This window comes from Oerskovia sp. Root22 (assembly GCF_001429135.1).
In the GTDB taxonomy this organism is placed as follows: domain Bacteria; phylum Actinomycetota; class Actinomycetes; order Actinomycetales; family Cellulomonadaceae; genus Oerskovia; species Oerskovia enterophila.
This window is the reverse complement of the sequence record NZ_LMIL01000001.1, coordinates 626500-683516: the sequence shown is the minus strand read 5'-3', so window position 1 is coordinate 683516 and position 57017 is coordinate 626500. Positions and strand designations below refer to the sequence as shown.

49 protein-coding genes (2 of these 49 only partly in view) are annotated in these 57017 nt (G+C 73.0%); 28 read left to right on the top strand and 21 right to left on the bottom strand.

The genetic code is table 11. From position 1 onward, the window contains the following. A protein-coding gene (locus tag ASE15_RS02905; RefSeq protein ID WP_369800540.1) for a CPBP family intramembrane glutamic endopeptidase crosses the window boundary here: on the bottom strand, window positions 1–350 show its start. Its footprint begins 484 nt before the window's first position; the window shows 350 of its 834 coding nt (coding positions 1–350); its start codon is at window positions 348–350; its stop codon lies beyond the left edge, outside the window. A gap of 209 nt (window positions 351–559) precedes the next feature. Here ASE15_RS02905 and ASE15_RS02900 point away from each other — a divergent pair, with 209 nt between their 5' ends. The 6 genes from ASE15_RS02900 (at window position 560) to ASE15_RS02875 (ending at window position 5891) form a co-directional block, all read left to right on the top strand. Beyond that, window positions 560–1705 carry a hypothetical protein gene (locus tag ASE15_RS02900; protein WP_056761076.1) on the top strand — a complete coding sequence of 382 codons (1146 nt, stop codon included), beginning with the start codon at window positions 560–562 and terminating at the stop codon, window positions 1703–1705. 176 nt (window positions 1706–1881) lie between these two features. Then, window positions 1882–2619, top strand: coding sequence for a hypothetical protein (locus tag ASE15_RS02895; RefSeq protein WP_056644481.1), 738 nt, complete (start codon window positions 1882–1884; stop codon window positions 2617–2619). Further along, a complete protein-coding gene (locus ASE15_RS02890; protein WP_056644484.1) occupies window positions 2612–2917 on the top strand; it encodes a transcriptional regulator in 306 nt (101 codons plus the stop codon). Before ASE15_RS02895 ends, ASE15_RS02890 begins: the two co-directional genes overlap by 8 nt. Then, window positions 2914–4161: an ABC transporter ATP-binding protein gene (locus ASE15_RS20665; RefSeq protein ID WP_369800539.1), complete on the top strand. Its 1248-nt coding sequence runs from the start codon at window positions 2914–2916 to the stop codon at window positions 4159–4161. The genes ASE15_RS02890 and ASE15_RS20665 overlap by 4 nt, the downstream gene beginning before the upstream one ends. Next, window positions 4158–4961, top strand: coding sequence for an ABC transporter permease (locus ASE15_RS02880; RefSeq protein WP_056644487.1), 804 nt, complete (start codon window positions 4158–4160; stop codon window positions 4959–4961). The genes ASE15_RS20665 and ASE15_RS02880 overlap by 4 nt, the downstream gene beginning before the upstream one ends. A gap of 396 nt (window positions 4962–5357) precedes the next feature. Continuing rightward, a complete protein-coding gene (locus tag ASE15_RS02875) occupies window positions 5358–5891 on the top strand; it encodes a hypothetical protein (protein WP_157277102.1) in 534 nt (177 codons plus the stop codon). A gap of 108 nt (window positions 5892–5999) precedes the next feature. On the opposite strand, the gene ASE15_RS02870 is transcribed toward ASE15_RS02875, so the two are convergent. The 3 genes from ASE15_RS02870 to ASE15_RS02860 all read right to left on the bottom strand — a co-directional run bounded on the left by ASE15_RS02870 (window position 6000) and on the right by ASE15_RS02860 (window position 9969). Continuing rightward, window positions 6000–8855, bottom strand: coding sequence for a cation-translocating P-type ATPase (locus ASE15_RS02870; protein WP_056761069.1), 2856 nt, complete (start codon window positions 8853–8855; stop codon window positions 6000–6002). Between the two features lie 377 nt (window positions 8856–9232). Further along, window positions 9233–9601 (bottom strand): heavy-metal-associated domain-containing protein, encoded by a 369-nt coding sequence (locus ASE15_RS20185; protein ID WP_068625024.1) that lies wholly within the window; start codon window positions 9599–9601, stop codon window positions 9233–9235. A 26-nt stretch (window positions 9602–9627) separates the two neighbouring features. Beyond that, entirely contained in the window at window positions 9628–9969 is a 342-nt protein-coding gene (locus tag ASE15_RS02860) for a metal-sensitive transcriptional regulator (RefSeq protein ID WP_082608341.1), read from the bottom strand. Between the two features lie 259 nt (window positions 9970–10228). Here ASE15_RS02860 and ASE15_RS02855 point away from each other — a divergent pair, with 259 nt between their 5' ends. Further along, a complete protein-coding gene (locus ASE15_RS02855) occupies window positions 10229–10816 on the top strand; it encodes an HdeD family acid-resistance protein (protein WP_056644498.1) in 588 nt (195 codons plus the stop codon). A gap of 173 nt (window positions 10817–10989) precedes the next feature. On the opposite strand, the gene hemL is transcribed toward ASE15_RS02855, so the two are convergent. From hemL to hemE, 6 genes are all read right to left on the bottom strand, one after another. Beyond that, window positions 10990–12360 carry a glutamate-1-semialdehyde 2,1-aminomutase gene (gene hemL, locus ASE15_RS02850; RefSeq protein ID WP_056761066.1) on the bottom strand — a complete coding sequence of 457 codons (1371 nt, stop codon included), beginning with the start codon at window positions 12358–12360 and terminating at the stop codon, window positions 10990–10992. Between the two features lie 5 nt (window positions 12361–12365). Further along, window positions 12366–13328 carry a porphobilinogen synthase gene (gene hemB / locus ASE15_RS02845; protein WP_056761490.1) on the bottom strand — a complete coding sequence of 321 codons (963 nt, stop codon included), beginning with the start codon at window positions 13326–13328 and terminating at the stop codon, window positions 12366–12368. 32 nt (window positions 13329–13360) lie between these two features. Beyond that, on the bottom strand, window positions 13361–14761 hold the full coding sequence (locus ASE15_RS02840) for a uroporphyrinogen-III synthase (RefSeq protein ID WP_056761063.1): 1401 nt from the start codon (window positions 14759–14761) through the stop codon (window positions 13361–13363). Further along, complete coding sequence (gene hemC / locus ASE15_RS02835; RefSeq protein WP_056761059.1) at window positions 14761–15939, bottom strand: hydroxymethylbilane synthase; 1179 nt, start codon at window positions 15937–15939, stop codon at window positions 14761–14763. The genes ASE15_RS02840 and hemC overlap by 1 nt, the downstream gene beginning before the upstream one ends. A 187-nt stretch (window positions 15940–16126) precedes the next feature. Beyond that, window positions 16127–17623 carry an NAD(P)/FAD-dependent oxidoreductase gene (locus ASE15_RS02830; protein WP_056761056.1) on the bottom strand — a complete coding sequence of 499 codons (1497 nt, stop codon included), beginning with the start codon at window positions 17621–17623 and terminating at the stop codon, window positions 16127–16129. Window positions 17624–17677: 54 nt separating this feature from the next. Then, on the bottom strand, window positions 17678–18787 hold the full coding sequence (hemE, locus tag ASE15_RS02825; protein ID WP_056761053.1) for a uroporphyrinogen decarboxylase: 1110 nt from the start codon (window positions 18785–18787) through the stop codon (window positions 17678–17680). Between the two features lie 49 nt (window positions 18788–18836). Between hemE and ASE15_RS02820 the strand changes: the two genes are divergently transcribed. Then, a complete protein-coding gene (locus ASE15_RS02820) occupies window positions 18837–20306 on the top strand; it encodes a glutamyl-tRNA reductase (RefSeq protein WP_056761051.1) in 1470 nt (489 codons plus the stop codon). 115 nt (window positions 20307–20421) lie between these two features. Here the strand turns inward: ASE15_RS02820 and ASE15_RS02815 are convergent, their stop codons facing one another. Then, window positions 20422–20850, bottom strand: coding sequence for an NUDIX domain-containing protein (locus tag ASE15_RS02815; protein ID WP_162259109.1), 429 nt, complete (start codon window positions 20848–20850; stop codon window positions 20422–20424). 196 nt (window positions 20851–21046) lie between these two features. Between ASE15_RS02815 and ASE15_RS02810 the strand changes: the two genes are divergently transcribed. From ASE15_RS02810 to ASE15_RS02785, 6 genes are all read left to right on the top strand, one after another. Next, window positions 21047–22264: an SHOCT domain-containing protein gene (locus tag ASE15_RS02810; RefSeq protein WP_056646430.1), complete on the top strand. Its 1218-nt coding sequence runs from the start codon at window positions 21047–21049 to the stop codon at window positions 22262–22264. 10 nt (window positions 22265–22274) lie between these two features. Further along, entirely contained in the window at window positions 22275–23552 is a 1278-nt protein-coding gene (locus tag ASE15_RS02805) for a hypothetical protein (RefSeq protein WP_056644519.1), read from the top strand. After that, window positions 23552–23827 carry a hypothetical protein gene (locus ASE15_RS02800; RefSeq protein ID WP_056644524.1) on the top strand — a complete coding sequence of 92 codons (276 nt, stop codon included), beginning with the start codon at window positions 23552–23554 and terminating at the stop codon, window positions 23825–23827. Before ASE15_RS02805 ends, ASE15_RS02800 begins: the two co-directional genes overlap by 1 nt. Window positions 23828–23894: 67 nt before the next feature. Continuing rightward, window positions 23895–24818 carry an exopolyphosphatase gene (locus ASE15_RS02795; protein ID WP_056761044.1) on the top strand — a complete coding sequence of 308 codons (924 nt, stop codon included), beginning with the start codon at window positions 23895–23897 and terminating at the stop codon, window positions 24816–24818. An 86-nt stretch (window positions 24819–24904) separates the two neighbouring features. Then, window positions 24905–25246 carry a PadR family transcriptional regulator gene (locus ASE15_RS02790; protein WP_056644531.1) on the top strand — a complete coding sequence of 114 codons (342 nt, stop codon included), beginning with the start codon at window positions 24905–24907 and terminating at the stop codon, window positions 25244–25246. Then, a complete protein-coding gene (locus ASE15_RS02785; RefSeq protein ID WP_056644534.1) occupies window positions 25243–25992 on the top strand; it encodes a hypothetical protein in 750 nt (249 codons plus the stop codon). Before ASE15_RS02790 ends, ASE15_RS02785 begins: the two co-directional genes overlap by 4 nt. A 98-nt stretch (window positions 25993–26090) precedes the next feature. On the opposite strand, the gene ASE15_RS02780 is transcribed toward ASE15_RS02785, so the two are convergent. Beyond that, complete coding sequence (locus tag ASE15_RS02780) at window positions 26091–27527, bottom strand: DUF2252 domain-containing protein (protein ID WP_056644537.1); 1437 nt, start codon at window positions 27525–27527, stop codon at window positions 26091–26093. Window positions 27528–27725: 198 nt separating this feature from the next. Here ASE15_RS02780 and ASE15_RS02775 point away from each other — a divergent pair, with 198 nt between their 5' ends. Next, window positions 27726–29093 carry an FAD-binding oxidoreductase gene (locus ASE15_RS02775; protein ID WP_056761041.1) on the top strand — a complete coding sequence of 456 codons (1368 nt, stop codon included), beginning with the start codon at window positions 27726–27728 and terminating at the stop codon, window positions 29091–29093. 124 nt (window positions 29094–29217) lie between these two features. On the opposite strand, the gene ASE15_RS02770 is transcribed toward ASE15_RS02775, so the two are convergent. Both ASE15_RS02770 and ASE15_RS02765 read right to left on the bottom strand, forming a co-directional pair. Further along, window positions 29218–31029: a hypothetical protein gene (locus ASE15_RS02770; protein WP_056761038.1), complete on the bottom strand. Its 1812-nt coding sequence runs from the start codon at window positions 31027–31029 to the stop codon at window positions 29218–29220. 272 nt (window positions 31030–31301) lie between these two features. After that, complete coding sequence (locus ASE15_RS02765) at window positions 31302–33005, bottom strand: glycoside hydrolase family 10 protein (protein ID WP_235534088.1); 1704 nt, start codon at window positions 33003–33005, stop codon at window positions 31302–31304. A gap of 117 nt (window positions 33006–33122) precedes the next feature. Between ASE15_RS02765 and ASE15_RS02760 the strand changes: the two genes are divergently transcribed. Both ASE15_RS02760 and ASE15_RS02755 read left to right on the top strand, forming a co-directional pair. Beyond that, the gene (locus tag ASE15_RS02760; protein ID WP_056761483.1) at window positions 33123–33521 is read left to right on the top strand and encodes a PadR family transcriptional regulator; all 399 of its coding nucleotides are present in this window, start codon (window positions 33123–33125) and stop codon (window positions 33519–33521) included. After that, window positions 33518–34627: a hypothetical protein gene (locus ASE15_RS02755; RefSeq protein WP_056761036.1), complete on the top strand. Its 1110-nt coding sequence runs from the start codon at window positions 33518–33520 to the stop codon at window positions 34625–34627. Before ASE15_RS02760 ends, ASE15_RS02755 begins: the two co-directional genes overlap by 4 nt. Window positions 34628–34726: 99 nt before the next feature. Here the strand turns inward: ASE15_RS02755 and ASE15_RS02750 are convergent, their stop codons facing one another. Next, complete coding sequence (locus ASE15_RS02750) at window positions 34727–36073, bottom strand: glycoside hydrolase family 6 protein (protein ID WP_056761033.1); 1347 nt, start codon at window positions 36071–36073, stop codon at window positions 34727–34729. A 260-nt stretch (window positions 36074–36333) separates the two neighbouring features. Next, window positions 36334–37806 carry an adenylosuccinate lyase gene (purB, locus tag ASE15_RS02745; protein WP_056761032.1) on the bottom strand — a complete coding sequence of 491 codons (1473 nt, stop codon included), beginning with the start codon at window positions 37804–37806 and terminating at the stop codon, window positions 36334–36336. A gap of 180 nt (window positions 37807–37986) precedes the next feature. On the opposite strand from purB, the gene ASE15_RS02740 reads away from it, so the two are divergent. Further along, window positions 37987–38286 carry a hypothetical protein gene (locus ASE15_RS02740; RefSeq protein WP_056761028.1) on the top strand — a complete coding sequence of 100 codons (300 nt, stop codon included), beginning with the start codon at window positions 37987–37989 and terminating at the stop codon, window positions 38284–38286. Beyond that, on the top strand, window positions 38283–39866 hold the full coding sequence (locus ASE15_RS02735) for an alpha/beta fold hydrolase (RefSeq protein ID WP_056761025.1): 1584 nt from the start codon (window positions 38283–38285) through the stop codon (window positions 39864–39866). Before ASE15_RS02740 ends, ASE15_RS02735 begins: the two co-directional genes overlap by 4 nt. 34 nt (window positions 39867–39900) lie before the next feature. On the opposite strand, the gene ASE15_RS02730 is transcribed toward ASE15_RS02735, so the two are convergent. Both ASE15_RS02730 and ASE15_RS02725 read right to left on the bottom strand, forming a co-directional pair. Then, on the bottom strand, window positions 39901–40338 hold the full coding sequence (locus ASE15_RS02730) for a protein-tyrosine phosphatase family protein (RefSeq protein WP_056761022.1): 438 nt from the start codon (window positions 40336–40338) through the stop codon (window positions 39901–39903). A gap of 81 nt (window positions 40339–40419) precedes the next feature. Next, window positions 40420–40809: a phage holin family protein gene (locus ASE15_RS02725; protein ID WP_056644566.1), complete on the bottom strand. Its 390-nt coding sequence runs from the start codon at window positions 40807–40809 to the stop codon at window positions 40420–40422. Window positions 40810–40962: 153 nt separating this feature from the next. Here ASE15_RS02725 and hisC point away from each other — a divergent pair, with 153 nt between their 5' ends. From hisC to ASE15_RS02700, 5 genes are all read left to right on the top strand, one after another. After that, entirely contained in the window at window positions 40963–42078 is a 1116-nt protein-coding gene (hisC, locus tag ASE15_RS02720; RefSeq protein WP_369800537.1) for a histidinol-phosphate transaminase, read from the top strand. Between the two features lie 45 nt (window positions 42079–42123). Continuing rightward, a complete protein-coding gene (locus ASE15_RS02715) occupies window positions 42124–42405 on the top strand; it encodes a DUF805 domain-containing protein (protein ID WP_200955864.1) in 282 nt (93 codons plus the stop codon). 329 nt (window positions 42406–42734) lie between these two features. Further along, a complete protein-coding gene (gene pdhA, locus ASE15_RS02710; RefSeq protein ID WP_082618125.1) occupies window positions 42735–43967 on the top strand; it encodes a pyruvate dehydrogenase (acetyl-transferring) E1 component subunit alpha in 1233 nt (410 codons plus the stop codon). Beyond that, on the top strand, window positions 43964–44974 hold the full coding sequence (locus ASE15_RS02705) for an alpha-ketoacid dehydrogenase subunit beta (protein WP_056644568.1): 1011 nt from the start codon (window positions 43964–43966) through the stop codon (window positions 44972–44974). The genes pdhA and ASE15_RS02705 overlap by 4 nt, the downstream gene beginning before the upstream one ends. A gap of 76 nt (window positions 44975–45050) precedes the next feature. Further along, window positions 45051–46499, top strand: coding sequence for a dihydrolipoamide acetyltransferase family protein (locus ASE15_RS02700; RefSeq protein ID WP_056644570.1), 1449 nt, complete (start codon window positions 45051–45053; stop codon window positions 46497–46499). A gap of 11 nt (window positions 46500–46510) precedes the next feature. Here the strand turns inward: ASE15_RS02700 and ASE15_RS02695 are convergent, their stop codons facing one another. Further along, a complete protein-coding gene (locus ASE15_RS02695) occupies window positions 46511–48145 on the bottom strand; it encodes an MFS transporter (RefSeq protein WP_200960496.1) in 1635 nt (544 codons plus the stop codon). Beyond that, a complete protein-coding gene (glsA, locus tag ASE15_RS02690) occupies window positions 48142–49164 on the bottom strand; it encodes a glutaminase A (RefSeq protein ID WP_056761017.1) in 1023 nt (340 codons plus the stop codon). The genes ASE15_RS02695 and glsA overlap by 4 nt, the downstream gene beginning before the upstream one ends. A 201-nt stretch (window positions 49165–49365) precedes the next feature. Here glsA and ASE15_RS02685 point away from each other — a divergent pair, with 201 nt between their 5' ends. Together ASE15_RS02685 and ASE15_RS02680 are read left to right on the top strand one after the other, a co-directional pair. Continuing rightward, window positions 49366–49923: a hypothetical protein gene (locus tag ASE15_RS02685; protein WP_056644571.1), complete on the top strand. Its 558-nt coding sequence runs from the start codon at window positions 49366–49368 to the stop codon at window positions 49921–49923. An 89-nt stretch (window positions 49924–50012) separates the two neighbouring features. Beyond that, a complete protein-coding gene (locus ASE15_RS02680) occupies window positions 50013–52358 on the top strand; it encodes a choice-of-anchor A family protein (protein WP_056644573.1) in 2346 nt (781 codons plus the stop codon). Window positions 52359–52436: 78 nt separating this feature from the next. Here the strand turns inward: ASE15_RS02680 and ASE15_RS02675 are convergent, their stop codons facing one another. Beyond that, a complete protein-coding gene (locus ASE15_RS02675; RefSeq protein WP_056761014.1) occupies window positions 52437–52811 on the bottom strand; it encodes a hypothetical protein in 375 nt (124 codons plus the stop codon). Window positions 52812–53222: 411 nt separating this feature from the next. Here ASE15_RS02675 and ASE15_RS02670 point away from each other — a divergent pair, with 411 nt between their 5' ends. Together ASE15_RS02670 and ASE15_RS02665 are read left to right on the top strand one after the other, a co-directional pair. Continuing rightward, a complete protein-coding gene (locus tag ASE15_RS02670) occupies window positions 53223–54701 on the top strand; it encodes an MFS transporter (protein ID WP_082618124.1) in 1479 nt (492 codons plus the stop codon). A 137-nt stretch (window positions 54702–54838) separates the two neighbouring features. Further along, window positions 54839–57017, top strand: the 5' portion of a protein-coding gene (locus tag ASE15_RS02665) for a molybdopterin oxidoreductase family protein (protein WP_235534140.1). It continues 161 nt past the right edge of the window; 2179 of the gene's 2340 nt are visible here — the first part of the coding sequence; the start codon lies at window positions 54839–54841; the stop codon falls past the right edge of the window.

Below are 57017 nucleotides of genomic sequence, written 5' to 3'. Positions count from 1 at the left end.
CCGTCGAGCCCGATCGCCCGCGTGACCGACCGGCCGCGCGCCGAGAGCAGGTAGAGCGCGAGCGCGACCGGGATGAGCGCGAACCCGATGCTGAGGATCTGGTAGGTCAGGTCGAGGTAGGGGCGGGGCGACTGGCTGTTGTTGAGGCTTGCGCTCTGCTGGGCGAGCGGGGTGCCCTCGGTGAGGCGCGCGATGATGTTGACGACCGCGTAGACCCCGGACCGGCCGAGGCTCAGTCCCAGCAGGATCCAGATCTCGGCCCCGATGCGGCGGCGGGTCTCGGGGCGGTCGGCCGTCGTGGGGGCCCAGCGCGACCGCTTCCCGCCCCCGGCCTCGCCTGTGGGTGCCACACCGACCCCCGCTGTTCCGGGCTCGCGCGGCGTGCCGGTCGGTGCTGCTGGCTCGGCGCCAGAGCCGGGGGGAGTGCCGGGAGGAGTGGTCACCTGGTCGTTATAGCACCCCGTGCGAAGGCGCGCCGAGCGGTCTTCACACAATCCTCGTGGGTTGGTCAACAGGCGTCCGGGGGGCGTGCAGACCCGTTTCCTACGCTGGGAGGACCGTGACTTCGAACAGACCCCCCTCCATCAGCCCGACCGCCCGAGACGACTCCGCAGCACCGAACGACCCCGCCGACGACCTCGACGAGAAGCCGCCAGGCATCAGCGTCACGCAGGTCGTGGCGAGCGCGCTCGCTGCGGTGAGCTCGACGGTCCTGCTGTCGTACCTGGGGGTCGCCGGGACGATCATCGGTGCGGGCATCGCCTCGGTCCTGACGATCGTCGGGAACAACATCTACACGCGCTCGATCCTCAAGACGCGACGCCAGATGAAGGCGGCCCTCCAGGCGGGCGTGGTCCTGCCGGTCGGCAAGAACGGGCGCAAGGTCCTGCTGCCGACGCTCGCGGGGTCGCACGGGCAGGGCGCGGGTGGGTCCGACGGCTCCGCCGGTGGGCCGGGCGAGGGCACGGACGCGACCGGGAGCGGCACCGCGGTGCTCCCCGCGGTCGGGGACACCGCGCGGCTCGGCGACACCGCGGTGCTGGGCCCCGACGACCTCGAGGGCACGCACCTCGACGACCTGCGCACCGCGGCGGGCGCGCAGGCAGGGGACAGGCCCGACGGCGCCACGGACCTCCCCGACGACGGCGACGCCTCGGGCGACGGGGCAGCGGGCGATGACACGGCGGACTCGCGCCGGCCGAGCCGGCGCACCCTGATCCTGTCGACGGTCGCGGTGTTCGTCGTGCTCCTCGTGGGCGTGACCCTGGTCGAGGTCGTCGCCGGGCGGCCGCTGAGCGAGATCCTGCGCGGCGAGGAGGGCTCGGGGACGACCATCAGCCACGTCGTCTCGCGCGAGCCCGCGTCGACCGGCGACACCGGCGACACGACGGGTGGCACGACCGACCCCTCGACCGACGCGCCGAGCTCGGGCACCACGCCCAGCCCGGCGCCGAGCGAGAGCGTGCCGGCCCCTGCGCCGACCGACCCGCCGACCACGGTCCCGGACCCCGAGCCCACCACGCCGGTCACCCCGGCACCGGACCCGACGCCGGGGACGGGCGGGGACACCGGCGGCTCGGGTGCCGGCTCGGGCTCGGGAGGCACCGACCTCGAGCAGCTGCCCGGTACGGGAACGGGCAGCGGCACCGGGAGCGGCACGGGCGCGGAGGGTGCCGCGGGCACCTCGGGTTCCGCGACGTCCTGACGGCTCTCCGCTGCCGAGAAGTGAGTAGATGCCCCTGATCCACGCGGATCAGGGGCATCTACTCACTTCTCGGCGCAGGCGGCTCGCGTTTCCCGTGCCCGAGACCCCTTGCGCTCGACCGCTCCTCCTGGCAGGCTACAAAGTAGTTTGCAGTACAAACCTCAGGAGGAGCCGCCGTGCCCGCCCAGAATCCCGACCAGACCGCCGGACCCGCCCGGGAGCCTGACGACGACCTGCCGCTCGACCCTGCCGAGAGCCTGCGCCTCATCGCGGCCCAGCAGGAGAAGGCCAAGGACGTCGAGCCCGACGGCCGTGTCCTCTACGGGGTCTGGGGGCTGGCCTGGCTGCTGGGCTACACGACGCTCTACGTGAGCTCGCTGCGCACGGCCGACGCCGCGGGGGCGGTGACCGGACCGACCGGGGCGGGTGGCGCCGTCGGGCAGCCCGAGCCCTGGGCCTTCCTCGCCTTCAGCTTCCTCATCGTGAGCGCCGTGGCCATCACGATCGTGCACATCATGACCCGCGTGAGCGGGGTGCGCGGGGCGAGCGCCCGCTCGGGCGCGCTCTACGGCTGGGCCTGGTTCATCTCGTTCGCCGCCATGAGCATGGTCCTCGGCGGCCTCGCCCGGGCGGGAGCGAATCCCGAGGTCATGGCGCTCGCGAGCAACTCCCTGTCGTGCCTGGTGGTCGGGATCATGTACCTCGCCGGCGGGGCCATGTGGCAGGAGACGCGCCTGTACGTCCTGGGCGTGTGGATCCTGCTCGTCGCCGGGGCCGCGACGATCGTGGGGCAGCCAGGCCTGTACCTCGTCATGGCCGCCGCGGGCGGCGGCGGGTTCCTGCTCATGGCGCTCGTCGAGCAGGTGCTGCGTCTGCGGACCCGGCGCCGGATCGCGGGAGGCGCCCGTGCCTGACGTCGAGCTCGACCCGGTCATCCACGCCCAGTCGCGCCTGCGCGTGGTCGCGACCCTCGCGGCCCTCGGCGCGGGCGACCAGATCGCGTTCCCCAAGCTCCAGAAGCTTCTCGACATGACCGCGGGCAACCTGTCGACGCACCTGCGCAAGCTCGAGGACGCCGAGTACGTGACGGTCACCAAGACCCACGAGGGCCGCACACCGGCCACCTACATCAGCCTGACCCCTCGGGGGCGCCGCGCCTTCGAGGTCTACACCGAGTCCCTGAGCACGCTCCTGAGAGGAGCCGGATCGTGAGCACCCAGCACTCAGCCGCCCGACAGGAGGCCCCGCCGGCCACCGCCCGTCCCGCCGTGCGAGGAGGTTCGGCACCTGGCGGGTCCCTCGTGTCCGCGCAGCACGTGACCCGCCGCTTCGGCGACGTCGTCGCTCTCGACGACGTGACCCTCGAGGTCGGGGCCGGCGAGCTCGTGGGCCTCCTGGGCCCCAACGGCGCCGGGAAGTCGACGCTGCTCTCGCTCGTGAGCGGGCAGCGCAAGCCCGACTCGGGCGTCGTGCGCCTGTTCGGCGGCAACCCGCGCGACGCCTCGTCCCGGCAAGGGCTCGGCCTGACGCCGCAGGAGACCGGGCTGCCCGCGACGCTCAAGGTGCGCGAGGTCGTCGACTTCGTCGGCAGGCACTACGCGAACCCCGTGCCCACGGGGCAGCTGCTCGAGCAGTTCGGGCTGTCCGAGCTCGCCGGGCGCCAGACCGGGGCCATGTCCGGCGGGCAGAAGCGGCGGCTCGCGGTCGCGCTCTCGCTCGTCGGGCGGCCCCGGGTCGTGCTGCTCGACGAGCCCACCACGGGGCTCGACGTCGGGGCGCGCCAGGCGTTGTGGGCCGCGATCCGCGAGTACCACGCGGGCGGCGGGACCGTGCTGCTCACGAGCCACTACCTCGAAGAGGTGCAGGCGCTCGCGCAGCGCGTCGTCGTGATCGACCAGGGCATGGTCAAGGCCGACGACACGCTCGACGCGATCCTGCGCCGCGTCGGGCTGCGGCGCGTCGTCGTGCGCAGCACCGCGGACCTGGGGACCGACCTGCCGGGCGTGGTGCGTTCGGAGCGGACCGCTGCGGGCGGTGCGGGAGGCGCCGGGGGAGCCGGTGGGGCCGTCGCGGTGGAGAGCGGGGCTGGAGCCGGGGGCATGGGAACCAGGGATGCCGGATCTGTTGCCGCTGGCTGGCGCTACGAGCTGTACACGGCCGACGCCGACGAGCTCGTCCGCACGCTCGTGACCTCGGGCCTGCCGTTCCACGGGCTCGAGATCCGGGGCGCGAGCCTCGAGGAGGCGTTCGAGCAGATGGTCGCGAGCGGCCCTGCGGGGAGTGCTCCTCCGGGACACGCATCCGGGGCCGGCCGACCGGCCGGCGCCGCCCGCCCGACGAGCGCCGGGTTCGGCGGGCCCGACGCGCCCCCCTCCCGCGGTGACGCGGGAACCCCGACGGGCGTGGCGCCGTCGGGCACCCTGGACCGGACCTCCGAGGAGGAGAGCGCGCGATGAGCACCCTCGACGCAGTCACCACGACCCCCGGCGTGAGCGGGCGTCCGCCCAGCGCCGCGACCCTCACCTGGATCCACCTCAAGTACCAGTTCCTCGAGACCGTGCGCGTGCCCATCGCGGTCCTCGGGAACCTGCTGTTCCCGGCGCTCGCGATGTTCTTCTTCGTCGTGCCGCAGAAGGAGGTCGCGGACAACCCTGTCGCGGCGACCACGGCCGTCGCGTCGCTCGGGCTGTTCGCGATCTGCTCCGCGAGCCTGTTCACGTACGGGCTGGGCGTCGCGGAGGACCGGGCGCTGCCGTTCGACCCGTTCCTGCGCTCGCTGCCCGCGGGTCCCGCGCCGCGCATGATCGCGCGCATCCTCAACGGCGGGATCTTCTCGCTGTTCGGGCTCGTGCCGCTCATCCTCATCGGGTGGTTGCTGACCGCGGCCACCGTGACGTGGTCGCAGCTGCTCGCGGGAGTCGGGACCGTGCTGCTCGTGTCGGTGCCGTTCGTGCTGCTGGGCATCGCGATCGGGTACTCGCTCTCGGCCAAGGCCGCGCTGCCCGTGGTGCAGGTCATCCTGTTCCCGCTCGCGTTCGCGGGCGGCCTGTTCCTGCCGCCGTTCCTGTTCCCGCCGTGGCTCGACACGATCTCGATGACCACCCCGACGCGCGCCGGTCGCGACCTGCTGGTCCAGGCGCTCACGGGCGAGCCGGCGTACGCGCTCGCGTGGGTCGTGCTGGTGGGGTGGACCGTGGTGTTCGCGGTCCTGGCGGTGTGGGCGTACCGGCGGGACGAGGGGCGTCGGTTCAAGTAGCCCTCTGGGGGCTGACGTGGTGCCGACATGGTGCTGACGAGGTGCCGACGTGGTGCCGACGTGGTGCCGAGCACGAGGTTGCGGTCGTTATCCACCGGATAGCGACCGCAACCTCGTGCTCGACAGCGCGCAACCTCGTGCTCGACAGCGCGCAACCTCGTGCTCGACAGCGCGGAACCTCGTCCTCGGCAGGACGAACGACCACCGACTGAGCGAGGGACCTCTTCTCCTCGGTCCGCCGAGCACCGCCACGCTTCTCCAGCTCGCACATGCTGATCGGCCGGGCACGCGGTCGGTGCCGACCGATGGGCAGTCCTCCCCGTTGAGCCCCGGGTCCATGGCCGCTACTGTTCCCAGGCGGTGGTCGCCGGACCGCCACGACGAGAGGTGGACCACGTGGCGTGGTGGGAGGACGACAAGCCGAGCCTGGCCGACCAGCTCGCTGACTCGAGCCGGCCGACGAGGTCGGCATCGCGCTACACGACCGATCACTCGCGCAGCTGGGGGACGGTGCCGCTGTGGCTGCTGCTCGGGGCGGCGATCACGGTCGTCGGCGGTGCCGTGCTCTGGTCCTCGCAGTCGGCCGTGACGGTCTGCCTCGGCGTGACGGTGCTCGCGCTGGGGCTGTTCTACCTGAGCCAGTACGGCGTCCTGGCCTTCTACGCGCTGCAGGTCGGCCGGCTGCGCGATCGGCGGACCGCGGCGGCGCTCGCGCACGAGCCTCCGCCGGCACTGACCGACGACGACGTCCGCCAGTTCCACGTCCCCGTCCGCCCCTCCTTCGCCGGTCCTGCGCGCCTGGGGCTCCTGGATCCGGGGGAGGGCCCGACGCCTCCGGCGATGCGGGTCGCCCGGCTCGTCGGGGGCTCCTGCACGGCAGTCTTCATGGTGGGGGCGGTCGCGACGATCGTGGCCGGCTGGGCGTCGTAGTCCTGACCGGCACCGTCGACCCCTCTCCGGGGGCCGAGAACGGGGTTGCGGTCGTTATCCGGTGGACAACGACCGCAACCCCGTTCTCGACTGCGCGGAACCTCGTGCTCAGCCCGCCGAGCGCAGCCGCAGCGAGTTCCCGACGACGAGCACCGAGCTCATGGCCATCGCCGCCCCCGCGATCATCGGGTTGAGCAGGCCCGCCGCCGCGAGCGGGATCGCCGCCACGTTGTAGGCGAAGGCCCAGAAGAGGTTCTGCTTGATGATGCGCAACGTCTGGCGCGAGAGCCGGATCGCCGTCGCGGCCGAGCGCAGGTCGCCGCGGACCAGCGTGATGTCACTCGCCTCGATCGCGACGTCGGTGCCCGTGCCCATGGCCAGCCCCAGGTCGGCCCCGGCCAGTGCCGCGGCGTCGTTCACGCCGTCCCCGACCATCGCGACGACTCGACCTTCGGCGCGCAGGCGTGCGACGACGTCGACCTTGTCCTGCGGCAGGACCTGCGCGATCACGTCCTCCTCCGCGATGCCGACCTGCCGGGCGGCGACCCGCGCCGCGCCCGCGTTGTCGCCCGTGAGGAGGAGGGGGCGCAGGCCCAGCTCGCGGAGCTCGGCCACGGCCTGGGCCGAGGTCTCCTTGACCGGGTCGCGCAGGACCAGGACGCCCTGGGCGGTGCCGTTCCAGGCGACGACGACGGCGGTCGCGCCCGTGGACTCGGCCTCGTCGAACGCGCGGCGCAGGTCGGTCCCCGCGGTGCCGGGGCGAGCCTCATCCTCGGGGCTCGAGGGCTCCGAGGCGTCGAACGTGATGCCCTGCTCGGCGAGCCACGAGGGGCGTCCGACCAGGACCCGCTGCGCGTTGAGCGCTCCCGCGGGGGACAGACCCGAGTGCGCGGTGCGGACCAGGCCGCTGACCCCGCCACCGGGAGAGCTCACGAAGTCGAAGACCTGCGCGGAGCCGATCACGACGCCGTCGGCCCCGGTCTCGACACCCCCGGTCTCGACACCCGCCACGGACGAGTTGTCAGAACTAGGCCGGGGGATAGCCCGGTGTGCTTCTGACACCTGATCGGGGGAGGCCGCGAGAGCCGCTGTCCCGACCTGCTCTGCGACGGTACCGCCAGCACCGGCAGGCGCCTCAGGAGCAGCCGACCCCGGTCCGACCCCCGCGACCCGCGCCGCGGCAGCCGCGACGGCCTGCGCGATCGGGTGCTCGCTCAACCCTTCGACCGCGCCGGCGAGGCGCAGGGCGTGGTGAGCGGCGCCGTCGGGTCCCTCGCTCGACGAACCAGCAGCAGCCCGCGCCGGCTCCGACGACAGGTCGAGCTCGCCGTCGCGCGTGACCACACGCTCGAGGGCCATGCGCCCCTGCGTCACGGTGCCGGTCTTGTCGAGCACGATCACCTCGACGCGGCGCGTGGACTCGAGGACCTCGGGGCCCTTGATGAGGATGCCGAGCTGCGCGCCGCGGCCCGTCCCGACGAGCAGGGCCGTCGGCGTCGCGAGCCCCAGGGCGCACGGGCACGCGATGATGAGCACGGCCACGGCCGCCGTGAACGCGAACTGCGTGCTCGCCCCCGCGAGCAGCCAGCCACCCAGGGTGAGCACGGCCAGGACGAGGACGATCGGCACGAACACGGCCGAGATCCGGTCCGCGAGGCGCTGCACGGGAGCCTTGCCCGTCTGCGCCTGGCTCACGAGGCGACCGATCTGCGCGAGCGTCGTCTCCTCGCCCACGCGCGTCGCACGGACGAGCAGGTGGCCCGAGGTGTTGACGGTCGCGCCGGTGACGTCGTCGCCCGGCGTCACGTCGACGGGCACGGGCTCGCCCGTCAGGAGCGAGGTGTCGACGGCGGAGCTGCCCTCGACCACGACGCCGTCGGTCGCGATCTTCTCGCCCGGGCGGACCGTGAACAGGTCGCCCTCGCGCAGGGCGGCGACGGGCACGCGCTCGGTCACGCGCCGACCGTCGGGACCGGTCGTGACGCGCTCGGCGTCCTTGGCGCCCATCGCGAGGAGCGAGCGCAGCGCGTCGCCGGCCTTGCGGCGCGAGCGGTGCTCGGACCATCGGCCCGCGAGGAGGAACGTCGTGACGACGGCCGCGACCTCGAAGTAGAGCTCGGGCATCGCGGCATGCTCCCGCGAGGGCAGCAGCGAGACCTGCATCTGCATGCCGATCTCGCCCGCGCCGCCCAGCAGCAGCGCCCACAGCGACCACAGGGTCGCGGCGATCACGCCGATCGACACGAGCGTGTCCATGGTCGAGGCGCCGTGGCGGGCCGCGCGGAAGGCAGCGGTGTGGAAGGGCCACGCGCCCCATGTCACGACCGGCAGCGCGAGGGCCGTGACGACCCACTGCCAGCCCGGGAACTGCAGCGCCGGGATCATCGACAGCAGCACGACGGGCAGCGTGAGGACCGCGGCGACCTTGAGTCGTCGGGCGAGGTCGGCGCCGCGGTCGCGCGTGGGGGCCGAGGTGTCGGTCGCGGCCGGGGCTGCGTCGGACATCGGGCGAACCGAGGGGCTCGCCGGTGCGGACTCGGCCCCGGCGGGCGTCGAGGTCCCGGCAGCGGGAGCCGCGACGCCGACACCAACCCCGGTCGCACCGGCACCAACCCCGGCAGCACGAGCCCCCGTCACCACGCCGCCGGTGGGCGCCACAGGCTCAGCGACGGGCGCGCCAGCAGCCGCCGTCGCGGCAACCGCTGACGCGGCGACGCGCCGGCCCGTGACCCGCGCCTGGTAGCCCGCCTTCTCGACCGCTGCGACGAGCTCGGCGTCGGTCACGCCGTCGGGCAGCACGACGTGCGCGCTCTCGAGCGGCAGGTTCACGGTGGCCTGGGCGCCGTCGACGCGGTTGAGCCGCTTCTCGACGCGCGCGACGCACGACGCGCACGTCATGCCCTCGATCGCGAGGTCGACCTCGACGAACGTGGGGCCGGCGGTCAGGCCGGTGGGGGTGGTCATGGTTGCTCCTGGGAGGTCCGGTGGTGCGTCCGGCGGGTCTCGCCGGGTGGGGTTCTCCGTCGCGGGCCCGCTGTTCGCGGGCGGGGGACGGTGGGGGCGCTCCACGAGCTGCCGCGGGTCACGGTGTGCGACCGTCGGTCCAGCGGGCGGCGTGGCCGAGGCGTCGGCACGCGGCATGCGGGTGGAGCGGTGCCCGACGACGGAGCGTGGGCCGGGCGCCCGGCCGGTGCTCCGTCGTCGGGCGGGTCGAGCGGTCAGGACGAGCGTGGGGCTGGGGCCTCACGGGCACTGAAGCACCCTGCGCGGATCAGTTGCCAGAACGTGGCCGGTGCATGGACCGGCGTGGTTCTGACAACTGATCCGTGGCGACGGGAGCGTCAGGCCTGGGGGACCTGGAGGTCGTACGTCTTCACGGCCGGGGCCGCGTCCGCCGCGGAGTCCGTGCCGCAGCCGCAGCCGCAGTTGTGCGCCTTGCGGTCCGCGGCCTGCTCGGCCGACTGCGCAGCCTGGGCGTCGAGCTGGACCTCGTAGCTCGTGACCTCGTAGCCGGCCTCGTCCACGGCCTCGCGCAGCGCGGCCTCGTCGAGCGGGTCGTCCGAGAACACGGTGACCTCGGAGGCCCCGCCGACGTTCAGGTCCACGCTGATGTTCTCGACGCCGGCGACCGCGCCGACGTCCTTGGTCACGTGCGAGACGCAGTTGCCGCAGGTCATGCCGGTGACGCCGAGGGTGGTGACGGTGCTCATGGGTGCTCCTTGAGAGGGGGTGGGTGTCAGCTGCGGACGAGTCGGGCGATGGCCTCGGACGCCTCGCGGACCTTGGCGGCGCCCTCGGCCTCGGAGGACCGGGCGGCGTCGACGACGCAGTGGCCGAGGTGGTCCTCGACGAGTCCGATGGACACCGCCTGGAGAGCCTTGGTCACCGCGGAGACCTGGGTGAGGATGTCGATGCAGTAGACGTCCTCGTCGATCATGCGGGCGATCCCGCGGACCTGGCCCTCGATGCGGCGCATGCGCTTGAGGTAGGCCTCCTTGTCGGAGGCATATCCGTGCGGGCCGGTGTGGGCAGGGGCAAGACCCGGCTCGACCGGGTGCTGGGTGGTCGTGTCGCTCATGCTGGGCCTCCGTGCTCGCTCTCGCAGATACCCCTACTGGGTACCACCCTCCAAGGTACCCGGGAGGGGTATCCCCTTGTCAAGGGGCCGAAGGTCCCGCGCAGGCCCCCGGTCGCGCACGCGCAGCCCGCCCTCTGCGACGAATGCGGCGTTCGCCACGACATAGTGCCGTTTCGGGTGTTCGATGAGAACCGAACAGCCCGCACGGACGGTGCTCCAGCGTTCCTGGCGGGACTCGACCCGACGTCAGGAGCCCACCATGACAACGCAGGACCCGATCCTCACAGCCTTCTCCTCCGCCGCCAAGCAAGTCTGGTACTGGCCCGTGATCCGCGGCGTGATCGCGATCCTCTTCGGCATCGTCGCGCTCGCGTGGCCGGAGATCACGGCCGTCGTCTTCATCTGGATCGTCGCGATCTTCACGCTCGTCGACGGCCTGTTCGAGATCGTCGAGGGCATCCGTCGCCGGGGGACCGGCGGCACCGCAGCGCTCGTCACGGTCGGCCTCGTGAGCGTCGCGGTCGGCATCGTGCTGCTCGTGTGGCCCGGCAAGACCGCCGAGGTCCTCGTGTGGATCGTGGGTCTGTGGGCCGTGGTCCTCGGGATCTTCCAGGCGATCGCGAGCATCGAGCTGCGCAAGGTCCCCGGCAGCGGCTGGGGCTGGGGAGTCTTCGCGGGCCTGCTGTCGCTCGTGTTCGGTCTGCTCGTGCTCTTCAACGTCGGCGCGGGCGTCGTGTCGATCGTCTGGATCCTCGCGATCGTGGCCCTCGTGTGGGGCATCTCGCTCATCGCGTTCGGCTTCCAGATCCGCAGCCTCGGCAAGAAGGCCGGTCAGGTCACCTACTGACCGGCTCCCGTCGGTCGAGCGTCCCTCGACCGGCGGGACCGCCTGCCGCGCCGTGCACCACGGCGCGGCAGGGCGTGAGGTGAGCGGCGCCGTCGGGCACGGAGGAAGGTGCCCGACGGCGCCGCTCACCCACCAGGCACCCTCACCCCGCGCCCGGGCCGGGCGTGCAGGGCTCAGGCCGTGGCTCGCGCCGCGGCCTTCGCTCCGTCCGGGAGCGCTGCGAGGATGCGCTCGACCGCGGCGTCGTCGTGCGCCGACGACACGAACCACGCCTCGAAGACCGACGGCGGCAGGTTGACCCCGGCGTCGAGCATCGCGTGGAAGAACGCCTTGTAGCGGAACGCGTCCTGGGCCTGCGCCTGGGCGTAGTTGCGGACCCCGGCCGCGGCGGCGAAGTCGCCGAACATGATCGAGAACAGGTTGCCCGAGCGCTGCAGGCGGTGCGCGACACCCTCGGCGGCGAGGGCCGCGCTCGCGGCGTCCCCCACGACCTGGGCGACGTGGTCGACGCGCGCGTACACGGCGGCGTCGGCCAGGCGCAGCGTCGCGAGGCCCGCCGCGACCGCGACCGGGTTCCCCGAGAGCGTGCCCGCCTGGTAGACCGGGCCGAGCGGCGCGAGCTGGTCCATGATCGAGGCCGGTCCGCCCAGTGCCGCGACGGGCATGCCGCCGCCGATGACCTTGCCGAACGTGAAGAGGTCGGGCGTGTACTCGGGGAGGGCGCCCGCGGCCAGGCCTGACTCCAGGCCCCACCAGCCGCTCGGACCCACGCGGAAGCCCGTGAGGACCTCGTCGAGGATCAGCAGCGCGCCGTGCGCGGACGTGATGCGGCGCAGGCCCTCGTTGTAGCCGGGGGCCGGCGGGACGATCCCCATGTTCGCCGGGGCTGCCTCGGTGATGACCGCGGCGATCTCCGAGCCCCGCTCGGTGAACGCGCGCTCGACGGCGTCGAGGTCGTTGTAGGGCAGCACGAGGGTCTCGGCCGCACTGGCCTCGGTCACGCCGGCCGAGCCGGGCAGCGCGAGCGTCGCGACGCCCGATCCCGCCTCGGCGAGCAGCGAGTCGACGTGCCCGTGGTAGCAGCCCGCGAACTTGATGATCAGGTTGCGGCCCGTGAAGCCGCGCGCGAGGCGCACCGCGGTCATGGTCGCCTCGGTGCCCGTCGAGACCAGGCGGACGCGCTCGGCGGCGGGGACCCGACGGCGGACCTCCTCCGCGAGGTCGACCTCGCCCAGCGTCGGGGCGCCGAACGACAGGCCGCGCGCCGCGGCGTCCTGCACGGCCGCGACGACTGCTGGGTGCGCGTGGCCCAGGAGCGCGGGACCCCACGAGCACACGAGGTCCACGTACTCGCGGCCCGTGACGTCGGTGACGTACGCGCCACGCGCGCTCGCGATGAACCGCGGGTCGCCGCCGACCGAGCCGTAGGCCCGCACGGGCGAGTTCACGCCGCCGGGGATCGCGCCCTGGGCGCGCACGAACGCCTCGTGGTTGTCGTGGAGGGTGGTCGCGTGCGCCGGGGAGCCGGCGGGGTGGATCGTCATCGGTGTCACCGAATCCATTCTGCGATCTCGAGGGCCCAGTAGGTCAGGATGATGTCGGCGCCCGCGCGCTTGATGCCGAGCACGGACTCCAGGACGGCGCCGCGCCGGTCGATCCAGCCGTTCGCGGCCGCGGCCTCGATCATCGCGTACTCGCCCGAGACCTGGTAGGCGGCGACGGGGACGTCGCTGCGCTCGGCCACGGCCGCGAGCACGTCGAGGTACGAGCCTGCGGGCTTGACCATGACCATGTCGGCGCCCTCGGCCAGGTCGAGGTCGGCCTCGCGCAGGCCCTCGCGGAAGTTCGCGGAGTCCATCTGGTAGGTGCGGCGGTCGCCCTGGAGCGTCGAGTCGACGGCCTCGCGGAACGGACCGTAGAACGCGCTCGCGTACTTGGCGCTGTACGCCAGGATGCTCACGCCCGCGTGCCCGGCGTCGTCGAGGGCCTCGCGGATCACGGCGACCTGGCCGTCCATCATGCCCGACGGCGCCACGACCTCCGCGCCCGCCTCGGCGAGCGCGCGGGCCATCGAGGCGTAGCGGACGAGGGTCGCGTCGTTGTCCACGACCAGGTCGCCGTCCGGGCCGGTCGTCAGGACCCCGCAGTGCCCGTGGTCGGTGAACTCGTCGAGGCACAGGTCGGCCATGACGACCGGTCCCGGTCGGCCCGTGCCGGCAGCGGCGTCCCGGGCGGCGTCGCGCGCGATGCGGACGGCCCGGTTGAGGATCCCGTCGGGGGCGTCGGCCTGCGAGCCGGTCGCGTCGCGGTGCTCGGGGATGCCGAACAGCATGACGCCGCCGACCCCGGCCGCGGTGGCCCGTGCGACGGCCTGGGCGAGGCTCGCCTCGGTGTGCTGCACGATGCCCGGCATGGACCCGAGCGGCTTGGGCTCGGTCAGGCCCTCCTTGATGAACAGGGGGAGCACGAGGTCGGCGGCGTGCAGCCGGGTCTCGGCGACGAGCCGGCGCATCTGCGGGGTCGAGCGCAGGCGGCGGGGACGGATCACGGGAGGTTCCTGCCTTCTGTGGGGGATGGGTTGTCAGAGCTGGGCCGGGGTATGGCCCGGGTCAGTTCTGACAACTGGTCGAGGGGTGCCGGGGACGTGGTGCCGGTGGGAGCCGGGTCGGGGGACGTGGGGGTGCCGGTGGGAGCCGGGTCGGGGGACGGGACGGTCCTGCTGCGCCCCGGGCCCACGGGGCCCACCGGACCCGCCGCTCCCGCTGGCCCTGGTCCCGCGCCGAGAGATTCGTTGTCAGAACTGACCCGGGGGATACCCCGGTGTGCTTCTGACAACTCGGCGCCGACGCGCAGCACAGCACCGGCCAGCGCCTCGTCGGTCGCCTTCTCGGCCACGGCGTCGATCCGCAGCCCGACCGCGTGCGCGGCCTCCGCCGTCGGCTCCCCGATCGCGACCCCCGCGACGCGGGGGTCCACGCCGAGCTGGGCCGCGACCTCGCGCGCCACGCTGCCCGACGTCAGCACGACCACGTCGACCGCCCCGGCCCGCCACGCCTCGACGACCTCCGGGGAGAGCGCGTGCGACACGGTCCGGTACGCAGTCACGACGTGGACGTCCCAGCCGCGCTCGCGCAGCCCCTCGGCCATGGTGGGCTTCGCGAGGTCGCCCTGCGGCACGAGCACGCGCCGCGACGAGGTGCTCGCCGACGAGTCGTCAGAAGTGGCCCGGGGTTCCGCCCGGTGTGCTTCTGACAACTGATCGGTGAGCGCGTCGAACGCCGCGAGCAGACCGCGCGCCGAGTTCACGGTCGCCTCGAGGTCCACGCGGACGCCCACGGCCTCGAGCGCGCGCCGCGTCGCGGGCCCGACCGCAGCCCACCGCGTGCCAGGACCCGCGGAGTCGGCAGCGCCACCGGTTCCCGCAGGTCCGGCCAGCGCGGCGAGGTCCAGTCCGCGGCGCGCGGCGCTCGCGGTCAGCTCGTCGATCGCGTTGACGCTCGTCACCACGACCCACGCGAAGGCGCCGTGCGCGAGGTCCGCGACGGCGGCGTCCATCGCCGCGGTGTCCTCGATGGGGGCGCGCTCGATCGCCGGGCTCACGAGCACGGTCGCACCCTGCGCGCGCAGGCGCGCGGCGAGGGGCTCGGCTCGCTCGGGCGAGCGGGGCACCAGGACGGTGGTACCGGTCAGCGCCCCGACGGCGCGGGCCGGTCCGGAGGTGGCCGGGTCGTGCGCCGCGGGCACGTCCCCCTGCCCGACGGCGCTACTCGCCGGGGGAGCGGCGGTGTCCGTGGGAGGGGCAGCGTCGTCCAGCCCGACGGCGTCGCTCACCGCGGCGGGGCGGGCGGGGGTCTCGGAGGAGGTGTCCGCAGCAGGCGTGGCCGGGCGTGCCGGCACGGGAGGCAGGTCGCGCCCGCGCTGGGGGTCGCGCAGCCGGCCTGGCATCAGCGCTGCTCCGGGCCCACGGGGGCGTCGGTGCCGCCGACCGTGAGCTCGTCGTCCTCGGTACCGCCGGTCGGCGCCGTGCCCGGGGCCCAGAGCGCGGGCGCCTCGGCCCGAGCGAGCGAGCTGCCGCCGGGACCGGTAGCGCGCAGGGGCGCGAGCTCGGCGGCCCCGCCGGCCAGGAGGGCGTCGGCGACCTCGACGCCCAGGCCGCGGGCCAGCGCGTCGGTCGTGTCGTCGGCGCGGGGCACCCCACCGGTCGTGTCGGCCGAGCGTCCGGCTCCACCGGCGACCGGCGGCAGCGCGACCCGGGCCGAGTGCGTGAGGACCTGCCCGCCGTCGAGCCGCGCGACGACGGCCGAGAGATGGAGCTGGTCGTCCTCGACCACGGCGTGCGCCCCGACGGGTGCCGCGCACCCGGCCTCGAGCCGGGCGAGCAGCGCGCGCTCGGCGAGGACCGCGAGGCGGGTCGGGAGGTGGTCGAGGCCCGCGACGACCTCGGCGAGGTCGAGGGGCTGGCGCGTGCCGCCGTCGGGCAGGAGGTCGAACGACGACAGGGGAGACAGGTCCGCGGTCCGGACCTCGACGCCCAGGGCCCCTTGCCCGGGCGCGGGGGCCATGACGCGCACGTCGATGACCTCGGAGACCGCGTCGAGCCGGCCCAGGCGCGAGAGCCCCGCGTAGGCGAGGACGACCGCGTCGAGGTCCGCGTCGGGGCCGAGAGCGCGCGCGAGGCGCGTGTCGACGTTGCCGCGGATGTCGAGCACGTCGAGGTCGGGGCGGACCGCGAGGAGCTGGGCCGCGCGGCGCGGTGACCCGGTGCCGACCTTGGCGCCGCGCGGCAGGGTCGCGAGCGTCCAGCCGTTCCGGGCGCACAGGACGTCGCGCGGGTTCTCGCGCTCGGGGGTCACGAGGGTCAGCCCCTCGGCAGCGCCGGTCGGCAGGTCCTTGAGCGAGTGGACCGCGACGTCGCAGCGGCCGTCGAGCAGGGCCTCGCGCAGCGCGGTCACGAACACCCCGGTGCCGCCCATCGAGGCGAGCGAGCCCGAGCGGACGTCGCCCTCGGTGCGGATGCGCACGATCTCGACCGGATGCCCGGTCAGGTGCTCGATGCGTCGTGCGACGAGTCCCGTCTGGGTCGTCGCGAGGGCGCTGCCACGGGTTCCGACACGAATGCTCACGCTCCTAGTCTCCTCTGCCCGGAGGCATTGTCGAAATGCGCGTGAACCGGTGCGGCGCGGCATTCTGCGGAAAGGAGGCGCGAGTGACATCGACCTGACGCGAGGTCAGAACAAAGAGACGAATTGTCAGGACGTTTGTCGCAGGAATGCGGAAGGCATGAGGTGCCGTCCGCACCGCCCCCGAGGATCAGAGCTGCTCGGCGCAGTCCTGGGCGTGCCCGACGATCGCCGCGAGCCCCGTACCCGCGATCCAGCCACCCGTGACCCCGAGCCCGTCGACGTGCGAGACCCGCTCGACGAACGCCGCGACCTCACGCCGGTAGACGGGCGTGGGCGGGGGGAGCGACCCGTTCCAGCGCGTCGACAGGTGCTCGCGCACCTTGCCGTCGAGGTCGACCCCGAGCAGCACCGACGCGTCGCGCACGACCTGGTCGAGCGTCGGCTCGACCGTCTCGCCGATGCGCCCGTAGCTCAGGCGCACCACATGGTTCCCCGGCCCGACGGCGCCCGCCACCCGGGCGGCCAGCCACGGCCACTTCGCGGTCGAGTGGGTCAGGGCCTTGGCCTGGACGGGGTCGTGCGCGCCGGCCCGGTGGTTCTCGTCGCGCGTCGACCAGGTGCGGGGCTTCGGCGCGACCAGCAGCCCGCTGCCCCGCGGGGCCGCGTCGAGCTCAGGGGCCTCGAGCAGCAGCGTCACGAGACGGATGTCCGCACCGGGCTCGGGGTCCGGCACCGGGTCGGCCGTGCGGCCCGCGAGCGGGGACACCAGGTCGACGACCGCGGGCGTCGTGACCAGCAGGCGCGCGGTCCGGAAGGTCGTGGGGCCCCCGGGACCCTCGGCCTGGACGCTCCACCCCTGGTCGCCGTCACGGTCCAGCGCGACCACCTCGTGGCGCACGAGCAGCACCCCCGCCGGGCCCGCGCTCCCGGCGGGAGCCCCGCCGTCGGGCACGTCGCTCGTCACGGCGAGCGTGAGCTCCTCGACGAGGCGGTGCATGCCGCCCTCGATGCCGCGCACCGCAGAGCCCGCCGGGGCCTGGGCGCGCATCGCGGCGACCGCCCGGGTCAACGAGCCCTCGCGGGCGTAGGCCTCGCGCAGGCCCGGGGCCACGGCATCGACGTCGAGACGTTCGAGCGGCGCCGAGTGGACGCCCGCGGCGACCGGCGCCACGAGACGTTCCGCGACGCGGCGTCCCAGGCGCGAGCGCGCGAACGTCTCGAGGTTCTCCTCGTCGACCCATCGGCGCGGCTTGATCCGGTCCATGCCCGCGCGCAGCGCACCGGGCCAGCCGACCGCGCGGCGCACGTCGGCCGCGAACGGGTGCGCCGGGATGCCCATGATCCCGGCCTTCGGCAGCGGGAACGCGCGGCTCGCGGCATAGCCCCACGCGCTGATCGGGGCGGGCTCGACGACCGTCAGGCCCAGGTCGGCGACCAGGTCGCCCACGGCGGACCCGCGGGCCGCGAACGACTCGGCGCCCACGTCGACCGACAGGCCCGTCGAGCCCAGCTTGTCGCCGTGCACAGGGCCGCCCGGGCGGTCGGCCGCCTCGAGGACGAGGACGCGCAGGCCGCGGCGGCGCAGGGAGCGCGCGGCGGTCAGGCCGGCGATGCCCGCGCCGACGACCACGGCGTCGAACGTGGAGGAGGAAGGGCCGGACGATCCATCAGCAACGGGGTGCACACGTCAAGTGTGCCCCCGCTGCGAGGGTGTGTCAGACCGTGCGGGACCCCGGGGTCACGCGGGTTCCGACACGTTCCGGACGGAATGGACGAGCTCGACGACCCGGGTCAGGACGGTCGGGTCGGTCTCGGGCGGCACGCCGTGGCCGAGGTTCACCACGTGCCCGGGGGCAGCGCTCCCACGGTGCAGGACGTCGCGGACGTGCGCCTCGAGCACGGGCCACGGCGCGGCGAGCAGCGCCGGGTCGATGTTGCCCTGGACCGGCACGTACCCCCCGAGGGTCGCCGCGGCCTCGTCGAGCGGCGTGCGGTAGTCCACGCCCACGGTCGGGTGCGTCACACCGGCCTCGGTGAGGGAGTCACGCATGGCCCCGAGCAGGTGCCCGGTGCCCGTCCCGAAGTGGATCGCCGGGACGCCCAGGTCGCTGACCTGCGACAGCGCGACCGTGCTCCCCGGCTTGGCGCCCGTGAGGTAGTCCTCGAGCGACAGGCTGCCGGCCCACGAGTCGAACAGCTGGGCGGCGCTGGCCCCGGCCAGGACCTGGGCGCGCAGGAACGCGCCCGTGATCTGTGCGGTCCACGCCGTCAGGCGGGCCCACGACTCGGGGTCCGCGTGCATGAGCGTGCGCGCCGCGAGGTGGTCGCGCGAGGGGCGCCCCTCGACCAGGTAGGCCGCGAGCGTGAACGGCGCGCCCGCGAAGCCGATGAGGGGCGTCGAACCGAGCGCCGCGACCGTGAGCGCGACGGCCTCCGTCACGGGCGCGAGCGACTCCGGGGTGAGCTCGTGCTCGACGAGGCGAGCGACGTCGTCGGGCGTCCGGTAGGCCTGCCCCATGACCGGACCGACGCCCGGGACGATGTCCACGTCGACCCCCGCGAGCTTGAGCGGGATGACGATGTCCGAGAAGAAGATCCCCGCGTCCACGCCGTGGCGGCGCACGGGCTGGAGCGTGATCTCGCTCGCCAGGTCCGGGCGCAGGCACGAGTCGAGCATGCCGATGCCCTGGCGCAGCTCGCGGTACTCGGGAAGGGACCGACCGGCCTGCCGCATGAACCACACGGGTGTGGTTTTCGGGCGGTCGCCGCGCAAAGCGCGCACGAGGGGAGAATTCGTCGTCCGGCCGTCGACGAGAGGGTGGTTGTCTGAAAGCGCGGTGAACGTCACAAGAACCGATTCTGCCGTGCGCGGGGAGGAATGATTCAATCGGAGCACTGTGGTTCTCCTGTCGATGACTGCAAGTCACCACGAGCTGGACATGTCCACCCTCGAGCTCCTCTCCACCGGAGCCGCGTCGGTCGGGCGGACGGCCGTCGAGACCTGCGAAGCGATCACCGGTGCCGTCGTCGTCGCGACGTGCAACCGGTTCGAGGTGTACCTGGACGTCGACTCGCCCGTGGACGGGCGGGGCGTGCAGCACGCGTCGCACGAGGTCGCGCGGCTCGTCGCCGCGGCGTCGGGAGTCGCGGAGGACGTGGCGGTCGGGGCGTTCTCGACCCGCACCGGGCCCGACGTCGCCGCTCACCTCTTCGAGGTCGCGGCCGGCCTGGACTCGATGGTCGTGGGCGAGCGAGAGATCGCCGGGCAGGTCAAGCGTGCGCTCGAGGAGGCCCGCGAGGGCGGTGCGACGTCGTCCACGCTCGAGCTCCTGTTCCAGACCGCGTCCCGGACCTCCAAGAAGATCAGCAACGAGACGACGCTCGGTGGCAACGGCCGGTCGGTCGTGTCCCTGGGGCTCGACCTCGCGAGCGCCGAGCTCCCGCCCTGGCGCCAGGTCCGCACGGTGCTCATCGGGACGGGCTCGTACGCCGGCGCGTCGCTCGCGGCGCTGCGGGCGCGGGGCTGCGAGGACGTGCGCGTGTACTCGGGGTCGGGTCGCGCCGAGCAGTTCGCGGCCGACCGGGGCGCCGTCGCGGTGACGGATCTCGTGGCGGCTCTCGAGGACGTCGACCTCGTGGTCTCGTGCAGCGGGGCGCGGGGACGGGTGGTCGCCGACGCGGACGGCGGTGAGGCTGGCCGTGGTGGTCCGGGTGCGGGTGCGGGTGCGCCGAGGGGGACCGGGCCGGGCGCCGAGGGTGACGGAGCCGCTGCCGGAGGTGATGCGCTGGGCCACGTGCTCGACGCCGCCGCGCTCGTCCGTGCCCGGTCCCGCGCCGCGGAGGCCGCGGGTGACGAGGCGCTGCACCGGCCCATGGTGGTCCTCGACCTGGCGCTGCACCGCGACGTCGACCCGCGCGTCGCGGACGTCGACGGCGTCCTGCTCTACGACCTGGCCTCCCTCAAGGCGCACTCACCCGCCCTCGGGTCGCTCGTCGTCGGGCAGGCACGGCGGATCGTGGACCGTGCCACGCGGGACTTCGAGGAGACGCGCCTGGGGCGCGCGGCCGACACGGCCGTCATGGAGCTGCTCGACGACGCCGACCGGCGGATCGCGGCCGAGGTCGCCGAGCGCGTGGCCGAGCGCCGCGCCGCGGGGACCGAGGTCGACGACGCCGAGACCGAGGCGCTCACGCGCTCGGTCCGTCGCCGCGTGCACGCCGACCTGCACGACGCGATCGTCGCGGCCCGGTCGTCGGCCCTCGCGTCGGCCCAGGCAGAGGCCTCGGCCGTGGTGGCCGACGCCGAGGAAGCGCTCCGCAGTGCCGGGACCAACGGGCTCGACGTCGAGGCGTGCGCGGGGCGCTGACCCGGTCCGGCTCTCTGCGCCGAGCACGAGGTTGCGGTCGTTCTCGTGCGGTTTGCGACTGCAACCCCGTGCTCGACCGATCGCAACCCCGTGGTCGACCGAGTGACGGTCCGTGTCAGGCCGCGAGCTCTCCCGTCGCCGCCAGCCGCTCCAGGACGATCCGGCCCGCGGGCGGGACACGGTGCGCGTCGTTCGCCGTGACCCACGTGAGCTCACGGACCTCGGCACGAGGCGCCGGCTCGGGGGACCCGGGCAACAGGTCGGCGTAGAGGCAGTGCATCCGCACGAGCCGCCCGTCGAGCCCGTGGCCGGGCGCCTCGGCGACGAGGCCGGACCTCACCGTGGCAGGGTCGAGCAGCACGCCGAGCTCCTCCTCGATCTCCCGGACCAGGGCCTGCTCGTCGCTCTCACCAGGGTCGAGCTTGCCGCCCGGCATGAAGAACAGGTCGTTGTCCCGGCTGCGGACGACGAGCAGCCGCCCGTCCACGACGTGGATCCAGCCGACGGTCTTCAGGGGTGCGGTGAGGGGAGAGGGGGAGGTCACGGAGAACATCCTGTCATCCGGTGCGTCACCGTGGGCGGTCCGGTCCGTGAGAGCGGATGCGCCGGAAACTCGCCGATAGTTCCGTTTCAGAACGAAAGTCGATACTGTGCCGATCGCGGTCGAGGGCCTCAGGGCGTCGGCCGCGACGACGACAGGTCACGCGCGGCTCCGTCCGCCCGATCGGACGGAGAGCTCGATGGGATTCATCAAGGCCTTTGCTGGTGCCCTCGGCGGCACGCTCGCGGACCAGTGGAAGGACTTCCTGACCCCACCCACGAACCTGGCGCCGACCGCGGCGCTCTTCCCAGCGGTCGCGCAGGGGCAGAACGCGGGGCGCGGGTCCAACACCAAGGGCTCGGCGAACATCATCACGAACGGCAGCCGTTTCGTCGTTCCCGAGGGCTACGGGCTCCTGACGTTCCAGGACGGCGCGCTCACGGGCTTCGTGGCCGAACCGGGTGGCTACCTGTTCACGTCCGACGACCAGAACTCCCAGTCGATCTTCGCCGACAACGGCTTCCTGAGCCCGCTGATCAAGACCACGTGGGAACGCTTCAAGTTCGGCGGGCAACCCGGGTCGCAGCAGCTCGGGTTCTACGTGAACCTCAAGGAGCTGCCGAACAACCGGTTCGGTACGCAGTCGGAGATCTACTGGGACGATGCGTACCTCGGCGCCCAGGTGGGTGCCGTGACGCGTGGCACCTACACCCTGCGCATCGTCGACCCGATCCTCTTCGTCAAGCAGTTCGTGCCGCTGACCTACCTCGGTACGGGCGCGAAGGTGTTCGACTTCTCCGACCTCGACAACGACGCCGCGAGCCAGCTCTTCACCGAGGTCGTCGGGTCGCTCGCGGCAGCGTTCTCGAGCTACACCAACGACCCGGACAAGGGGAACCGGATCACCCGGATCCAGAGCGACTCGGTCGGGTTCGCGCAGTCGCTGGCCGGCGCGGTCGAGGAGGGCTACCAGTGGACGTCCTACCGCGGTCTGTCGATCGTCAAGGTCGCGCTCGCGGCGATCGAGTACGACGAGGACACCAGGGCGCTGCTGAGCGACGTCAAGAAGGCTGACGCGCTCGCAGGTGCTCGCGGGAACTCGTTCCTCCAGCAGGCTGCCGCGCGCGGCATCCAGGCTGCGGGAGAGAACCCAGGAGGAGCCGGGGGCGGCGCGAACATGGCGATCCTCGGCATGGGGATGAACGCCGCGGGCGGCGCGATGGCCGGGCTCCAGCAGCCCGTCGTCCCGCTCCAGCAGGTTCCCGTGCAGAGCGCACCGGTCGCCGCGGCGCCCGCCGCCGCCCCGCCCACCGAGGACCCGGTCGCGAAGCTCACGCAACTCAAGGCCATGCTCGACCAGGGACTCATCACGCAGGCGGACTACGACACCGCCAAGGCCAAGGTCCTCGGGTTCTGAGGCGCCGACGATGACTGTCCACGAGCCGGAGGCGGCCGTCCCGTCGTCGGCCCCGCCTGCCTCCCCGCAGGAGGTGTCCCCGCCGCCCGTCGGGACACGGGACGGCGGGCCGGCCATCGTCCGTACCGACGTCGGGGCCAGCGACGGTCTCGTCAAGTGCTCACGGTGCGGGGCGACCGAGATCTCGCTCAACGTCGCGACCGGGAACCTGCGCTGCGGGTTCTGCCGGTACGAGTGGGCCGCTGCCGGGACGATCGCGGACCTCGGCCTCGACGGCGACATCGGCGCGCTGCGCGGCGTCGTCGTCGGGTCCGGCACCGCCGCGATCGTGCCGGGGACCGACGAGGTCCTCACGTTCCGGTGCTCGGCGTGCGGTGCGGACGTCGTCGTCGACACCGCGCACGGCACCCAGGCGCGCTGCCACTGGTGCCGCAACACGTTGTCGGTCAACCAGCAGGTCCCCAACGGCGCGGTGCCCGACGTCGTGCTGCCGTTCCGCCTGGCCAAGGACGAAGCGATCACGCGCATCCGGGAGTTCGTCGGCAAGCGTCGCTTCTACGCCCACCCGACCTTCCGGGCCGAGTTCGTCCCGGAGAGCGTCGTCGGGGTCTACATGCCGTACCTCGTCGCGGACCTCAACACCAAGGCCCGGTTGTCCGGGCAGGGCGAGCGTCTCGTGCGGTCCTACACCGTCAAGGTCAAGGGGGCCGACGGCGAGGAGCGCGACGAGCGGCGCTACGACGCCGACGTCTACGACGTCGTGCGCGAGTTCGACCTGCACGTCGACGACCTGACGCTCGAGTCCTCCGCGGACCGACGGGACCACGGCGCGAGCTCGCGGACGAACAACGTCATCAACACGATCCTGCCGTTCGACGTCGAGAACGCGGTCCGCTACGACTCCAACTTCCTCTCGGGGTTCACCGCGGAGCGGCGCGACACCGACATCGACGACGTGCGCGAGCCCGCGTTCGCTCAGGCCAAGGAGATCGCCCGGTTCCGGGCGCTCGACATGATCGAGGCCTACGACCGCGGTCTCCGGTGGGACCACCAGCAGCTCGAGGTCGTGGGCCAGCGCTGGGTCGCTGCCTACCTGCCCGTGTGGCTGTACTCGTACCACGAGGTCCGCAAGAACGGGAGCTCGGTCCTGCACTACGTCGCGGTCAACGGGCGGACGGGCGAGACCATGGGCTCCGTCCCGGTCAACCGCCGCCGCCTGCTCGCGGTGTCCCTCGCCGTCGAGGCCGTCGCGGCCGTGATGGCCCTCCTCGTCATGATCGGGACCTGATGCACCTGCTCGCCCTGGATGCGCTCACCGTGGCGGCCGAGTCCTCGTCCGGCGAGGAGGGGGCCCTTCGGCTCGTCGTCGTGGGTCTGCTGCTGCTCGCCGGGCCGCTCTTCTACTGGTTGACCTGGCGCCGGTACCGCAACGCGGGCGAGCGTCATGACCACCGGAGGGACACGCGCTCCGAGGTGCGTGCGGTGCGCGGGTCGGACGTCCACGTGCGCCGGCTCGTCGGCCGGACGAACAGCAGGATGTCGGGCGCCAACCACCGGTCGTAGAGGGCGCGAGGGCTCCCGCCCGGCGGGCCGTCCGGTCGCCCTTCGCGTCCCCCGCTACCGTGGGCGGATGCGACTCGGAGTGCTCGACATCGGTTCCAACACCGTCCACATGCTCGTCGTGGACGCGGTGCGCGGTGCCCGCCCGGACCCGGCGGCGTCGGGCCGTTCGGTCGTCCGTCTCATGCGCTACCTCCAGCCCGACGGCTCGATCTCGGCCGAGGGCGTCGACGCCCTGCTCGAGGCGGCCGACCGGGCGGCGGCGCTGGCCCGCGAGTACGAGGTCGACGAGTCGCTCGCGCTCGCGACGTCCGCGCTGCGCGAGGCGACCAACGGCCCCGAGGTGCTCGCGGCGATCGAGGAGCGTGTCGGGGTCCCGATCGAGGTCCTCTCGGGTCCTGAGGAGGCGCGGCTGACGTTCCTCGCGGCGAGGCGCTGGCACGGGTGGGCGTCGGGCCGGCTCATGGTCCTGGACATCGGTGGTGGTTCGCTCGAGATCGCCTCGGGCCTCGACGAGGAGCCCGACGTCGCGGTCTCGGTCCCCCTGGGTGCCGGGCGGATGACCATCGAGCACCTCCCGGACGACCCGCCCACGGCCCACCAGGTCGCGGCGCTGCGCTCGCACGTGCGTGGGGTGCTCGCCGAGGCGCTCGGCGAGATCAAGGCGCTGCCGCGTCCCGACCACGTGGTCGCGACCTCCAAGACGTTCCGGTCGCTCGCGCGGCTCGCGGGCATGAAGGTCGCGGTCGTGGGTCCGGAGGAGCGGTGGCGCATGGAGCGCTCGCAGCTGTCCGACTGGGTGCCGCGCCTCGCGCGCATCCCCGCGGCGGGTCGTACCGAGCTGCCGGGGATCACGGCCGAGCGGACCTATCAGATCGTCGCGGGCGGCGTGGTCGCGGAGGAGACCATGAAGGCGTTGCGCGTCGCGGAGGTCGAGATCTGCCCGTGGGCGCTGCGCGAGGGCGCGATCCTGCGTCGCCTCGACCAGATCTGACGGCCCGCGCCGGGCCTCGCTGCACCCCGTTCGGTCCCATGTGAAGCGTCTACCGGGCCTCCGCACATGGTGCTATCTTGTCTCGCATGGTACCTAGCGAGGACATGATCCTCACGAACCTCCGGCGAGGGGCGATCGAGTACTGCGTGCTCGCGCTCCTGGCCGACGACGAGTGGTACGGCCTGGACATCGCCCGCCGTCTCTCCACGGACGGGGTGCTCCTGAGCGGTGAGGGCACGCTCTATCCGCTCCTCGCGCGGCTGCGCAGGGGCGGGCTCGTGGAGACGCACTGGCGCGAGTCCGACGCCGGACCACCTCGGCGCTACTACGCCCTGACCCCTGAGGGGCGCGCAGCCCTCGAGACCTTCGCCCGCACCTGGGCGCCCTTCCGCGACGCCGTCGACTCGACCCTGGGGAGCCACCGATGAACCGCACGAACGACGCGATCAGCGCGTACCTGGACGACCTCGCGCGGATGCTCGCGCACGTCGATCCCGCCGAGCGGGCCGACGTCCTGGGTGGGGTGCGCGAGCACGTCGATGCGAGCCTCGCCGAGCTGGGGCACGAGCCCAGCGAGCAGGAGGTCGCGGCGGTCCTCGCGTCGCTCGGCGCCCCGGAGGACGTGGCGCGAGCGGCGTCGGGTGCGCTCAGGGATCCCCTGCCCGACGGCGGAGCCTCCTCTCGCCCCGCCCTCACCGGTGCGTGGGTCGCCCCGGTCGTGTTCGCCCTCGCCCTCGTGGGCATCGTCGGGGCACCGCTGCTCCTCCCGGGCGTCCTGTGGCTCGTCGCAGCGGTCCTGCTCGGTGCCTCGCCGCTCTGGACCACGAACGAGAAGATCTGGGGGATCGTCTCGGGCTTCGGGGCGGGGGCCGCGTGGCTCGGGCTCACGGGCATGATGCTGCTGCCGTCCGCGAGCTGCGCGTCGGTCGGCTCCCTGTCCGCCGCGGGCCCCTCGGCCGTGGGCGCGATCACGGCCGAGGGGTCGGACGGCGGTTTCCACGCGCCGACGAGCGGGGACTTCACGACCACGTGCGACGCCGCGGGTGCGAACGTCGGCGGGCTGGTCCTGACGGTCCTGCTCGGGGCGATCGTCCTGGCGGCGCTCGTCTACCAGGTGGTCCTCCTGCGCCGGGGGCTCGCGCGGTCCACAGCGGGCCGAACCGCCGACGCCTGAGCCGCCCCCGACCGCCTCGCCGCGGACGCCCCCCGACGGGACGCGTCCGCGCGAGGTGGGCGGCGCCGTCGGGCACGGGGGCCGCCCCGGTGCGTGCGTCAGACGCCCAGGACCGCCTCCACGTCGCCCGCGGCGATCGCGTCGAGGAGGGCCTGGTGGTCCAGGGCGTTCTGGTCGGCGTAGCGACGGGCGAACTCGGTGAACGAGTGGTCCGCGACGTCGCCCTTGCCGAGGTACGCGCTGATCGCGAGGGCGTCGCCCGAGCGGGCGTGCCCGCGGGCGAGGACCCACGCGCACATCTGCGCGTAGGCGGCCATCGCGACCGGGAGCATCGTCTCGAGGTCCGCCGAGACCTTCCAGTCCCAGAGCTGGCGGAAGTAGTAGTCGTGGGGGCGCTCGTCGGCGCCGTGCACGGTGTTCCAGCCGAGCAGGGCGTCGCTCGTGGCCTGCAGGAGGCGCTGTCCCTCGACCACGCGGCGCCCGTTCTCGGGGTACGGGCTGGCCGACGTGTAGGGCTCGAGGACCGACGGCTCGGCCTCCTTGACCTGGAGGAACAGGGGGTCGTCGTTGTCCCGGCCGACGAGCAGCGCGACCCAGCAGCGTGTGCCGACGCTCCCGACCCCGACCACGCGCCGAGCCAGGTCGACGAGGCGGTAGCGCTCGAGCAGGATGCGCCGGGCGCCCGTGAGCGAGTCGCCGTAGGCCGCGAGGGCCGTGGTCACGACGCCGAGGAGGCGAGCCTGCTCGGCGTCGTCGAACAGGTCGCGCACCGGGACGAGCAGGGGCGGGTCGCTCACGAACCGCAGCTCGCCGTCGTCGCGCAGCGTGGTGAGCCGACGCCGGGCCTTCTGCCGGTCCTTGGTCCGCGCCTTGCGCAGCGCCTTGCGGAGGTTGTCCATGACGCCAGGAGGGACCGACCCGTTCCACCGTTCGACGATCTCGTCGCCGCGGAGCTGCACGTGCCACAGGTCGAGGTGGCCCAGGTCGGCGAACGTGCGGAGCGTCTGGCGGTACCCGCGCGCCGCGGCGAGCGTGATCCGCTCGCGCTCCTGGTGGGACATGCCGCGGTGGCGTCCCGCGATCTCGAGGCTCGCGACGAGCCGCTGGAGGTCCCACTCGAAGGGGCCGCGGTGCGTCTCGTCGAAGTCGTTGATGTCGAAGACCAGCGAGCGCTCGGGGGACGCGAACCCGCCGAAGTTCGCGAGGTGCGCGTCGCCGCAGAGCTGGACGGTCAGGTCCGTGCGCGGCCCGGTGCCGAGGTCGGCCGCCATGACCGCGGCCGCCCCCCGGTAGAACGAGAAGGGGGTGGCGGCCATACGTCCCATGCGGAGCGGGACGAGCGACGCGACCCGGCTCGCGTTCTGGGCCTGGAGGATCGCGACGGGGTCGCGACGGTCGGTCGGCGGCGTCCACGCGGCGGTCGAGCGACGGGGGAGGAGCGTGCGGGCTGCGCGTCCCTGCTCCTTGCGGTGCTCGGGCGAGGGCGTCCCGCGCAACGGCGCGCGGTCGGGGGGCTGGTCCGTGGTCTGGGGCATCGTCGCTCCTCGGGTCCGTGGGCGTGAGGGCGCCCTCGCTCATCATGGCGCGCGCGGTCACCCAGGGCGCGGTGGAAGCATCAGCCTCGGCGGACATTCCCGGCACCTTCGGCTGACCTGTCACCGGAAGCGCTCCCAGCTCTCTTTCTGGGGTAGCGCTGCTCCGCGCTCCCCACCTTGTTCGAGAGGGAAACGCCCATGACCACCCACGAGATCACGCAGGACGTCGTCCTCGACGCCCTCACGCAGGCCGTGACCGGCCGCGTCCTGCCCGGTAACGCCGCCGAGGCCCGGCTCTCGGGCATGAACGTCGCCGTCGAGCACCGTCCCGACTACGTCGTCCACGCCACGTCCACCGCCGACGTCCAGGCGACCGTGCGCGTCGCCAAGACGTTCGGACTGCCCGTCGCGGTCTTCAGCACGGGCCACGGGTTCGCGCGCGGGATCGACGGTGGCATCGCGCTCACGACCGCGGGCCTGACGGGCGTCGAGGTCGACGAGCCCGCGCGCACCGCGCGCGTCGCCGCCGGCTCCCGCTGGAGGGACGTGCTCGACGCCGTCACGCCCCTCGGGCTCGCCGCCGTCACCGGGTCGTCGCCCGACGTGGGAGTCGTCGGCTTCCTGCTGGGCGGCGGGATGAGCCCGCTCGCCCGGGAGGTCGGCTTCGGCTCGAACTACCTCCTCGCGGCCGACGTCGTGACGGGGGACGGCGACCTCCTCCATGTCGACGCCGACCACCACCCCGAGGTCCTGCGCGCCCTGCGCGGCGGCAAGTGGGGCCTGGGGATCATCACGTCCGTGACGATCAGGCTCCTGCCCCTCGCGACCATCACCGGAGGGAGCTTCTTCGCGGTCGGGGACGACGCCGCGACCATGTTCCGCGCCTACGCCGACTGGGTCGCGACCGCTCCCGCCGACATCACGACCTCGGTCGCGCTGCTGCGGCTGCCCCCGCTCGAGTTCCTGCCCGAGCCCCTGCGAGGTCAGTACGTCGCGAACGTCAGGGTCGCCTCGACCCGCCCCCTCGCGGAGGTGGCCGAAGCGATCGCCCCGTTGCGCGACGCGGCCCCGGTCATCCTGGACTCGATCGGCGAGATGCCGTACGCCGCGATCGGAGCGGTCCACCAGGACCCGACCGACCCCATGCCCGTGCTCGACGGCTCGACCCTGCTGCACACGTTCGAGCCGCAGACCGCGGAGGCGCTGCTCGCCGTCGCCGGGCCGCAGTCGACCGCACCGCTGATGATGGCCGAGATCCGCCACCTGGGCGGGGCGCTCGGCGACGGCGCGCACGGTCCCGACAGCGTGACCGGCCGTGACGCCGCGTTCTCGCTCTTCGTGATCGGAGTTCCCGTCCCCGAGCTCTTCGAGACGGCCGTGCCGGCCGCGATCCGCGGGCTCCTCGAGGCCGTGCAGCCGTGGTCGCTCGGTCGTACCCAGGCGAATCTCGCCGGGGCGGTGAGCGAGGCCGCCATGATCGACCTGTGGTCGCCCGCCGACCAGGCGCACCTCGCGACCGTGCGTCGTGACCTGGACCCCGACGGCCGGTTCCTCATGCCCGCGTGAGGGCCCGGCGCCGTCGTCCCGCCCCGACGCTCGAGGCGAGACGACGGGAGGGGGCGCGGCGCCGTCGGGCCGTGATGCCCGGCCCCCTGGGTGAGACGACGGGCCCCTCCTGCTGTGCCCGTGCCTACGTGGCCGGCGTGATGGTCCCGGGGAACTGCTTGAGGTCCCCGCCGCCGCCCGAGCCCTGGTTGATGGAGAAGAGCATCTCGACGAGCGAACCGTCGCTGCGCGGACCACGGGCCAGGCTCGCGGCGTAGTCGAACGTGCTCACGGGCTTGCCGTCGTAGTCGAGCGCCAGGGCGGAGACCTGGTTGACCCCGATGCTGTCCTGGCTGTACTCGACCGCGTTGGCGTGGAGCGTCGCCATCTGGCGCTCGGTGAGCGTGAGCCGGAGCACGTCCCCCTCCTTGACCGTGCCGCCCGCGTCGAGGCCCGAGAATTCGCTCTGGTTGAAGAGCTGGGTCGACATCTGGTCGGCCTCGACCGTGTACGTGTAGGTGCGACCTGCGGTGTTCTCGGTCCCGTCCGGGTTGAAGGCCTGCGAGAAGAACGTGTCGCTGCGCCCCCCGTAGCTGAGCTTGGTCTGCTGGTCCGCCGACCCGTCCGGGTAGGTCGTGACCACGGCCGAGCCCGAGTTCTCGCCGAGGTCCCACGACGCGCCGCCCACGGGCGTCTCGACGTCGAGCGACGTCGTGGACTTGTAGTCGATCTTCTCGATCGTCGTGAGCCCCGAGATGCCCGTCGACGCGTCCTGCGGGATCTCGCCCGTGAGGAGGTAGGTGTCGTACGCGGCCCGGCCCTCGGGCGTCGAGAGGTCCAGCTCGGCGCTGCGCAGCGACGCGCCGTCGAGCGAGGTCGTGTTGCCCAGCAGGACCTTGACGGCCTCGAAGTCGACGCCGAGCCCGCCGTAGTTGCTCAGCGCGTCCGTGGGGCCGGACGTGATGCGCACGGTGTCGTCGCCCGTCTTCTCGATCACGCTGCTCACCCCGGCGGACTCCTCGATGCCCGACTTCATGGCGATGTGCCGGAACGAGGCCTCGAGCTCGGTGCCCGTGTAGCTCCCGCTGTCCATGGTGACGGTCGAGCCGGTCGGCATGGTCGAGGGGTCGAACGGGTTGACGGCACCCGGGTCGGTGATCTTGGCGCCGTCGGGCACCTTGACCGCGTACTCGGAGGTCACACCCGTGGTGTAGCTGCCGCTGACGCCGTTGCCCCCCTTGTCGAACCCGCCCTCGACGCCCACCGAGACGTCGGACTTGGTCGTCCAGGTGGTGAACCCGTCCTCGCTCTTCTCGCCCGACGTGAGCTCGGCACCACCGGTCAGGCCGAACGTCACCTTGGAGCCGTTCGTGGTCTGGAACCAGTTCTCGAGCGTGCCCGAGCCGGAGACCGTGGTCTCCCCGGTGGTCGGGTCGTACGTCACGCCCCCCGAGACCGAGCCGCCGCTGCCCTCGGTCGCGGGCGAACCGAGCGAGCCGTTGTCCGTCCCCGACTCCTGGGTCCCCTTGACGGTCACGGTCGGGCCGCCGGGGGACTCGGCGTCGTCGACCCCTGAGGAGGAGCCTGCGCCGGCTCCGCCTCCGGAACCGCCGCCGGGCCCACCCGACCCGGAACCGCCGGCCGAGCCGCCGGTGCCGCCTGACCCGCCGGCGCCGCCCGACGACCCGGTGTCCGCCGCGCTCGTGCTCTCCTGGTCGTCGGCGTTGCGCCGAAGGGTCGTCGCCGCGTCGCGCAGGGACTGGGCGGTCTGCGTCAGCAGGGGCTCGAGCCGGCCGTCCCACTGGCCGCGCTCCTGCTCCGCGTCGGGCCCGTACCAGGGCACCGAGTGGAACGAGCCGCGGACCTTCGAGCGCGCCTGGTCGAGGACGCCAGCCCCGCCGTCGAGGCTCGTGGCGAGGTCGCGCAGTGCTGCGACGTCGGCGCCGTACATGACCACGGGCGAACCTCTTTCAACCGGCAGGGAGTCCTGGACGAGGACACGCTACGTGACGGTGCAGGATCGCGACATGGGGAGGAGTCCCCAGGTGGGCCCCGACGCAGGTCGGTCGACGACGCGCACGCTTCCCGGGCAGCCGTCCGTCGTCGTGGATCTGGTCGAGAGGTTTCGGCACCGGGTGTGTCGTGCCGAGAAGTGAGTAGATGCCCCTGATCCCGTCGGATCAGGGGCATCTACTCACTTCTCGTCGGGCCTGAGCCCAGAGGGTCAGGTCAGACGGACCGGCGCGCCTCGCTGGGGCGCGACTCGTTCCACAGCCGGTCGAGCGCGGTGACCACGTAGGTGTAGCGGTGCCCGGTGAGCGCGGTCTCGTCCACCCAGTCCTGCACGACGTGCCCAGAGGTGCGGACGGTCGCGACGAGGTTGGCGGCGTCCTCGATGTCGATGCGGCGGGCGTCGCCCTCGACCCGGTAGATCGCGAAGGCCGTGGCCCGGGTCCTGCGAGGGCCCGTGTCGTTCCAGTGCAGCCGGACGCCCTCGGGGACTCGCCGGGCGTTGGCGAGGACCGGGACGCGCAGCGGTGAGACCCCGAGCCGGGGCATCGCGGGCACGAGCGCGGGGTGCCGGTAGTGGTCCTCGAGCACCCGGGTCATGGAGCCCTGCGGGTCGGCGGGGACGTGCTTGGCCGAGAAGTAGACGTTGCCCAGCACGGGCGCGACCTCGGCGTCGACCTGCTGCGTGAAGGTCAGGTGGTTCGACATCTCGGCGGGGTCGGTGAAGACGCCCGACGTGACCTTGTAGAGCGCCTCGCCCACGAAGAGCTGCGTGCCGGACTGCGCCGCGACCTCGGCCCACCACGGCACGAGCTTCGCGTAGTCCGCGACGGCGAGCCCGATCTGCCAGTAGATCTGCGGGTTGATGTAGTCGAGCCAGCCCTCGGTGACCCACTTGCGCGTGTCGGCGAACTGCATGTCGTAGGACTGCGAGCCGCTCGTGGCCGAGCCGCGCGGGTCGGTCGAGGCGTTGCGCCAGATCCCGAACGGGCTGATCCCGAACTTGACCCATGGCTTGGTCGCCTTGATGCGCTGCGAGATGGACTGCACGAACGTGTCGACGTTGTGGCGGCGCCAGTCGTCGACGGTCGCGAAGCCCGCGCCGTGCGTCGCGTAGGTGTGCGCGTCGGGGATGGTCTGCCCCGCGACCGCGTAGGGGTAGAAGTAGTCGTCGAAGTGCACGCCGTCGAGGTCGTAGTTCTCGACCGAGTGCAGGATCGCGCGCTGGATGTGCTCCTGGGCCTCGGGGATGCCCGGGTCGAAGTAGAGCTTGCCGCCGTAGGCCCACACCCACTCGGGGTGCTGGCGGGCAGGGTGCTCGGGGACGAGCTGGGCGGGGTCCGCCTGCATCGAGACGCGGTACGGGTTGTACCAGGCGTGGATCTCGATGTTGCGCCGGTGCGACTCCTCGACGACGAACGCGAGCGGGTCGTAGCCGGGGTCCTTGCCCTGGGTGCCGGTCAGGTACTGCGACCACGGCTCGTAGGGGCTGGGCCAGAACGCGTCGGCCGTGGGCCTGACCTGCACGAACACGGCGTTGAGCCGGTACTGCTGGGCGACGTCGAGCCAGTGCAGGTACTCGGCCTTCTGCTGCTCGGCGCTGAGCCCGGCGGCCGAGGGCCAGTCGATGTTGACGACGCTCGAGATCCACATGGCGCGCAGCTCGCGCTTGCGCGGCACAGGGCCCGACGGCGCCGCTCCCGTCGCAAGGACGGGTGCGGTCGCTGCTGCAGCGGGGGAGAAGGAGCCGATCGTCACGCTCAGCGTGCTGGCCGCGACGCCGGCGGTCGCGAGCGTGAGGAAGCCCCGACGGCCGAGGCCGGCGACCTCGGACGAGGGGGTGGTGGGAGCGGGGGCGACCGCGGTGGGGTCGCTCGGGTGGTGCGTCATGTCCATGCCTCCGTTGGTACGGGTCAGATGCATGGAAGAGAATTTCACAGTTCTTACTTATTGTGAAGGATTGCGCCACAGCAAGGGTGTCGCGCAGCTCGACCGGAGTGTCGGCGTCTATAGGTTCGTGACGAGAGTATGTTCCTCGGCATGGCATCCAAACCGCTCCAGGAACCCGCGTTCCTCATCCTGTCGGCGCTCGCTGCCGGCCCGCTGCACGGCTATGGCATCGCCAAGGACGTCGAGACCAGCTCGGAGGGGCGCATCACGTTGCGGGTCGGGACGCTCTACGGCGCGATCGACCGGCTCGCCGCCGCAGGGCTCGTCGAGGTCGACCACGAGGAGGTCGTCGAGTCGCGACTGCGCCGGTACTACCGGCTCACGGCCGAGGGCGGGGTGCGGCTCGAGGCCGAGGCGCACCGAGCCGAGGCCCAGGCACGTCGCGCCCTGGAACGGTTGGGCGCCCGGCGTAGCCCACGGACCGCCGCGCCCGGTCGCTCGACCGGTGCGGCGCCGTCGGGCCTGGGTACCGGGCCGGTGCCCGCGTGAGCGCCGCCGGTCCCGCGAGCGGGGGCCACGCCGTCGAGCCGCTTCCCGTCGCACCCGTGCTCGTCCGCGACTACCGGCGGCTCGTCCGCCTCTTCCCCTTCACGTACCGGCGCGAGCACGGGGCCGAGATGCTCGGCCACCTGCTCGACGGAGCCCGCCCGGGGCAGTCTCGCCCGACGTCGGCCGAGCGTCACGACCTGCTGCGGGCTGCGGCGAGGGAGTGGCTGCTCGCCCCGCTGGGCGCGACGGCTCGGGAGCGTCGTGCTGCGACCGGCTTGCTGTTCGTGCTGCTTCCTGCGGTTCTCGTGGTCCCCGCGGCCAGAGCGATCGCCTATGCGTCGTTGCTCCTCGGTGGCGGCGCCGTCGTGGGTGACGAGGACACGTTGCTCGCGTACACCCTGTCGTCGGTCCCGACCGTGGCGATGTGGGTGATCTGGTGCGTAGGCATGGTCGCCCTGCTCGGCGGGCTGGCTCGCACGGGTCGCGTCCTGATCGGGGCCGCGGCGGTGGCGGGGATCGCGACGGTCTCAGCGCTCGTCATGGTCGGCAGCGAGCACACCGCCTACCTCGAGCTCGGATGGGTGCTCGGACTGGTCGCGCACGCGGTGGTCGTCGCGGAGCACGCCCGTTGTCGGACGCCCGGGCACGGCTGGCGCCGCGCGGTCGGCACGGCTTGGTGCATGGCGCTCACCCTCGGCGGCTATGTCACGGTGATGTCCGGGGACATGAGGTTCGGGACCCCCTGGTGGTCCAGCGCGGGGCCGAGCATGGTGGGCCATGCGACTGTCGCCCTGGCCGTCGTCGTCGTGCTGGGCGCTGGGGCTCTGTGGTCGCGTACCCGGCAGTCGGTGCCTGTGCTCCTGGGGGTCGGCGTCGGTGTCGGGCTGGGACGGTCGGACATCTTCTGGTCGGGGAACCGGAACATCGGGACGGAGGACCTCGGCAACATCCTTGCGCTCCTCGCATGCTCTCTCGCTGCGATGATCGCTGCTCGATGGTTCGCGAACCGACTCGACGAGCTCGCCGGGGCACGGGCGGCGCACCACGAGCTCCTGGGTGCCACGACCGGGGTCTCCGGGTCGCGCGGTGACCTGACCCCGTCCTGAGGGTGCCCGCAGCGCCTCCCGGTCATGCCGAGAAGTGAGTAGATGCCCCTGATCCGAGCGAATCGGGGGCATCTACTCACTTCTCGGCTGCGCTGATCGTCACCACTGCGCGTTGGCCGCGAGCTCCAGCGCGACGTCCTGCCACCACGCCCCGGCGGCGGGCCCACCGTTGCAGGCGCCGTCGCTCTCGCCCGGCAGCTTGACCCACAGGAGCGCGGCCAGGTGCGTGCCGTCGTCGACGAGCCGTGGTCGCTCGCCGAGGGCACGGCCGCGCGGGTTGCACCACTCGCCGGTCGACCCGTTGCCGTTGCGCGACGTGTCGATCACGAACGGCTTGCCACCGACGAGCGCCGACACCTGCTCGCCGTAGGCGCGCGACTCGGCCGTGGTCCGGTAGTTCGAGGTGTTGAGCGCGAACCCCTCGGCATGATCGAAGCCGACCTGCTGGAGCCGGGACGCCACCTCGCCGGCACCCAGCCAGGCCGAGTGCCCGGCATCGATGTAGACGTGCGCGCCGGCCTCGCTGAGCACCTGCGCCGCATAGCGCAGGTAGCCGACCCTGTCTCCCTGCCCGGAGCAGTCGCCGAGCTGGGCGAGGGCGTCGGGCTCGAGGACCACCCAGGGTTCGCCCTGGATCCCCGCCGCGACGGTGTCGATCCAGCGCGCGTACTCGCTCGTGCCCACACCCCCTGCGGAGTGGTTGCCGCAGTCGCGTCCGGGGATCGCGTAGACCGTCAGCAGGGGCGTGCGGCCCGCAGCCACGGCGCGACCTGTGTAGTCCGCGACCTCGTCGCGGGCGTGCGCGGCGTCGTCCCAGTTCCCCACCCAGTACGACTGAGGGGTCAGGGCGATCTTTTCCAGCAGGGTCCGCGTGGTGCCGGAGGACGTGCTCCAGGCGGTGTACGCCTGGGTCGTGGTGTCGACGTAGAGGGCAGACGGCGTCGACGGCCCGGACGTGGGCTCATCGGTCGGCGTCGGCGTCGGCGTCGGCGTCGGCTCCTGCGTGGGTTCTGTCGTCGGCGTGACCTTCCCCGTGCACACCGTGCCCCCGAGCGAGAACGACACCGGGACGGAGTTGGCGCCCTGCGATGACCCGATGAAGCCGAACGACGCGTTGGCCCCGGTCGCGAGCGACCCGTTGTGGGCCACGTTGCGGACCACGACCGAGCTGCCGGTCTGCTGCACGGTGCCGTTCCATGCCTGGGACACCTGTTGGCCGTCGGCGAAGGTCCAGGCCAGCTCCCAGGAGCTGACGGGCGAGCCGAGGTTGGTCACGTCGACCGTTCCTTGGAATCCGCCGGTCCACTGGCTCGAGACGGCGTAGTCGACGCGGCACCCGTTCGTGGGCGTGGCCTGCGCGGCCGTGACCGCGCCTGCGGCAGCCACGACCAGTCCGACGGCGACCACGGAGGCGGTCAGTGCGGTGCGTGCTCTGGGGTCTGGCATGGTCCACCGTTCCTCGCCGTGCGGGACGGCCGGCCTCGTCGCCGTCCGCCGTCCGGACGCGCTGCCGGGGGCGGCGTCGGACGGCTCGAGGTTAGGTCGGGGGTCCGGGCTCCGGGCAGTGGGTGAATCGTTTAGGTCAGCCCTGCTCGCGCGGGCCCGCACTCGACCAGAACGGGGTTGCGGTCGCTATCCGACGGATAACGACCGCAACCCCGTTCTCGGCGGCGCGGATGAGCTCTCGGCAGCTCACATGCCCGGACTCAGTCCAGGTACTCGCCCACGAGCTGCTCCGCGATGCCCGTGTACGTGCCCGGGGTGAGGTCGGTGAGGCGGCGCGTGACGTCGTCGGGCAGGCCGAGGCCCTGGACGAACTCCCGCATCTCCTCGCCCGTGAGCCGGTGCCCGCGCGTGAGGTCCTTGAGGCGCTCGTACGGGTTCTCCATGCCGGGCACGCCCGCGACCGAGGCCGCGCGCATGGCCGACTGGATGGGCTCGCCGAGCACCTCCCAGTTGGCGTCGAGGTCCGCGGCGAGCAGGTCCGCGTTGACCGCGAGGGCGCGCAGCCCGCGCGAGACGTTGTCCACCGCGAGCAGCGAGTGGCCGAACGCGGGGCCGATGTTGCGCTGCGTCGTCGAGTCCGTGAGGTCGCGCTGGAGGCGCGAGGTCACGAGCGTCGAGGCGAGCGTGTCGAGCAGCGCGCAGGAGATCTCGAGGTTCGCCTCGGCGTTCTCGAAGCGGATCGGGTTGACCTTGTGCGGCATGGTCGAGGACCCCGTCGCACCCGGCACCGGGATCTGCTTGAAGAAGCCGAGCGAGATGTACGTCCACACATCGGTGCTGAGGTTGTGGAGGATGCGGTTGAAGCGGGCCACGTCGCTGTAGAGCTCGGCCTGCCAGTCGTGCGACTCGATCTGCGTCGTGAGCGGGTTCCACGTGAGGCCGAGGCTCTCGACGAAGGACTTCGAGACCGCGGGCCAGTCGACGCCGGGGACCGCGACCGTGTGCGCGCCGTAGGTGCCCGTCGCGCCGTTGAGCTTGCCGAGGTACTCGGCGCCCTCGATGCGGCGCAGCTGGCGGCGCAGGCGGTGCGCGAGCACGGCGAGCTCCTTGCCGAGCGTCGACGGCGTCGCAGGCTGGCCGTGCGTGCGGCTCAGCAGCGGGACGGCCGCGTGCTCGCGCGCCATGTCCGCGAGCTGGTCCGCGAGGGCCGTCGCGGCGGGCAGCCACACGTCGCGCACCGCGCCCTGCACCATGAGCGCGTACGACAGGTTGTTGATGTCCTCGCTCGTGCACGCGAAGTGCACCAGCTCGCCCGCCGACGGCAGGACCGTGCCCTCGCCCAGGACGCTCGGGGCGGCCTCGAGGCGACGCTTGATGTAGTACTCGATCGCCTTGACGTCGTGCATCGTGACGCGCTCGATCTCGCCGAGCTCGGCGATGCCCGCGGCGTCGAAGTCCGTGACGATCGAGCGCAGGTACGTCTTCTCGGCGTCGCTCAGCGTGGGCGCGCCCGGGACCACGGGGCCCTCGGTGAGGGCGATGAGCCACTCGACCTCGACGTGGAGGCGCTCGCGGTTGAGCGCGGCCTCGCTCAGGTGGTCGACCAGGGGCGCGACGGCGCCGCGGTAGCGCCCGTCGAGCGGGCCCAGGGCGATGGGAGGGGTGATGTCGGCGAGCGTGGCGCGCTGGGGGGTGGTCACAGGCGCGGCGGAGTCGGCGGAGTCCGTAGGCATGGCGCCATTCTCCCACGGGTGCCCGACGGCGGAGCGGGCGTCTCGCGGTCGGGCGGCGGGAGGGCAGACACCGGCAGCGAGGCCACCTGGCCGTGCACAGGCCCGGCGCTGACGACGCTTCTCCACAGCCGGGCCTGACGGCCGGACGGAGCGCCCGGGGACGACCCTACGGTCGTGCGCATGTCGACCCCCGCCCCTCTCCCCGGTGCCACGTCCGCCTGGTCTCCTGCCCTCGAGGTGGTCGATCCACGGCCCGAGCTGCAGCAGGCGGCCGCTCAGGCGGCCGCAGCGATCCCCCTCGTGAACCAGAGCGCAGCGATCGCCTGGCGGGGCGACGCCTCGGAGGGGTATCGGGCCGTCGTCGAGGAGACCGTCCGCGAGCTGTACCGCGTGGACCGGGTCGCGGACGGGGCCGTGGGAGCGGCCACGAGGTACGTCCGGACCCTCGAGACCGCGAACGCCGAGGCGAGCCTGCGATGAGCGGGACGTCCGACCCGACCGCGGGAATCATGGTCTCGGGAGGCGTCACGTTCGTGGAGACGGCCGACCTGGTCGCGGCCGCGCTCGTGGTCGGGCTGGCCGTGCAGCGCGTCGATGCCGCGCTCGTCGAGGCGCGCCGCGCGCACGGCCTGGTCAGCGGGTCGCTCGCCGGACCGTCGTCGTCGGTCCGCTGGGTCGACGGGGCTGCGGCCTGCTACCCCGGGGCGCCCTCGCTCGGAGGGGTGCCCGGCTCCTGGGTGCCGGTGCCGGCGGAGGTCGTCGCGGCCCGCGCGGTGCTGCTCGAGGAGATCGTGGCTCTGACCGATGCGCTCGTGTCGGCCGAGGGGATTCTCCAGGGCCTGATCGACCGCCTCCGGAAGGCCGCCGGGATCTACGAGGAGGGCGAGTCCGGTGCCGAGGCCGTTGTCTCGTGGCTCGCGAGCGTGCCCGGGGTGGGGATCGGGGTCGTGATGGGCATGGGGGTCGTGGACGTCGTGAAGGGCGTGGCGACGGGTCACGGGATCCAGCTCTCGCGGCTCCTCACCGGCTCCGGCGCCTACCACGACGAGGCCGTCCGGGGATCGAGCGTGGGCATCGTCAGGCAGGTGCCTTGGGCGGGCCTGGCGGGGACGTCGAGCGTGGGCCAGGCCGCGGGGGTGCTGCGCGGGGTGTCGCAGTCGTACCGGGGGTTGTTCGCCCGGGACGTCACGACGACCGAGCTGCAGGGCGACGCCCTGCCCGCGGGGTTCACCAAACCGGTGGCGCACAGTGCCGAGGCGCTGCTGTCGGGGATCGACGTGGTCTACGGCAAGGGCAACGACCTGCCCGACTCGGTCGTGTCGGTCGAGAAGTACGTCGGGGTGGACGACCGTGCGACCTGGGTCGTGACGGTGCCGGGCACGCAGCTGGGGAGCTCGACCACCCCGTTCAGCATGACCTCGAACTTCGACCTGGTGCAGGGCGCCGACGCGGACAGCACGGCGTTCGTCCTCGAGGCCATGCGGCAGGCCGAGATCCCTGCCGGGGAGGAGGTCGTGATCGTGGGGCACTCGCAGGGAGGCATGGTTGCGATGGCCGTCGCGACCGCGGCGACGGGGGCCGCCGCGGGGGCGGGCGCCACCGGGGCTCCGGGGGGAGCCGCCCGCTACGACGTCCGGCACGTCCTGACCGCCGGCGCGCCCGTGGGCGGGGCGAGCCTGCCTGCGGGCGTGCGGGGCACGCACGTCGAGATCGAGCAGGAGGGCGTCTCCCAGCTCGACGGCACCGACAACCCCGTCGGCCGGGACCGTGTCACCGTCCGCGCAGACCTGGAGGCCCAGGGTGCACCTGGTACCGGGGGGAAGGTGCCGCACGGCGTCCCGTTCCACGTCGCGGTCCTGGGCCGGGCGCGCGAGGTCGGCCAGCCGGGGCTCACCGACAACCTCGCCGCGATCGACGAGGCCGTGTCGGGGCAGCGCGTCGAAGCACGCTACTTCCGCGGGGCGCTCGAGCTCGATCCCGCTGCCGCGGCTCGCGCCCTGACCCCGCTCGGGGCGGTCGGGGTTCTCGTCGAAGGGCTCGAGGAGTCGCGGGGTGGCTGACGGACGGCCACGACGGCGGTCCGCCGTGGACGGTTCAGCGGGACAGGTCGACACCGGCGGCGAAGCGCCGCTGCCAGGGGGTCTCGACCGCGCGCTCGAGGAAGTGCGCACGGACCCAGGCGACGGCGTCGTCGCCCGGGATCCCGGCGAGCCGGGCGAGGATCGCCATCGCGGTGCCGGTGCGGCCCGTGCCGCCGTCGCACGCGATCTCCACCCGCGACGAGGCCGAGCGTTCGAACGTGTCCCGGAGCGCTGCGACCGCGTCCGACGGCGAGCGGGGGAGGCGGAAGTCCGGCCAGCTGATCCACCGCGACTCCCAGGCGACCTCGACGTGCGGCCGCGCGGTGAGATAGAGGCCGAGCTCCGGGGGCTCGGTCAGGTCAGGCGGTCCCGCGTGCAGGCCGCGACCGCGGACACGGCGCCCGTCGGGCAGGACGACGAGCCCGTCCGCCGTGTCGCTCCACAGGCCCATGGGTGTCCCTCTCCAGGGTCGGCGCCGGTCCGGGGCGGGTCCTGCCGACGGGCTCGGCCCGCGCTCGGGCCGGGCGCGCGGTCAGACCCGCGACTTGGGCGCGACCACCGCGGAGATCGCGAAGTTCAGGACACCGATGATGAGCGCGGCGAGCATCGCCCACCAGAACCCGCCCTCGATCCGGATGCCCCAGTCCGTCTGCTCGGTGATCCACGCCGTGAGCATCAGCATGAGGGCGTTCACGACGAGCGTGAACAGACCCAGCGTGAGGATGTAGAGCGGGATCGAGATGACCTGGACGATCGGCTTGATGATCGCGTTGACCAACGAGTAGATGAGGGCCACGGCGAGGACGATCACGATCTGGCCGCCGACGGAGTCGGAGCCGACGATCTCGAAGTGGCTGCTCATGAACAGGCTCGTGAGCCAGATCGCGATGCCGGTGACGATGACGCGGATGACGAAGCTCATGCGTGTCATCCTGCCACCGCCCGGTGGGAGAGGTCGCCCGCACACGCGGTCGCCCGGTCGCCCGCACACGCGGTCGCTCGGTCGCCCGCAGCACCCGGCCCGCGAGGTGAGCGCCGCCGTCGGGCTGCTGGGCGGGGTGGCATCCTGGAGGGCGTGACCAGCCCCACGCCCTCCGTGCCCACGTCCGCACCAGCGTCAGCGTCCCGGACCCCCCGCGTGCCCCTGCGTGCCGCCGTCGCCGCCCTGCCGGCCTACGTGCCGGGCGCGCGCCTCGCGCCCGGGTCGAGCGCGTTCAAGCTGTCGTCCAACGAGAACCCCTACCCGCCGCCCGCCGCGGTCGTCGCGGCCATCGTCGACGCGGCCGCGGACACCAACCGCTACCCGGACATGTACGCGACCGACCTGACCGAGGCCCTCGCGACCGACCTGGGCGTCGACGCGGCGCAGGTCGTCGTGGGCAACGGCTCGGTGGCCGTGCTCGCGCACATCCTGTCGGCCGTCGTGGACGCGGGCGACGAGGTCGTCTACCCGTGGCGCTCGTTCGAGGCGTACCCGATCGCGGTCGCGGTCGCGGGCGGCACGTCGGTGCGCGTCCCGGTGACCCAGGACGGTCGCCTCGACCTGCCAGCGATGGCCGCGGCGATCAGCGACCGCACGCGGGTGGTCCTGGTCTGCACGCCCAACAACCCCACCGGCCCCGTGGTGCACGCGGGCGAGCTCGACGCGTTCCTCGCGTCCGTGCCGGGCGAAGTCCTGGTGGTCCTCGACGAGGCCTACCTCGAGTTCGTGCGCGACCCCGAGGCTCCCGACGGCCTCGCGGTCCTCGCGGCGCACCCCAACGTGGTGCTGCTGCGCACGCTGTCCAAGGCCTACGGGCTGGCGGGGCTGCGCGTCGGCTACGCGGTCGCCGAGCCGGCGCTCGCGGCGGGCATCCGCGCGGTCTCGACGCCGTTCGGCGTCTCGCACGTCGCGCAGCGCGCGGCGCTCGCGGCGCTGTCGGTCAAGGACGAGCTGCTCGAGCGCGTCGAGCACCTGGTCGCGCGGCGCGAGCGCCTGGTCGAGGGTCTGCGTGACCAGGGGTGGGACCTGCCGGAGACGCAGGCGAACTTCGTGTGGTTCCCCCTCGGCGGCCCGACGGCGGAGCTCGCCGTGGGCGCGTCGGCCGCCGGTCTGCTGGTGCGCCCGTTCGCGGGCGAGGGCATCCGGGTGAGCGTGGGCGAGGAGGAGGCGACCGAGGCGTTCCTGCGGGTCGCGGCGGGCTGGCGGTAGCCGGTACCTGTTGCCGGAGGGGTCGACCGAGAGAAGACTCGCGGCATGGACACTCCCACGGTCGACCAGATCCCGGACGAGTACAGCTGGCTCTTCGGCACTGCTGCCCTGATCATCTGGGCCGCTGTCGCGATCATCTTCCTGATCGCCTACATCCAGATCATCCGCAAGGCCGGGTACTCGGGATGGTGGGTGCTCGTCGGGATCGTGCCCCTGCTGAACATCGTGATGTTCCTGGTGTTCGCGTTCTCGACGTGGCCCGTCACGCGCGAGCGCGACGCCTTGCGTGCGCAGGCCGGGTACTCCAGCACGTACCCGCCGGGCTGACCCCCTGGCCCCCGGACGTCGCGGGGGCAGACCCCCGACCGTCCGGCCGACGCGCGAGCGCGCGTCCGGTCGGACGGCGCCGGACCTGACGGATTGTGCCAACGATCCGCCCCGCCGCTCCCCGTGAGACCTGGGAAAGGGCCACAGGTCGTTGGAGGGAACCTCCAAAGACGGGCGGGCCAGGTTTGTCCTCCAATGGCGGAGGAAGCTACGCACTCGTAGCCTACGCTTGCGTAAGCTACGGTAACGTAGGTTCGGTCGGAGACGACCGAGGACCGACCCCCCGAGCGACCCGGGCCCCCGCCTCCGGCCGCACCCAAGGAGAGCGTGTGAACCAGCAGAACACCGCCGTTGCAGCAGATCCCGAGGTCGGGTCCTCCGCTGAACCGCAGGTCGACACCGGGGCAGGTCTCCCGGTCGACGCGGAGCTCCTGCAGCTCCTGACCCCGGCCGGCGTCCGGGTCGAGACCCCGGAGAACGCGGGCTACCGCGAGCGCGTCGCCCACCTGGACGCCGACGCGCTGCGCGGCCTGTACCGCGACATGGTCCTGACCCGCCGGTTCGACGACGAGTCGACGTCGCTCCAGCGCCAGGGCGAGCTGGGCCTCTTCCCGCAGTCGCTCGGCCAGGAGGCCGCGCAGATCGGGTCGGGTCGCGCACTGTCCCCGCAGGACTACGTCTTCCCGTCCTACCGCGAGCACGGGGTCGCCCACACGCGCGGTCTCGACCTCGCCGACATCCTGCGCCAGTTCCGCGGCGTCGACCACGGCGGCTGGGACCCGGAGGAGCACAACTTCCACCTGTACACGCTCGTGATCGGCTCGCACACGCTGCACGCGACGGGGTACGCCATGGGCGTCCAGCGCGACGGCCTGGTCGGCACGGGGGACCCGGCCAAGGACACCGCGGTCGTCACCTACTTCGGCGACGGCGCCACGTCCCAGGGCGACGTGAGCGAGGCCCTCGTCTTCGCCGCGGTCAACAACGCGCCGCTCGTGCTGTTCTGCCAGAACAACCAGTGGGCCATCTCCGAGCCCACGACCAAGCAGTCGCGCGTGCCCATCTACCAGCGCGCGCACGGCTTCGGCGTCCCGAGCGTCCGCGTCGACGGCAACGACGTCCTCGCGTGCTACGCCGCGACGTCCGAGGCGATCGAGCGGGCCCACTCGGGTGGCGGCCCCACGTTCATCGAGGCGTACACCTACCGCATGGGCGCCCACACCACCTCGGACGACCCCACGCGCTACCGGACCTCCGAGCAGGAGGCGGTGTGGCGTCGTCGGGACCCCATCGACCGCCTGCGCCTCCTCCTGGAGGCCGAGGGCGCCTGGGACGAGCAGTGGGCCGCGGACCTCGCGGCCGAGGGCGACGCGCTCGGCGAGCGCCTGCGGACGTTCGTCCGCGGCCTGGGCCGCCCCTCGACCGAGTCCATGTTCGAGCACGTCTACGCGACCGAGCACTCGGTCGTCACGGCCGAGCGCCAGTGGTTCGAGGAGTACGAGGCGTCCTTCGCGGACGACGGCGCGTCCCGCACGCACGACCAGCACGGAGGAGCACGATGAGCGCGCCGACCACCACGGCAACCACCACGTCCCGCCTCACGCTGGGCAAGGCCATCAACGAGGGCCTGCGCGCGTCGCTCGCGAGCGACCCCAAGGTCCTGCTCATGGGCGAGGACATCGGCCCTCTCGGCGGCGTCTTCCGCGTGACCGACGGCCTCCAGGCGAGCTTCGGCGAGGACCGCGTGGTCGACACGCCGCTCGCGGAGTCGGGCATCGTCGGCACGGCGATCGGGCTCGCGCTGCGCGGCTACCGGCCCGTGTGCGAGATCCAGTTCGACGGCTTCATCTTCCCGGCCTACGACCAGATCACGACCCAGCTCGCCAAGATGCACTACCGCTCGCGCGGTCGTCTCCAGCTCCCCGTGGTCATCCGTGTGCCGTTCGGCGGCGGGATCGGCGCGGTCGAGCACCACAGCGAGAGCCCCGAGGCCCTGTTCGCGCACACCCCCGGGCTGCGCGTCGTGTCGCCCTCGACCCCGCAGGACGCCTACTCGATGATCCGCGAGGCCATCGCGTCCCCGGACCCCGTGCTGTTCTTCGAGCCCAAGGGCCGCTACTGGGACAAGGGCGACGTCGTGCTCGACGGCCCGGTGGGCGACTCGACGCTCAACTCGGCCGTCGTGGTGCGTGAGGGCACGGACCTCACGCTCGTCGCGTACGGCCCGACCGTCCCGACCGCGCTCAAGGTCGCGGCGGCCGCCGCTGCCGAGGGCACGAGCATCGAGGTCGTCGACCTGCGCAACATCTCGCCGCTCGACACCGCGACCGTCGTCGCGTCGGTCCGCAAGACCGGGCGCTGCGTCGTGGTGCACGAGGCCGCGACCTACCTCGGCTCGGGTGCGGAGATCGCCGCCCGCGTGACCGAGGAGTGCTTCTACTCGCTCCAGTCGCCCGTGCTGCGCGTGGGCGGGTTCCACACGCCGTACCCCGTCGCCAAGCTCGAGCACGAGTACCTGCCGAGCCTCGACCGTGTCCTCGACGCGGTCGACCGCGCCATGTCGTTCTAGGCCCGGACCTCTCGGCCTGCCCGGCCCGTCGCACCACCCCCTGACCACAGCACCACGATCACCCGAGGAGCAGGCAGTGCCCACCTTCGAGCAGTTCAAGCTCCCTGACGCCGGCGAAGGACTCACCGAGGCGGAGATCGTGCAGTGGCACGTCGCCGTGGGTGACGAGGTCACGGTGAACCAGACGATCGTGGAGATCGAGACGGCCAAGTCGCTCGTCGAGCTCCCGTCCCCGTACACGGGTGTCGTCGCCGAGCTGCTCGTCGCCGAGGGAGACACGGTCGAGGTCGGCGTGCCGATCATCGTGGTCGACACCGACCCGTCGGGCGCCCCGTCCGCCGGGGCACCGGCCGCGGAGCCCGCGGCGGTGGAGTCGTCGGGCAGCGGTGCGGTGCTGGTCGGCTACGGCGTCGCCGAGCAGGCGAGCGCGCGCCGCCCGCGCCGTGGCGCCTCGGTGGCTGCGGCGTCCCCCGCAGGCCCGACGGCGGAGCCCACCTCTCCCGTCGCCGCGCCTGCCGCTCCCGTCGCCGCACCGGCGGCCGCAGCACCCGTGCGACCTGCGCCGTCGGGCCCCATCCGTGCCCTGGTCTCGGCCGCGACCGCCGGACGCACCGTGCTCGCCAAGCCCCCCGTGCGCAAGCTCGCGCGCGACCTGGGCGTCGAGCTCGCGTCGGTGCCCGCGACCGGGCCCGGCGGGATCATCACGCGCGAGGACGTGCTCGCCTACAGCGCGCGTTCCGAGCCGCGCACGCTCGCGACCTACGCGGGCGACGACTCGCCCTGGCTCAACGACGCCGGCACCGGCTCCTCGGTGACCCCCGACGGGCGCCAGACGCGCGTGCCCGTGAAGTCGGTGCGCAAGCGCACGGCCGAGGCCATGGTCCAGAGCGCCTTCACGGCCCCGCACGTGACCGAGTTCCACACGGTCGACGTCACCAAGACCATGAAGCTCGTCGCGAAGCTCCGCGAGGACCGCGAGTTCAAGGACGTGCGCGTCACGCCCCTGCTCATCACGGCCCGCGCGCTGCTGCTCGCGGTGCGCCGCCACCCCGACATCAACGCGAGCTGGGACGAGGCCGCTCAGGAGATTGTCTACAAGCACTACGTGAACCTGGGGATCGCGGCCGCCACGCCGCGCGGGCTCGTCGTGCCCAACATCAAGGACGCGCACCGCCTCGACCTCAAGGGGCTCGCGCAGGGCCTGTCCGACCTCACGGCCACGGCCCGCGCCGGGCGCACCACGCCCGCCGACATGTCCGACGGGACCATCACCATCACCAACGTGGGCGTGTTCGGGATCGACACCGGCACCCCGATCCTCAACCCGGGCGAGGCCGCGATCCTCGCGTTCGGCGCGATCCGCGAGCAGCCGTGGGTCCACAAGGGCAAGATCAAGAAGCGCTGGGTCACGCAGCTCGCGCTGAGCTTCGACCACCGTCTGGTCGACGGCGCGCTCGGCGCCTACGTCCTGAGCGACGTCGCGAAGATCCTCGAGGACCCGGCCCAGGCGCTCGTCTGGGGTTGACGGCTGACCCGTCAGTCCGTGTCCTCGGGCGAGGGGTCGGGGATCTCGCCGGGCCGGTAGCTCGGGAGCCGGCTGGCGGGCAGGATCGCCGTGGCGCTGATCGCGGCGAGGACGAGCAGCCCGATGCGCAGGGTGTCCAGGCGTGCCTGCTCGTTGAGGGCGACGGCGGCGTCCACCTGGGCGGTGCTCGCGTCCGTGGCCGCGAGGACCTCGCGCAGGTCGTCGTTGCTGACGAAGTTGACCGAGTCGAGGTCGACCTGGGCGACGAGCGAGGGAGGCAGCTCGGGGTGCTCGACGACCGCGCGTCCCACGGAGATCCCGAGGATCGTCACGAGCATCGCCCCGACGACGGCCGTGCCGACGGCCGAGGCGAGGTTCTGCGTGGTGCCGCGGATCGATCCGACGTCTCCCGCGAGGGTCTTGGGGACCGAGGTCACGAGGACGTTGAACACGAGCGTGACCAGCGCACCCTGCCCCACCCCGAAAACGAACAGCCCCAGGATCGTCGGGAGGGTCTCCCAGTTGTTGGTGACCACGAGCGCGAGCCAGGCGAGACCGACCGTCGTGAGGACGAACCCGAAGACGCCGATGACGCGTGGGCTGAAGCGGCCGTAGAACCGCACGACCAGGGTGGCGGTGACGAACACGGTGAGGTTGAACGGCATCATCGCGAGGGCCGTGTCGAACGGGGTGCGACCCTGCACGATCTGGATGTACAGGGGCACAGTGAAGTTCAGGGCTGCCTCGAGCGCGACGACGATGAACATCGCGTACACCGCGGCACGCTCGCTCGAGGCCCCCAGGACGCTGAGGTCGACGAGCGGGACCTTGCCGGAAGCGGCTCGCCGTCGCGTCCACCAGAAGAACGTCTGCCCCAGGACGACGCCCACCACCACGAACAGCGGTGCGGGTGACACACCCAGGACCGAGAAGGGGGCCTCGGGCGAGGCGTAGAGCAGCCCCCAGGCGTTGAGGTTGTTGAAACCCAGCGTCAGGAGGACGATCGCCGCGCCGATGAGCACGGCAGCGACCAGGTCGATCCTGATCCCGGGGTCGCCACGGTCCGAGCGCAGGCGGAAGCTGAACACGAAGACTGCCACCGCCAGTGCGAGCACGATGCCGAACACGGGCCGCCATCCCACGAGCGTGCCGAGCGCGCCGCCGATGAAGAAGGCGCTCACGCCGGAGATCGCGCGGGCCGAACCGAGCGACCCGATCGCGGTCGCCTGCTGGGTGCCGTGGTAGTTCTCCGCGATGAGCGCGACGAGCGCCGGCACGATGATCGCGGCGGAGGCCCCGGCCACGGCCTGGCCCGCGATGGCCCAACCGACCGTCGGGGAGAAGATCATCATCAGCGCCGAGGCGGCGAAGGTCGCCACCACGACGCGGAAGACCACGACCCATCCGATGCGCTGACCGAGCTTGGCACCCGTCATGACGAGCGCCGCGACGGCGAGCCCGTAGACGACGATGGTCGAGCTGACAACCGTCGGAGGGACGCCGAACTCCTCGACCATCCCGCCCAGCGAGACCGGCAGGGCCGCGACGTTGAAGGACATGAGGACCTGGGCGAGGAACAGCCCCACCATCGGGACCCACGACCGACGTTCCTCGGTGGTCGGCCCTGAAGCTTCGGTTCGGGTCATGCGGAGGGCTCCGATCGTTCGGGCACGTGCACGGAAGACGCGAAGAGGTTCAGGCCGAGGGTGCGGGACAGGTAGGCGGTGGCTCGCTGGCCACGGACGCTGTTCCCGGCAGGATCCAGGAGCGGGGAGAACGTGCCGATCGCGCCCTTGCCAGGAGCGACGGCGACTATCCCGCCGGCGACTCCCGACTTCGCGGGGAGCCCGATCTCGAAGAGCCACTCCCCGGAGCTCTCGTACATCCCGGTCGAGGCCAGCACGGCGAGCGTGTCACGGCACACCTGCGCCGAGACGACGCGTTCTCCGGTGACCGGGTTGACGCCCCCGTCCGCGAGCGTCGCGCCCATGACCGCGAGATCGCGCGCACTGACCCGCAGCGCGCACTGCCGCGTGTACACGTCGACCACCTCGAGAGGGTCGATCCGGATCCGGCCGTAGCTCTCCAGCAGTCGGGCGATCGCCTTGTTGCGCATGTTCGTCTCGGCCTCCGAGCGGTACACGACCCCGTCGAGCTCGAGCTGACGACCCGCGAACCGTGACAGGCCCGTGCGGATGTTCTCCCACTGCTCCGCTGGCGTGGCCCCCGGCATCAGGGCGGTCGTAGCGAGCGCACCCGCGTTGACCATCGGGTTCCTGGGGTGCCCGTCGTTGAGCTCGACCGCCATGACCGAGTTGAACGCCAGACCCGTGTTGTTCACCCCGACGCGCTCGAGCACCTCTCGGTGCCCGTACGCTTCGCACACCAGGGCGTACACGAACGCCTTGGAGATCGACTGGACCGAGAACTCGACGTCGGCATCCCCGACCGCGTGCACCTGTCCACCCGTCTCGGCCACGACCACGCCGAAGAGCCCCGGATCCACCTTGGCGAGCACGGGGATGTAGTCCGCCACCCGGCCGCCGTCGTGGGCCCGACTGCGCTCGTGCGCCTCGTGCACGAGCCGTTCGACCTGGTCCCACCCCGGCAGCGCCCCCGTCGCCACCTCCTGCTCGACTCCGTCGACGTCCGTCGTCAGGTCCATCCCCTGGCCCCTCTCGAGTACTCAACCGCCCGGACCACTGTCTTTCTACACCCCCGTTGTTTCGGAGGGGTGGCGAACGCACGACACACACCGTGCGTTCATGGCTCGCCCGTCCGTGAACGGGGCCCTGCCGCATCGTAGGAGGGCGCCACTCCAGCAGATGCCCGTGCGCTACGGACCACGGCGCGCCAAGATCAGTTCGTGGAAGCCTGGATCGTCGAGAACGAGCTGGTCCTGACGTTCGTCCTGAACTCGCTCATCGCGATCGGGACGCTCGCTGCGGTGGTGTGGGCCGTGTGGTCCACACAGCGTGAGGTCAGGCGAGGCGAGACGTACCGACGCGAGCACCTCGACCAGGAGGAGCGGCACCAAGCGGAGCGCGTGACCGCGTGGGTCAGGGAAGCCCCCGAGGTCCTGGTCCTCGCGGACGACGACGAGCTGGACGGCGACCAGAACGACGGGCTGCGCGTCCTGCGGGTCATCAACACCTCCGACGCCCCCGTCTACGACGTCACGCTGCGCACCCTGGCCGGTGCCGGGTCGCCTGCGTACGTCGGTCGCTACCTCGAGGTGCTCGTGCCCGCGGACAAGGCCACCGAGATCGAGATCCCCGCGACCGGCATAGCCACCTCCGAGGCCGAGGTGGTCCTGATGACGTTCTCCGACGCGGCCGGTCGGTGCTGGGAGCGCGATGCGCACGGGGTGCTCGTGCGGCGCGCCGACCTCGACGCCGTGCACCGGCGGGTCACGGGGCCGTGACCGGCCCGGCTCGCCCGGCGAATACCTACCGGTTGCCCGGTCCAGCTCTCCACCCGAGACTGTCACCACGCGACGAGGAAGGGCGTGCCATGACCGTTGAGACCTCCCGGTTCGGACGAGCGGCGGCGCCCACGCGCCGAAGGCTGGTCGCCTCGACGTCGGTGCTCGTGCTCGGGGCGGTGATGACCTTCGGGGCCGCAGCCCTGGGGCCGTTCGTCGCCCCCGCTGCGGCCGACCAGCTGCCGACGTGCCCGACCGGGGACTCGGACGGCACCGTCGGGCCGCCGCTGTTCACGGACAACGCGGTCGCGGTCTACGTCGGCGGGGACTTCACGGCGAACGAGGACGCGGCCGAGTCGGAGGGCCTGATGGTCGTCCACGGGGACGCGAGCTTCGAGCGGGACGGGATCTTCAACGTCGGCGTCGTGGGTGCGGGCTCGGGCTCGGTGCCCACACCCGGATCGACCATGCTGGCCGTGGGTGGTGACCTGACCATCGGTCTCACCTCGATGGTGGACGTCGGTGCGGGGACCGCCGGGGGAGGCGCCGTGCACGTCGGCGGCGTGATCGACGACGACTCGCGGCTCCGGACGAACGGCGCGGGAGCCATAGAGAACATGGGGCAGGGCCCTGCGCTGTCCCCGTACGACCCGGACGTCTTCCCCCAGGAGATGATCGACGTCTCGGCCGAGCTGGCCGCACTCACGGCGAACGGCACGGCGGCTCGCACGGACGGCACGGTGATCTTCACAGCAGGCCCCGACGACCCTGCCCACTCGGGGCTCCAGGTCTTCGAGATCGACGGGGCGACCCTCGACGGCTCGAACGCCATCCAGTTCAACGGCATCCCGGACGGCGACTCGATCGTGGTCAACGTGACCGGGGGGCCCGTGGACTTCTCCCCTCAGGACTTCACCGCGGACGGCGTGCGGGTCGACGCGTTCGGCTTCCCCGGGTTCGGGGCCTTCGCGTCGAGCCTGATGTGGAACTTCACGGGCGACACCCAGGTGTCGATCGGTCAGAACGGTCAGTTCATGGGGTCGATCATGGGCCCGGACATCGACCTCACGGCGACCACGAGCACCAACGGGCGCATCCTCGTCGGTGGCGACCACACGATGGGGGGTGCGGGCACCGAGCACCACAACTACCCGTGGAACTACGCGTTCCCGTGCGAGGACGACGTGCCGCCGCTCCCCACCGAGTCCGGCTCCCTCACGGTGACCAAGAGCGTGGCCCCGGGCTCGGGCCTCACGGACCTCGTCTTCACGGGCTCGGCCCGCTGCACGCTGGCCGACGACTCGATCTTCATCGCCGGGTGGTCCGTCAAGGCCGACGAGGTCACGGTCTTCGACAACCTCCCTCTCGACGTCACGTGCGTGATCCTCGAGAACCTCGACGGGGTCTACGAGGACGTGGACGGAGAGCTCGTGCCGGTCGACGTCGAGGACCGGCAGTGGGCCGACCCCGTCTTCACGGTCGACGGGCAGGTCACCGACGAGTTCACCGTCACCGAGGACGGACAGAACATCACGATCGGCATCGCCAACGTGCTGCTCGGCACGGTCGACGTGGCCAAGGTCGTGAGCGGACCGGGGGACGGCTACGTGGGCGGCCGGACCTTCGCCGTCGACTGGCAGTGCTCGGCCGGGGCCTATGTCGACGGAGAAGCCGTCGAGCCCGCGGTGTCCTCGGGGACCGTGAGCGTCGCCGCGGGGGCCACGGCCCGCCCCACCGTGGGCGGAGCCGAGGCCTGGTTCCCGGTCGGGAGCACGTGCAGCTTCACCGAGGCGGCGCTCGTGGCCGAGCCCGGGGACTTCGCCGACACCACGTTCGAGTGGGAGGGGGCCACCGTGGACCCGGCCGAGGTCGTGGTCGGCACGGGCGCGGCGGGCATCGCCGTGGTCACGGTGACGAACACCTTCGTCAGCACCGTCGGGGGCTTCTCGATCGCCAAGGCCCTGACGGGGGACGGCGACTCGCAGGTGCCCGACGACACGGTGTTCACGGTGCGCTACACCTACGCGGTGAACGGGACGACGGTCAGCCAGGACGTCCAGGTGCCCGCCGACGGGACGCTCGTCCTCGGGCCCCAGGACCTGCCGGTGGGCACGGTCGTCACGTTCGAGGAGATCTCGCTGCCGGGGGTCCCGGGTGTCACGTGGGGCACGCCCACGATCACGGTCGACGGACAGGGGACCAACCGGCTCGTGGTCGAGGGCGGCACCACAGCCGAGGTCGTGGTCACGAACACGGCCGACGCCGCACCGACCCCGACCCCGACGCCCACACCGACGGTCCCGACCACGCCCGACGGCGACCTGGCCTCGACCGGTGCCGACGTCGCGCTGCTCGCGGGGGTCTCGGTCCTGTTCGTCGTGCTCGGCCTCGCGATCGTCGCGGCCCGCCGCCGGCACCTCGCAGGGCGCGAGTAGGTCCCGGGTCGAGGCGCCGTCCTTCCGTACCGGCACCACCGGGCGGGAGGGCGGCGCCTGCACGTCCCTGCCCGGTGACTACCCCTGGTGGGTCGACGCGTGCCACCGGTCCTGCGTGTCGTACGGGAGCTCGTCGTCGTAGTACCACCCCACGGGCATGCGGGACGGGTCGAACCAGACGTGGCCGCCCCTGGTCCAGCGACGCCGGTACGCGATGATCCGCTCGGGCGTGGTGTCCTCGACCCCGCTCTCGGCCCCGCAGCAGTCGCAGATCGCGTGCGTGGGCCCGTCGAGGGTCCAGCCCGGCTCCTCCAGGTCCCACGCGCACACGCGGCACAGCGTCGCGCGGTTCGCGGCGTCCCCCGGGCCGTCGGCCCGTGCGAGGCGGACGAGCGCGGAGAGGGCGCGGAGGGGGTGGGCTGCTCCGGGTGCTGCGATTCTCTGACGCGGCATGCGCGGATCCTTCTGCTCGGTCTCGGCCCGTCGGACGTCGGTCCGACGGCGGGCCCACGCCGTCCGAGGCCCCGGAGTGCGCCCTCTCCAGGGGTGGCCGACGCGCGGGCTGGCGTGAGTCTAGACCGCGGAGCCGTGGACGGGACAGGATGAAACGCCGGACTCCTGCCCGTGTCTCGGAGGCACGCTCCGGACACCTGAGGGCTCCTGCCGCAGAACCCTGCGACGCGCCCCCGCCACGGCGCCGACCGACGGGCGGCGCGGCCTCTCACAATCACCCGGGGGCGGCTGTGCGCAAAGCCTTACGGACGGGAAACGGTCGGCTCGCCCCCGGGAAACACGCGTTTCCTACCGTCGCGGGTACTGGTCGAGCGCCGCTCGACGCGCCAGGTCCCCGCTCCAGGAGGCGCCATGTCCGTCCCCGCAGGTCCCCCCTCGCAGGCCACGACCACGACCGACCACCCCACCACCGACCAGCCCGCGCGCCCGACGGGCGCTGCGTCGTCGGGCACGGGCGTGCGGACCGAGACCGCACCGGGCGCCGCACCGCAGAGCGCCCCGCACCGTCGCGGGCGCTGGATCGACCACTGGGATCCCGAGGACCCCACGTTCTGGCGCGACGGCGGCCGCAAGGTCGCCACCCGCAACCTGTGGATCTCGGTCTTCGCCGAGTTCCTCGGGTTCGCGGTGTGGGCCCTGTGGTCGATCGTCGTGCCGCAGCTCGGCGCGGCCGGCTTCACCTTCACCGTGGACCAGCAGTTCTGGCTCATCGCGGTCCCCAGCCTCGTGGGCGCGACCCTGCGCATCCCGTACACGTTCGCGGTCCCGCTGTTCGGCGGGCGCACCTGGACCGTCGTGTCCGCGCTCCTGCTCCTGGTGCCCACGGTCTCGCTCGCGGTCGTCGTGCAGAACCCCGAGACGCCGTTCGGCGTGATGCTGCTCGTCGCGGCGCTCGCGGGCGTCGGCGGCGGCAACTTCGCGTCCTCGATGGCCAACATCTCCTTCTTCTACCCGGAGAAGGAGAAGGGCAGGGCGCTCGGGCTCAACGCCGCGGGTGGCAACCTCGGGACGGCCGCGGTCCAGTTCGCGGTGCCGCTCGTGATCGTCGCCGGCGCGGGCATCGCGCTCGAACGGGCGGGGCTCATGATGATCCCGTTCATCCTGCTCGCGGCGTTCCTCGCGTGGCGGTACATGGACAACCTGACGCACGCCAAGGCCGACTTCCGCTCGTTCGCCGCCGCGACCCGCAACCGGCACACGTGGATCATCTCGTTCCTCTACATCGGGACGTTCGGGTCGTTCATCGGCTACTCGGGTGCGTTCCCCACGCTGCTCAAGAACCAGTTCCCCGAGGTCACGCTCTCGATCGCGTTCCTCGGCGCGCTCGTGGGCTCGGTGTCCCGGCCGCTGGGCGGGACGATCGCCGACAGGGTCGGCGGGGCGCGCGTGACGATCGTGGCGTTCGGCGTCATGGCGCTCGGGGCCTTCGGAGCGATCCAGGCCCTCGAGTCGCACAGCTTCGGGCTGTTCTTCGGGTCCTTCCTGCTGCTGTTCGTCGCGACCGGCATCGGCAACGGGGCGACCTACCGCATGATCCCCGCGGTCTTCGCGGCCTCGGGGGAGCTCGCCGCACAGACCCTGCCCGACGACGAGCGCGCGGCCCACCGCACCCGGATCCGCAAGGCGGCCGCGGGCTGCATCGGCATCGCGGGAGCCATCGGGGCGTTCGGCGGGTTCCTCATCCCGCGCGGCTTCGCGATCTCGAACGACCTGGCCGGGTCGCTCGTGCCGGCCCTGTGGATCTTCATCGGCGTGTACGCGGTCATGGCCGTGGTCACGTGGGCCGTGTACCAGCGCCGGGGTGCGCGCATGGCCGCGGCCGGGATCTGAGCATGGTCGTCCACCCCGCCGCGGTCCCCGTCGCAGGCCCGGCCGGCGCCCGGGACGCCGCCGCCCGCCCCGGGCGCGCGGCGCCGTCGGGCATCGCGACGGACACGCACTGCCCCTACTGCGCGCTGCAGTGCGGCATGTCGCTCACGCCCGCGCAGGACCGTGGGCCCGACGCCGGAGCCTCGCCCCGCGTGGTCGTCGCACCGCGAGAGTTCCCCACCAACAAGGGCGGGCTGTGCCAGAAGGGCTGGACCAGCGCGAGCCTGCTCACCGCGCACGACCGGCTCACGGTCCCGCTCGTGCGCGACCGCACGGTCGACGCGGCGGGGGCCGTGACCCGCGGCGGGCTGCGGCCCGCGACGTGGGACGAGGCGCTCGGGCGGGTCGCCCGCGGCATCACGGAGATCCAGGCCGCGTCGGGGCGCGACGCGGTCGCGGTCTTCGGCGGCGGGGGACTCACCAACGAGAAGGCGTACGCGCTGGGCAAGCTCGCACGGACGGTCCTGCGGACCGCGAACATCGACTACAACGGGCGCTTCTGCATGGCGAGCGCCGCGGCCGGTGCCAACCGCGCGTTCGGTGCCGACCGTGGCCTGCCGTTCCCGCTCGCGGACCTCGCGGGGGCCGACGCGGTGCTGCTGCTCGGCTCGAACCTGGCCGAGACCATGCCGCCCTCGGTCCAGCACCTCGCGGGCGTGCGCTCGCGCGGCGGGCTCGTGGTCGTGGACCCGCGACGGTCGGCCACGGCCGCGCTCACGGGCGCGGGGGCGCCCGGTGGTGCGGCGGACGCGGCACCCCAGGGCGTCCACGTGCAGCCCGTCCCCGGCACCGACCTCGTGGTGCTGCTCGCGCTCCTGCACGTCGTGTGGGCCGAGGGGCTCGCGGACGAGGAGTACCTCGCCGCGCGCGTGTCCGGGGTCGACGACGTGCGCCGCGCGGTCGCGGCCTGGTGGCCCGAGCGCGCCGAGACCGTGTGCGGGATCGCGGCCGACGAGCTCCGCCGGGTCGCACGGCTGCTCGCCGCGGCCTCGCCCGTGCGCGGCGGGCGCGGCGCGTACGTCCTGACGGGGCGCGGCGTCGAGCAGTCGACCCAGGGGACCGCGACCGTCACGGCCGCGATCGACCTGGCGCTCGCGCTCGGGCTGCCCGGCCGGACCGGCTCCGGGTACGGCGCGATCACGGGGCAGGGCAACGGGCAGGGCGGCCGGGAGCACGGACAGAAGGCCGACCAGCTCCCCGGCTACCGCAAGATCGACGACCCGGCCGCGCGCGCCCACGTCGCCGCGGTGTGGGGCGTGGACCCCGCCTCGCTGCCCGGGCCGGGCAAGCCTGCGGTCGAGCTGCTGCGCTCGCTCGGGACGCCGGGAGGGCCGCGCGCGCTGCTCGTGCACGGGTCGAACGTGCTGGTCAGCGCCCCGGACGCGACCCGGATCGCCGAGCGCCTCGACGCCCTGGACCTGCTCGTGGTGTGCGACCTGGTGCCTTCCGAGACCGCGCTGCGCGCCGACGTCGTGCTGCCCGTGACGCAGTGGGCCGAGGAGGAGGGGACCATGACCTCGCTCGAGGGGCGCGTGATCCGCCGCAGGCAGGCCGTGACGCCGCCGACCGGCGTGCGGTCCGAGCTGTGGGTCTTCGCCGAGCTCGCGCGCCGCCTGGGCTCGACCGTGCCGTTCCCGCTCGACCCGGCCGAGGTGTTCGACGAGCTGGCCCGGGCCTCGGCGGGCGGCGTCGCGGACTACTCGGGGCTCAGCCACGCGCGGCTCGACGCCGACGAGGCCGCGGGTGGGCCGGGACTGTTCTGGCCCGTGCCGGCCGTGCCCGCTCGGTTGTCAGAACCAGGCCGGGCTGGGGACCGGGGAGCTTCTGACAACCCGGCCGGGCGAGGGACGCACCCCGGCACCCCGCGACTGTTCCTCGACCGCTTCCACACCCCCGACGGCCGGGCGCGCATGGTCGCGGTCGACCACGTCGGGCCCAGCGACGACGTCCGCCCCGACGCTCCCGTCTACCTGGTGACGGGCCGCGTGCTGCAGCACTACCAGTCGGGCGCGCAGACGCGCCGCGTGGCCGAGCTCGACCGGATCGTGCCCGGCCCGTTCGTCGAGATGCACCCGATCCTCGGCTTCCGCCTCGGCATCCAGGACGGGGACCCGGTGCGGCTCACCTCGGCCCGGGGCGAGGTCCGGGCGCCCGCGCGCTGGAGCGACAAGATCCGTCCCGACACGGTCTTCATGCCCTTCCACTGGAGCGGGGCCGGGAGCGTCAACCGGATCACGACCGACGCGACCGACCCGATCTCCGGGATGCCCGAGTTCA

Bases quoted from the DNA above. Each gene is read 5' to 3' on its own strand.
- ASE15_RS02880 (WP_056644487.1), top strand. From the start codon at position 4,158: ATGAGCACCCTCGACGCAGTCACCACGACCCCCGGCGTGAGCGGGCGT.
- ASE15_RS02870 (WP_056761069.1), bottom strand. From the start codon at position 8,855: ATGACCACCCCCACCGGCCTGACCGCCGGCCCCACGTTCGTCGAGGTC.
- ASE15_RS20185 (WP_068625024.1), bottom strand. From the start codon at position 9,601: ATGAGCACCGTCACCACCCTCGGCGTCACCGGCATGACCTGCGGCAAC.
- ASE15_RS02860 (WP_082608341.1), bottom strand. From the start codon at position 9,969: ATGAGCGACACGACCACCCAGCACCCGGTCGAGCCGGGTCTTGCCCCT.
- ASE15_RS02855 (WP_056644498.1), top strand. From the start codon at position 10,229: ATGACAACGCAGGACCCGATCCTCACAGCCTTCTCCTCCGCCGCCAAG.
- hemL (WP_056761066.1), bottom strand. From the start codon at position 12,360: ATGACGATCCACCCCGCCGGCTCCCCGGCGCACGCGACCACCCTCCAC.
- hemB (WP_056761490.1), bottom strand. From the start codon at position 13,328: ATGCGCCGGCTCGTCGCCGAGACCCGGCTGCACGCCGCCGACCTCGTG.
- ASE15_RS02840 (WP_056761063.1), bottom strand. From the start codon at position 14,761: ATGCCAGGCCGGCTGCGCGACCCCCAGCGCGGGCGCGACCTGCCTCCC.
- ASE15_RS02810 (WP_056646430.1), top strand. From the start codon at position 21,047: ATGGGATTCATCAAGGCCTTTGCTGGTGCCCTCGGCGGCACGCTCGCG.
- ASE15_RS02805 (WP_056644519.1), top strand. From the start codon at position 22,275: ATGACTGTCCACGAGCCGGAGGCGGCCGTCCCGTCGTCGGCCCCGCCT.
- ASE15_RS02800 (WP_056644524.1), top strand. From the start codon at position 23,552: ATGCACCTGCTCGCCCTGGATGCGCTCACCGTGGCGGCCGAGTCCTCG.
- ASE15_RS02795 (WP_056761044.1), top strand. From the start codon at position 23,895: ATGCGACTCGGAGTGCTCGACATCGGTTCCAACACCGTCCACATGCTC.
- ASE15_RS02790 (WP_056644531.1), top strand. From the start codon at position 24,905: ATGGTACCTAGCGAGGACATGATCCTCACGAACCTCCGGCGAGGGGCG.
- ASE15_RS02785 (WP_056644534.1), top strand. From the start codon at position 25,243: ATGAACCGCACGAACGACGCGATCAGCGCGTACCTGGACGACCTCGCG.
- ASE15_RS02780 (WP_056644537.1), bottom strand. From the start codon at position 27,527: ATGCCCCAGACCACGGACCAGCCCCCCGACCGCGCGCCGTTGCGCGGG.
- ASE15_RS02775 (WP_056761041.1), top strand. From the start codon at position 27,726: ATGACCACCCACGAGATCACGCAGGACGTCGTCCTCGACGCCCTCACG.
- ASE15_RS02765 (WP_235534088.1), bottom strand. From the start codon at position 33,005: ATGCATCTGACCCGTACCAACGGAGGCATGGACATGACGCACCACCCG.
- ASE15_RS02760 (WP_056761483.1), top strand. From the start codon at position 33,123: ATGGCATCCAAACCGCTCCAGGAACCCGCGTTCCTCATCCTGTCGGCG.
- ASE15_RS02750 (WP_056761033.1), bottom strand. From the start codon at position 36,073: ATGCCAGACCCCAGAGCACGCACCGCACTGACCGCCTCCGTGGTCGCC.
- purB (WP_056761032.1), bottom strand. From the start codon at position 37,806: ATGCCTACGGACTCCGCCGACTCCGCCGCGCCTGTGACCACCCCCCAG.
- ASE15_RS02740 (WP_056761028.1), top strand. From the start codon at position 37,987: ATGTCGACCCCCGCCCCTCTCCCCGGTGCCACGTCCGCCTGGTCTCCT.
- ASE15_RS02735 (WP_056761025.1), top strand. From the start codon at position 38,283: ATGAGCGGGACGTCCGACCCGACCGCGGGAATCATGGTCTCGGGAGGC.
- ASE15_RS02730 (WP_056761022.1), bottom strand. From the start codon at position 40,338: ATGGGCCTGTGGAGCGACACGGCGGACGGGCTCGTCGTCCTGCCCGAC.
- ASE15_RS02725 (WP_056644566.1), bottom strand. From the start codon at position 40,809: ATGAGCTTCGTCATCCGCGTCATCGTCACCGGCATCGCGATCTGGCTC.
- ASE15_RS02715 (WP_200955864.1), top strand. From the start codon at position 42,124: ATGGACACTCCCACGGTCGACCAGATCCCGGACGAGTACAGCTGGCTC.
- ASE15_RS02705 (WP_056644568.1), top strand. From the start codon at position 43,964: ATGAGCGCGCCGACCACCACGGCAACCACCACGTCCCGCCTCACGCTG.
- ASE15_RS02695 (WP_200960496.1), bottom strand. From the start codon at position 48,145: ATGACCCGAACCGAAGCTTCAGGGCCGACCACCGAGGAACGTCGGTCG.
- glsA (WP_056761017.1), bottom strand. From the start codon at position 49,164: ATGGACCTGACGACGGACGTCGACGGAGTCGAGCAGGAGGTGGCGACG.
- ASE15_RS02680 (WP_056644573.1), top strand. From the start codon at position 50,013: ATGACCGTTGAGACCTCCCGGTTCGGACGAGCGGCGGCGCCCACGCGC.
- ASE15_RS02675 (WP_056761014.1), bottom strand. From the start codon at position 52,811: ATGCCGCGTCAGAGAATCGCAGCACCCGGAGCAGCCCACCCCCTCCGC.
- ASE15_RS02670 (WP_082618124.1), top strand. From the start codon at position 53,223: ATGTCCGTCCCCGCAGGTCCCCCCTCGCAGGCCACGACCACGACCGAC.